This is a genomic window from Shewanella sp. ULN5 (assembly GCF_030731885.1).
GTDB lineage: Bacteria > Pseudomonadota > Gammaproteobacteria > Enterobacterales > Shewanellaceae > Shewanella > Shewanella holmiensis.
In genome coordinates, this window is sequence record NZ_JAPJEE010000019.1 from 1 (window position 1) to 57671 (window position 57671).

Genomic DNA, 57671 nt, shown 5'->3' on the forward strand with positions numbered 1-57671 from the left:
GCAGGTAGCAATCAAAACACTACAAGGCTTAGTTCGGGAGCCACAAGCATGCTATTAAATTCGTGGGGATCCGTCAGACTCTGACCCAACTAATTATGTTATTTAAACGGTGATCTTCCTACAGAGGACTTTCACCTCATTAGTTCATGCCCATGTTGGGCGTACACAAGTCATTCAAAAGGATTTAAGATGATTCCAAAAATCAAGAAATTAATAATCAAAAACTTTGGTTGTATAGGAGCTAATGAAGTAACTGTAGATATTGATAAGATAGTTGTTTTAGTCGGTGCTAATAATGCTGGTAAAAGTACTATTTTGAGAGCTTTTGAAGTCGTTACAGATTGCTTAAAATTAGAACAAGATGATTTTCACAATAAACAAGTTACACCTGAATCATTTCCGGAAGTTCAGGTTTATTCTTTAGCAACAGATGAAACGAAACCTGGTGATGAGTGGTGCTTGGAACAAGATGATGGGATGTTACTTGTAAGAGAAAAATGGACTTGGAATGGGATCAATGTTGAGCCAGTACGTGTAGGCTTTAATGTGAACTTAGGCCGCTATGCCCAAAAAGGTGATGATGAAACTATGCCTTGGGGCATGAATAACAAGGCTAAATCTAAAAGGCCGAAACCTCACAGGGTAAGCACATTTGATGACCCAGAAATTCAAGCGAGAGCAATTAAATCACTTTTGAAAAGTTTACTAGATGAAGGAATTAAACAGTACAAAGAAAATGACGCTGATGAAAAGACTGTTTATGAAAAGGTATTAGATTCTTTGGACAAGCTACGAAAAGATACAAAGGCAACTCAAAACCAAAGTGTTCAAAATTTAGAGACAACTGCAAACGAAATAATCGGAAAAATATTTCCAAACCATGAATTATCAATTCTAGCTCCTGAGAGCAATTCTACTATCACAGTGGATTTGCTAGGAGATGAGTTCGACGTTCAAATGGGGGCGGTAGGTGGCGAAAAATTCCCCCTGAATAAACAAGGAAGCGGAAGTCGAAGAACTGCTTTGTGGACTATTCTCAAACTTTTAGCTGATAAGGGCATTAAAGCTAAAAATACAACATCTAAGTCGGCAAAATCTCAGCATGAAAAATTGGGAAATAATACGTCTCACGTATTATTATTGGATGAACCAGAAGTTAGCTTACACCCAACTGCAATAGATAGTGCCAGAGATGTTCTGTATTCATTACCTGAAAGTGATAATTGGCAAGTAATGATAGCTACACACTCACCAAACTTTATTGATCTTAGTAAAGACCATACAACGGTCATTAGGGTTGAGAAAAATGAGCACCGAAACATAAAAACAACCACTCTATATAGACCAGAAGATGCGAATTTAGATGATGACGACAAAGAAAATTTGAAGTTAACAAATTTATTTGACTCTCATATTTCGCAAGCTTTCTTTGGGGGGAGAGTCCTAGTTGTTGAAGGTGATACTGAATACTCAGCATTTGGTTACATTAAAGATAAAGAAGCCTCTAATGATAATTTTGAATATCATGATCTTAATATTGTAAGAGCTAGAGGTAAAGTAACTGTAGCGTCAATGATGAAAGTGTTAAATCACTTTAAAGGCCAGTACTTCGTTTTACATGATACAGATACACAAAAATGTATGTCAAAACGAAGGAATAAAGAGAAAAGCAAAGATGGTTGCATTGCATACGATGTATTTGAAATGAATAATCCAGCGTGGACAAATAATGGGAAAATACAAGCTCAGATGCAACCTGAATCAAAAGTGGTAGCATCAATAGTTAACTTTGAAGAGGCTTATTTTTCAGAAACAGTTGCAAATGATAAACCTGAAAACTGTATTAATAATATCAAAACAGATCCAGATATGTATTCCAAAATTAAGCAGTTGCTAGATGCGATTTTGGAAAAGGACGGCGTTAAGCTACCAAGTGGTGCCATTGCTTGGGCTGATATTAACGAACTTGATGTTGCGGTAACAAACTATCAAAAATCTGTTGAGCATATTCACACTGAAGACTAGCGATATAATCGGGTAGCCGGAGGTATCTAGCCTCCAGCCCCCACACCATCCTGCATGCGGCTCCGCACAGGGCGGTTCATTTAGAACACCTAACTAGCTTTCTGGTTAGGATATTGAACTGCGATCCATCCATCTCTTAGTGAGCATAAGCTCACTTTGTTAAGATAGTCATTACTAATTATAATGTGATTTGCAGGCTCTAGAGTCTAAGCACTAACTCATTTTTGTCCAAAAACGATTTAGCTTTTTATTGTCCGATTGATACCCGAAAGGTTAAATCGAAGAGATCAAATAACCAAGTGTAGATGCGGCTGAGGGTATCGAAAACAGGGATGTTTTCGTTAAGCGGTCAGGGATGACGCATAGCGTCCCGAAGCAGTATCTGCACATAAGCGAGCCGCAGGCTTTTAACAACAATGAAGATTCGACTTTAAACACAAATCCCAATTCCAACTCAGCTAAATGTTATAAGCTCAAAATGCCAACGCCTTCATTCGAAGGCCTACACACTTTTGTCCAGTTCCGAGTTATCTCTTGTGTTACCACCGCCATCAATAAAGCTAAATCGAAGAGATAATAATGCGGTTGTAGATGAGCCAGCGAGTATTCAAAACGGAGATGTTTGGGCTAAGCCCACATGGATGCTGATTTTAAAACCAAGAGCCAGCGTCTCGCTGGCTTATTTGCACTTGAAGTCAAGCTGATGCCAATCTGATGTCAATTGTAGTCACTGTGACGTCTATGAAGATTTAATTGGATCTAATGGCTTTGGGTTCATCTATTAACCCGAGCTGAGGTTAGTTAATTTCAAATAACTCGACATCAAAAATCAACACAGACCCGCCCACAATTTTGCCGGTTGAGCGGTTGCCATAGGCAAGTTGACTTGGAATGTAAAAACGGAATTTGTCACCAACAGTCATTAATTGCACACCTTCGGTCCAGCCTTTAATCACTTGATTAAGTGGAAATGCAATCGTTTGGCCGCGTTCAACAGAGCTATCGAAAACCGTACCATCTATTAGCGTACCGTGGTAATGCACAGTCACATTATTTTTGGCTGTAGGATGTTCGGTATTTTCACTTTTAGTGAGCACTTCATACTGCAAGCCAGACAAGGTTTGAATTACCCCATCACGCTTGGCGTTTTCAGCTAAAAAAGCGCTGCCTTTGGCAATGTTTTCTTTGGCGGCTTTTTGATTGTTCATCTGACTAAAAAAATAAAAAATGACTAAAGCGATTACCGCTACGGCAATGATCATGCGCATGAAAAATTCTCTTGGTTATTATCCGTTAAAATGATGCGTCAGTTTACCCTAGTTTATGCAATGGATACAGCCGCTCAGTGTTAAGGCATTTACGTTTTAAAGGGTATACAGCAGATACAAATAACTGATCCCCAGAGTAAGCATAATATTGATAACGATGGATAACCAAAACCGATATTTAAAGGCATTTTTTTGCGTTTTATGGCGAAAGTATTGTTGGGCAATAATGGCGGCTGGCCAGCCGCCGATTAAGGCGTAAAGGTATAAGGTTTTTTCACTAATACGATTGCGTTGAGTTTGGGCCGATGTTTGGTTTTGAGTCGCAATGCGCTTGTCATACCAAGTTATTATGAAACTCAACAGGTTAATGCCAATAAATAGGCTAATAACCCAGGGCGAAAGTGCATAGAATCCATAGCCGATCATTAAAAACACCAGCCAGATAACTAGCATGATTAAGGCAAATATCATCATTGTTTTAAAAACTCCGCGTAAATCTCTAGGGTTATTTCATCGCCCACGATGGGGATGTAACTGCTCATATCAAAATCAGACCGTTTAATGGTGCCTACCGCGCTGAAACCTAACGTATATTTACCTGTCATCCAGTTATCAGCCCCGCCATGAAATGTCGCGCTGAAGGTAACGGGCTTAGTCACGCCATGTAACGTTAGCAAACCTTCAAAGGCAAATTGATTATCTGAGCTGGCAGAGTTAATCGGCGTCACTTTTTGGCTTTTAAACAGTGCTTGAGGAAACTTTTTACTATCAAACCAAGTGCTATTTTGCAGGGTGGTTTCAAGTTTTTCATTGTTGACGTCAATTGAGCTGATTTGCACGCTGGCTTCTAGTGATGCTGCTTGCATGTTATTGGGATCAAAACGCAATTGAGCATCAAATTGATTGAACCGACCCACATAGGTAGATAACCCTAAATGCGCTATTTTAAAAATCAATGCCGCATGATTAGGGTCTAAAGTAAATTCACCGGGTTGAAGCTGAGTGAGTTCTGGTATCACAGACGGCGTGACCCAACTGATACAACCTGACAGGCTAATGAGAATAAACAATATTCCGAATAAATGACGGTTTTGGCGGTTAATTTTATGAGTAGTTTGCAAAAATATTCCTTTAATCAGCTGATTGAGTAATTGCTAGCGCTAAACATTTTGTTTTAGGTATTTATGCGTTTAGACAGCACTCGCATTAGGTACTCTAAGGGGCCTTGATTAAAAATACGTACATATAGTGCTGCCAGACTCAGTTGTAACACACTTAATGCTATGGCAAGTAACATATAATCGATACGATCAAACGACATTTGCCATTGTGGCATCCAATGGCGTAATAACAGCACACCTAAAATAGATTGTAGAATATAAAAGCTTAATGATACTCGCCCTAGGTTTTGTAATAAGGTTAATTTTAGCGGGTTGTTTTGACATAGTTTAACAATAATATGCCAATAAATCAGTGCGGTGGGTATAGCGCCAAGCATCATAAAAATACCTGATATTTCTTTTAACATTGCAGAACTAGACAGGCTTAATACACTGTCAAAACCAGAAAATATTATGCCTGTAACGGCAAATATCCCTAACTGTTTAGCGCTAAAGCCGCGGTGAAAATAGCCTTGTTTCATCAGGTATATGCCAATTAGCATTAACCCTGCGCCGTACCATAAAAGACTAATCGGGATGATTAACAGCATGTAGCCTACCATCATGCCTTGCATCATCACCTGGGTGGCGTAACTGCCGGTCCAAATATCTAACTGCTGCAAATAATAAGCTGAGCCGCGATAAAAGGGCTCGTCTTCAATGGTAATTGATAGTAATGCAATCACCACCATTGCAAGCAAGATAAATTTTATCGACTTGGCTAATAATGTTTTAGGGGCTAACGCGCAATATTTATAGGCCAGTAATCCGCATAAACCGTAGGTGAGTAAGATGTCTCCAGAGAAAATAAACACGCCATGAACCAGCCCAAATATCATAAGCCAATGTAGTCGTTTTTTGGCTGTGTGATGCGCCGTATCATCATTGCCGGCTTTACAAAATTGGAGCCATAAACCAGCACCAAACAACATCGAAAATAAACTGATAAAGCGGCCTTCAAATACAAAGTTACTGATAACTTCAATGACTATATCGGCCGTTTTTTCGGGGTGATGCGGTGCATAACCGTAGAAATTATTTGCCATGAAATAAATATTTAAAAACAAAATTCCCAGTAATGCAAAGCCTCGAATGGCATCTAGGTTAGCTAATCTTTCTGGGGGTGTTTTGATCGCGGGTGTGGCAATGCTTACCAGATTGTCAGGCGTTTGGGGCTCGTTGGGAAGGGGATTGCTATTAATGATTGAATTCCTTTTTATCATTGATGTTAATCACGTCATAAATAAATTAATTTGCCTAACAAATTGCTTTGAAAGGCAAAGTAAATCTTTTGACGCTTATTTACCTAATAAGCGATTTGCTACTTATTTTTTTGCACTTCTAAAAATGGAATTGTCCCTGTTGGCAACATAGTGGTTGGCAACTTCCCATCCCAGCGCTCGGCTTTAGTCAGTTCAACTAAATTTTGATTTTGAGCCAAGGCTTCTGCGCGGATTTTAATTGCTGATGCTTCAGCATCACCTTTAATACGAATACTCTCCGCTTCAGCAATGGCGCGGGCCAATTGTGAATCGGCTTCAGCTTGTGCTTGAGTGACAGCAATTTGCGCACTGACTCGTTCTTTTTCAAGATTTTGTAATTGGGTTTGCACTTCAACTTCGGCGCGCATTCTGTCTTCTACTGATTTTTCATAGGCGTTACTAAAATCAATATTTTCAATTTGCACCGAGCTAATCGTCACCGGCCCCTTTATTGACTTTGTAATAGCGTCAGTGACATCAATGCCAAACTTAACCCTTTCTTGCACCGCAGAAATCGCGGTGTATTTACCAAAGATATTTTCAACTTGGGTAGGCACCTGGCGGTCTAACAATCTTGACACCATAGAATCGATACCCTTGAAGTTCGCATAAACTTCTTCAACCCTGTCTGGCGGCACACTAAAAGTGACGGATGCTCGCAGTGTTGCAGGCTGTTGATCGCGGCTATAAGCCTGCAGCGCTTGATAACTGGCAGTATGAGTTTGAGTAGAGATTTTGACGACTGTATCGATTAACGGAATTTTAAACCCTAAGCCTGGTTCGGCTGTATCGATAATTTTACCATTGCGCAGTAATACTCCTCGTTCACCCTGATCGACCGTATACCAACTGCCATAAAGACCTGTTAATAAACTGACAAAGATAACCCCTGGAATGATTTTACTTAAATGATTGTCGCCTGTTGTTAGACCATTTTTTAACATTGTGCTTCCCTAGCAAAATTGAAGATGATTTATTTTTGTGGTTTTTCTGAAATCCATAGTTTGATATGGCCTTGAACCACCACAACACCATTGGTGTCATAAGCTTTTACGTCGACTAACATATCACCGATTTGCCATTGTTCTGGTTTTACCTCTGCGACACACAAAATATCGCTACCGGCTTTAGCGGTATAATCTACTGACATACCTTTAGGGATCCAACGAAGGTGCTTAGGAATAGAAGCCTCAGCCATAGTCCCCATTGCCATTTCAAGGCCGTTACAAATCGCAATAACATGTACAGTACCAATGTGGTTTTGCACAATTTTGCGCTTTTTGATTAAACATTCGCAGCGATTTTCTTGCAGCGAAGTGATATGAGGGTGAATTGTGCCGAAATACGGCGCCATACGGGATACCATTTTAGAAAAAATTTTATCGCCGAAAGGGTAGCGAGTAACCTTGTGGTATAACGCCATGACTTTGTTAGGTTTGTTGTTATTCATAATCCATTACTGGTGATTATTTGTCTGGTCGGATGAGGTTAGCATTATTGTTAACACTCTGCTAGTGGTTTGCCCATCAGCAAGTGGGTATAATCGCCAGCTAGATTATCGTGTTCAAACTACTGATTAGGGTTAATTTTGAAGTTATTTACAACGTATTTGAAAGGCATGGCCATGGGCGCCGCTGATGTAGTGCCTGGCGTTTCAGGTGGGACCATTGCGTTTATTACCGGTATTTTAGACCCACTACTGGATGGTATTCGTAAAATCAATCCATCGCTATTTGGGGTGATTAAATCACAAGGTTTTAAAGCGGCATTTATGCACATAAATGGGCCGTTTTTAGTCTGTGTTTTTGGTGGTATTTTAACCAGTATTTTTACCTTAGCTAAATTAATCTCGTGGTTGTTAGCAACACATCCGATCCCCGTGTGGTCATTTTTCTTTGGGCTGATTTTATTCTCTGTGGTGCATATGCTTAAACAGGTCAGTCATTTTTCGTTGCTGAAAATCGCGTTATTTGCCTGTGGTGTGGCTTTTGCCTGGGGGATTACGATACTTAACCCTATTGCTATGGATGCCACTTATATCAACTTTTTCTTTGCGGGCATTATCGCTATTTGTGCGATGATTTTACCGGGTATTTCAGGTAGCTTTATTTTACTGCTATTGGGAATGTACCCTGCGGTATTGGCTGCGGCAAAGGGGTTTGATATTGCCTATTTACTTTGTTTTGCCGGCGGTTGTGCTGTGGGCTTATTAAGCTTTAGCCATGTATTATCGGCCTTATTACGTAAGTTTCATGATGCAACTTTGATGTTCTTAATTGGTTTAATGTTGGGCACCCTTGGCAAAATTTGGCCATGGAAACAGGTGCTAACCTGGCGTGAAAACTCTAAAGGCGAGCAAGTGCCTTTATTGGAGCAAAATCTTTCCCCGTTTGATTTTCAAACCATCACTGGCGAGTCGCATCAAATCGGTCTAGCCATTGCTTGCGCCATATTAGGTATCGCCTTAGTTTGGGGGCTTGAGTTAGTCGGAAATCAGCATACGGACAAATCCAGTTAGTTGATTGATGTCATCATGTAATCCAATCACAATGAAACAGAGCCTAGGCTCTGTTTTTTATTTAGCTAAATTTAAGTTTTTCTCTTTAAATTGAACTATTTTCATTACTAACACGTATTTTTTATTAGATGTTATTTACCGCCACAGGAGTGCGTAAAGATGAGTGAACCTCAAGAATTTGTTCCGCAAAAAATCCAAATCGGTATCAGTAGTTGCTTGTTAGGCAGTGAGGTTCGTTTTGATGGTGGCCATAAAAACTCTTACTACTGCGCGAAAGAAATTGCGCCGTTTTTTGAATACACCAGTATTTGCCCTGAAATGGCCATCGGTATGGGTGCGCCACGTAGAAGTATTCGTCAAATTAAAGATGGCGATGTTTTGCTAATTCAAAGTGCTGACGGCACGTTAGATGTTACCGCAAAGCTGCACGAATTTAGCCAAAATAAAGTGCAGGAACTCGGCAATCTAGGTGGTTATATTTTTTGTGCTAAATCACCAACCTGCGGTATGGAGCGTGTTTTAGAGTATAAGAAGGGCACTAATAACAGCACGAAAACCGGTGTTGGGGTGTTTGCTAAAGCCTTGATGGATAAGTATCCCTACCTGCCTGTTGAAGAAGAAGGGCGCTTGAATGATATGGTCATTAAAGAGAACTTTTTTACTCGCGTTTATGCCTACCATGATTGGCGCAATATGATGGCATCAGGACTCACCAAGCACAAATTAATCCAGTTTCATTCACGTTATAAATATCTATTAATGGCACATAGTCCTAAGTGGTATCGCGAGCTTGGACCTGTTCTCGCTAACCTTGAAGATTTAGAGGCGTCGGCGCAAACCTATTTTGAAGGCTTAATGACGGCGTTAAAAGTCAAAGCAACCCGTAAAAATCACACCAGTACGTTACAACATATTCAGGGCTACTTTAAGAAACATTTAAATGCTCGCCAAAAAGAAGAGTTAACCGATGCCATTATGAAATACCGTCAAGGTCTGTTGCCGTTATTGGTGCCTATGACATTGATTAATCATTATTTAAAAGAGTTTCCAACTGAATATATTGAAAACCAAGTGTATCTAAACCCACACCCAGAAGAGCTTAAATTGCGTTATGCCTACTAAGTTGGAGTCGTATTGATGCAGCAAAATGTTAACTGTGTAGTATGGTTTAGGCAGGATGTTCGCATCAGCGATCATCCTGCGCTGGCGATGGCATGTACTTTTGCCAAGCAATACGGTAGCCAAGTGAAAGCGCTGTATTTTGTTACCCCACAGCAATGGGCTGAGCATGATGTTGCAGCAATCCAAATCGATTTTATTGAGCGGCACGTCAATTTATTAGCCCAGTCTTTGGCAAAAATTGGTATTGAACTAACCGTGGTGCAGTTAAATACTTTTGCTGACATAGCGCCATGGTTAAGCGAGTTTTGCGCCGAGCATGACATCGGGGTGATTTATGCCGCGAATGAACCTGAGTTTAACGAGCGCCAACGTGATGCAGCCTTAATAGATGCCAGCTTGCCGCTGCATTTGCTTGATCAAGACTGCTTGCTAGCACCTGGCAGTGTGCAAAATCAAGCCGGGCAAATGTATAAGGTGTTTACCCCGTTTGCAAAAGCATGGAAAAAACTCGCTGCAAGTCAATCTATCGTGCCGTTAGGTATTCCCAAATTCAGGCAACCGATAAATGTACCATTGCTATGCCAATTTAATTGTGATGAGTTTTATCCCCTCCGAGTTAAAAGTGATCTGTGGGCTGCTGGGGAGGATAGTGCTAGAAAACTGCTGAAACAGTTTATTGAAAACCATATAGCCGACTATCAACAATACCGTGATTTACCTGCCATTGATGGAACAAGCAAACTTTCGCCTTATCTTGCTATTGGAGTATTAAGCGCGCGTCAGTGCGTTGCCGCCATTTTATTTTATTATCCCGATGCGTTAGTTAATGATGCTAGTCCTGCAAAGACATGGCTAAACGAACTGATCTGGCGCGAGTTTTACCGCCATTTGTTGGTGGCATTTCCCAAATTATCCAGAGCTCAAAGCTTTAATGAACTTGGTCAGTTGATTCAATGGCGCAACGACAATGATGAGTTTCAAGCATGGTGTCAGGGACAAACGGGTTATCCTATAGTGGACGCTGCAATGCGACAGCTTAATCAAACGGGTTGGATGCACAATCGTTTACGCATGGTCGTGGCAAGTTTTTTAACTAAACATTTGCTGGTAGATTGGCGCTGGGGTGAACAATACTTTAGACAACAGCTGATTGATGGCGACTTAGCCGCTAACAATGGTGGCTGGCAATGGTCAGCAGGCACTGGGTGCGATGCCCAACCTTACTTTAGGGTATTTAATCCTATGACTCAAAGCAGTAAGTTTGATCCTGATGCGAGCTTTATAAAACATTTTGTACCTGAAGTTGCCGATTGGAGCTTAAAGCATATCCACGAGCCACATCTAAAAGCACAGCATATTAATTCAATGGCCGATTTATTCTCTGAACGCGCCAAGCAAGAAAAGGCCTACCCTGCGCCAATCGTTGAGCATGGTTTTGCTAGAAAGCGTGCACTTGAGGTATTAGGGGCACTAAAACGGGGTTAGCGCCATCATGGTGGCTAACTTTTTTCACTAGAACAAAAACAATCACAACAGCGTCGTTGGTCCTCGTTTCAGTCAAAATCCTTATTGCGCAAGTAACGCGTAGATCACAGTTTTAGGTAATTATTCATCATTGAGCGCTATTGTTATTGAACGAAAGCATTGATGAGCTTAAACTTCATTAAAGATTTATATTTAATGCATGTTTAAGGCGATAATAAATGTTAAACATTGATGACCCCCGTGACATTGAGCAAACACCTGCAATTTGGCGATTAGGCTTTAGACCGTTCTTCTTGGGAGGGGCCGTGGTTGCTGCTTTGTATATTCCGCTATGGTTAATGGGCTGGTTTACGCCACAATACAGTTTATTTAATGGCCAGTTTTGGGCCAATGTGCTGCCGTTATGGTGGCATCCTCATGAAATGTTGTTTGGTTTTGCACTGGCTATCGTGAGCGGATTTTTGCTTACGGCAGCACAAACCTGGACAAATCAACCGACAATGAAAGGGCCTTTGTTAGCGGTAACGTTCAGCTGTTGGTTAGTCGCTCGTTTGCTGTTATTAATGCCTTTTGATATTCCTATTTGGCTGCCAGCATCATTTGATACCTTATTTTTAGGTATTACAGCAGCCACTCTATGGCGTTGTATTTATAAAGTAAAACAGTGGCGAAACATTGGTTTTCCAATAATGATTATGCTGGCGCTGGTTGTTAACTTAGTCAGTTATTATGCCCTGTATGAACGTAATTTTTCGCTATCGACACAGTTATGGCAGGCAATGATTTGGTGGTTGGCAATGGTGATCACCGTCGTTGGTGGGCGAGTGATCCCCTTTTTCACTGCGATGAAGTTACAACATTCAAAGCCTGATCCCATACAAGCACTTGAATTAACGTTAATATTGGTTATGGGTGTTTTGTTTGTGCAGTCAGTATTTCATATATTTCCGCGTGAAATTGAACAAGGTATTTTGTTTAGCGCCGGACTATTACAATTGATTAGAGTATTGGGTTGGAAAGGGCACAAAACCTTTAAAGAACCTATGTTGTGGTCTTTACATGTTTCATATTGGGCGTTACCTGCAACCCTGCTTGCGATGGCTTGGAATATCAACAACGAGTTTGCATACCGTACGTTACTGCATTTATTTGCTGTTGGGGGGATTGCATCTTTGTGTTTGTCGATGATATCGCGCGTCTCTTTAGGTCATACTAGTCGTAATATTTATCAAGGCCCTAATATGATACTGGCCTTTTCTTGCTTGCCGCTAGCGGCAATATTACGCGCCGTAATGCCTTTACTTGCGCCGCAATATTCCTCCACTTGGTTATGGTTAGCTGGGGCGTGTTGGTTTATTAGTTTTGGTATGTTTGTGTGGTATTACGCCCCTATTTTAACTAAACCTCGATTAGATGGTCGTCCTGGGTAAAATATAAGAAGAGTGAGCTATGTTATTAAGTAAATACCATTTGTTAGTGTCAATCCTTGCTGGCGCAGGTGTGATATACGCTTTGCCTGCGATGGCAAATGTTGATGAGACTAACCAGACTAAGTTCCCTAATCAATATCAAACTTGGTTGGCGACATCAGAGCAAGCCGATAAAGAAGACATGCTAGCAGCATATCCAGCTAACATCATTTTATGGGCCGGTTCGTCTTTTGCAAAAGAGTACAACAGCCCTCGTGGGCATCAATTTGCGGTGGCTGATGTCACTCATATTTTACGTACTGGCGTGTCAGTCGAAGAAGGTAAAAAAGGGCTTTCAGCCAGTTGTTGGACCTGCAAAACACCTGATGCTCCAAGATTGATGAACGAAATGGGTATAGAAGGATTTTCTGGCGCCAATTTTACCGATTTAGGCACTGAAATTAAATCAGTGGTGTATTGCAGCGATTGTCATGAAGACGGCAGTGCTAAATTGGCGCTACCTCGTCCACATGCACAGGATGCTATGGCCAAAATAAAGCTGCCTTTCGACAAACAAAATACCAGCATGCAAGGTGCTCAAGTTTGCGGTCAGTGTCATGTGACCTATTATTTTCAGCCTGAGCGCAGTGATAAAGTCAATATTCCATGGATATTTGGCAGCACCGCCGATGATATTGAAAAGTATTATGACACCCGCCGTTTTTATGAATGGATCCATCCTATTTCAAAAACACCGATGTTAAAGGCGCGTCACCCAGAGTTTGAGCATTGGAGCCGCAGCAAACATGCTGAAGCTGGCGTTACCTGTATCACCTGCCATATGCCACCTGCAACCGATGATAAAGGTAATGAGTTTACCGATCATAAAGTCGGCAACGCACTAGAACATTTCGATAATACCTGTAAGGCTTGTCACTCTAGTCAGCAGGCGATTAGCAAAACATTAGCTAAAAACAAACAACAAATTAATACTAAAGCTCGCCAAGTTGAAGACTTACTGGTTAAAGCACATTTTGAGGCAAAAGCAGCTTGGGATGCTGGAGCAACATGGCCATTAATGAATGACGCCATCATGGGCATTCGTCATGGGCAATGGCGCTGGGATTTTGCCATGGCCTCCCATGGTTTGTACGCTCATAACCCCGAAGAGGGGAACGCTTTATTGGATAAAGCGATTGAACAAGTGACCTTGTCGCGCACTTTGCTGGCAATGATATTGAAACAGCTTGATGTCGAAAAGGTGGATTACCCTGACATCAGTACCAAAGAGAAAGCACATGCTGTAATTGGTTTTGATAAAGATGCCGCAGAAGCCGCAAAAGTGATGTTTATTAAAAATGAAGTCGATAAACACTGGCACCCAGTTGCTCGCCAGGGTTATGAAAATTAACCGATATCACAATTGACATTCGATTTTATTGATAAAAAAGCGCTTAAAATATTAAGCGCTTTTTTTGATCTATTTGCTGCTGATTACCGTATTTTTTGTAAGTGAAATAAATCACATATATTGTCCCCAAGACAATATATGTTGTTGTCATATAAGGCATTGTAATTTACTACATTGCGTTTTATGGTAAATATGCGAACGATACAAGAGAGCAGAATATGCAAAATACGTTAAATGTAACCGAATTCGCGTTACCTAACGACAACACACCTGAGATTGTTGGGTTGTTTATTGAGCTTTATCAAAAGCTTAATAAAGATAATTTACAAAAATTAACAGAAGTCTACAGTTCAGATGTGCATTTTCAAGACCCTTTGCATCAAGTAGATGGAATGGCAGCATTAACGGAATATTTTGCTAATTTATACCAAAACATTACTCATATTGAATTTGATATTCATCAAATAGTCTTGAGTGAATGTCAACATCAGGCTGCGCTATATTGGGTAATGAGCTATTCGCATCCTAAGTTAAATAAAGGCCAAACTATTCATGTAGATGGTTCAAGCTTGCTTAAATTTAACGACAAAATTTATTTTCATCGAGATTATTTCGATGCAGGTCAAATGCTGTATCAACATGTCCCGCTGTTAGGTGGGTTAATCAATTTGCTTAAAAAACGCATAGGTTGAACTTATGATTTCGCAGAGCGCAACATCATCTCAGGCAGTGCTGATTACCGGAGCAACATCTGGTATTGGCCTTGCCTGCGTCAATTATTATATCGCTCAGGGTTTTCATGTCATCGCATGTGGAAGAAATGAGTCGATCCTTAATCAATTAAATACTCACCACTTTTTGACATTTGATATTACAGCGCCCGAGCAAGTCAACGCCGCAAGTGCAGCGTTAAGCCAATACCTGTTGCAAAAAAATGTGTCACTTACGCAAGTGATACTAAATGCTGGTACCTGTGAATACATAGAAAATGTTTTCGAATTTGATTCATCACTGTTTAGTCGGGTGATTACCACCAACTTAATTGCTATTGGTTATTGTATTGAAGCCTTTTTGCCGTTAATGGCAAAAGGGGGGCAACTGGGGTTGATGAGCTCAAGTGCAACCTATTTACCCTTTCCACGAGCTGAGGCTTATGGCGCATCTAAAGCTGCTATTAGTTATTTAGGCCGCAGTTTACGTTTGGATTTAGCAGCAAAACCGAATAAAGCTATCGGTGTGAGTGTGATTTGCCCAGGTTTTGTTAAAACGCCATTAACAGACAAAAATGATTTTGCTATGCCGATGAGAGTGAGCAGTGAGCAAGCTGCCAAGCGGATTTTTGAAGGAATGGGAAAACGTCAGTTTGAAATCCACTTTCCTAAAAGGTTTACCTTTATATTGAAGTGCTTATCTTGGTTACCTGAGATGTTATTAATTAAAATACTTGCTGAAAAGCCAACAAAATAACAACGATCTAATTGGCTGAAAAATACGTATCAACAGTATTAGCGTGAATGTGGTTGTGGAGAAAAATAATAATGAAAAAAATTGCCGTAATAGGAACCGGAGTATCAGGGTTAACCTGCGCGCACTTACTGAGCAGTAAGCATCATGTTACTGTATTTGAAGCGAATGATTATATTGGTGGCCACACTGCGACAGTCGATGTTGAAGTCGATGGTGAAAGTTATGCGATAGACACAGGCTTTATTGTATTTAATGACAGAACTTACCCTCGTTTTGAAAAGTTAATGGCAAAGTTAGCCGTGGAGTCGTTACCAACAGAAATGAGCTTCAGTGTTCACAACGCTCATACTGGCCTTGAATATAATGGCCATACTCTTTGGAGTTTATTTGCCCAAAAACGCAATATATTACGTCCGAGTTTTTATCGATTTCTGGTAGAAATCGTGCGTTTTAATAATAGCTGTAAAGCTATTTATGAATCAGACAACTACCCAGAAATTAGTTTAGGCGAGTACCTCGACAGACATCAGTTCAGTGACTTTTTCTGCGAGCATTACATTTTGCCAATGGGTGCGGCAATTTGGTCTTCAAGCATCAATGACATGCGTGCTTTTGGGTTGCGCTTTTTTATCCGCTTCTTTCAACACCATGGTTTGCTGAATATTAGTGACCGTCCACAGTGGTCTGTATTAAAAGGCGGTTCGCGAAGTTACATACCAGCATTAATTGAGCCATTCAAAAATAATATTTTATTGAATAGCCCTGTTACGGCAATTATGCGTGCCGATGAGGGGGTTAAGGTGCAAATCGCTAATGGCGAATGGCAGCATTTTGATGATGTTATTTTAGCCTGTCATAGCGATCAAGCGCTGGCGATGTTGAGCGACCCTAGCACTGATGAGCAACACATTTTATCGGCTATGGCATATCAAAATAATGAAGTGGTGTTGCACACCGACATTGGTTTATTGCCTAAACGACGTTCCGCCTGGGCAAGTTGGAATTACCGTTTAGACGGTGATGACGAAGTTGCCATTGCAGATAGACCTGCAAGCGTCACTTATAATATGAATATTTTACAGCGCTTACCCAAAAGTGCGCCGACATTTTGCGTGACCTTAAATCAAACGGACTTAATTGATGAAAGCAAAATATTACGTAAATTCAATTATGCTCATCCTGTTTTTAATGAAGCGAGTATGCAAGCTCAAGTAAAACGCAGCTTAATATCTGGTAAACGTCATACTTACTTTGCTGGTGCATATTGGTATAACGGTTTTCATGAAGATGGCGTTAGAAGTGCTGTCGATGTGTGCAATCAATTTGGGATCAGTTTATGACCGATTCTTCGGCGCAAACGCGTGATTTTAAAAGTGGTATTTATTATGGCAAAGTCAGCCATAGAAGACATGCACCCAAACGCCACAGTTTTGGTTACGATATTGCCATGATGGCGTTAGATTTAGACGAATTACCCCAACTAGTCAGTTCATCTAAATTATTTGACCAGAGTAGGGCATTATTAACCTTTAAAGCCGAAGATTACCTCAACAGCATTGATAAGCAATTTGGTGAGGATTTTGCTTTGCAATTCAAAGCAACACATTTGCCTTCGGTCGCTGCGTTAAAATTGCGTGCCCTAACCACCATAAAGCACTTAGGCGCCCAAACGGCGTGTAACCGTGTAGTGTTTTGTGGCCAAATTCGTCATTTCGGGTTTTATTTTAGTCCCGTTAACTTCTTTTTTTGTTATCAAGACGATGCTCCTTTATATATGTTGGCAGAAGTCAGTAATACTCCCTGGAACGAACGGCATTGCTATTTGGTTGATTTAGCAAATACCACGCATACAGATAAGGTATTCCATGTTTCTCCGTTTATGACCTTAGATATGCACTATTTATGGCGAATTGTGCCGCCGCAGGAGCATCTTAAAGTGACTATCGAGAATCGTAATGATCAAAACGCTAAGTTATTTGACGCCACTATTGCATTAAAACGCCAACCTTTTACACCCAAGAATATTCAACGCTTTGTATTGGGCTATCCTTTAATGACCGCAAAAATTGTTATGGGTATTTATTGGCAGGCCATGAAGTTGTTTATTAAGCGTATTCCTTTTGTTGGCAAACCCAAAGTTAAGCTGCCAACTTAAATGCTGATTTAGTTTCAAAAATGAATCCAAAATTCTTTCAGGTGCGTATTGCTAGTTGATATTAAAAATTAAAGAGTACCTTGTATTTAAATGGAGTCAGACATGGACAACATCGCAACCGAAAGCAGTATCGCTCAAGCCTCGTTATCAGACAGTTTGGCTAAAAAGATTTTACTGCGTGCTTTAGCAAATCTGGCTCAGGGACAATTGACGATAGTTGATGGTACTCAATCCCATGTATTTGGAGATCAACACAGTCCGTTACATGCCACCATGCAAGTTCAGCATCCTAGTTTTTATCGTCAGGTCGTATTTGGTGGTTCAATTGGTGCAGGTGAAGCTTATATTCAAAGACACTGGTGTAGCCCTGATTTGACAAAAGTTGTGCAAGTATTTGCCCGAAACTTAGCACTATTAGATAACATTGAACGTTATTTTTCCTGGTTGAGTAATGGTATCAATCGAGTTAAGCACGTGTTTAACCGAAATTCTCAATCGGGCTCAAAAAGAAATATTCTGGCTCATTATGATTTGGGCAATGATATGTACCAAACATTTTTAGACCCAGAAATGATGTACTCAAGTGCAATTTATCCCACTAATGATGCTTGTCTTGCAGAGGCGCAATTACACAAGTTAGACACCATTTGTCAGCGTTTAGATTTACAACCAGGACAAACTCTTTTAGAGGTGGGCACAGGGTGGGGCGCGTTAGCTATTTATGCTGCAAAGCATTACGGCGTCTCGGTTACCACTACCACTATTTCAGATGCACAGTATGACTATGCGGCTGCGCGTGTTAATAGCGAAGGTTTAGCGGATAAAATTACCCTGTTAAAGCAAGATTACCGCGAACTGACAGGTGAATATGATCGTGTGGTATCGATTGAAATGATTGAAGCGGTTGGGCATGAATATTTACCGGGATTTTTTGAAAAGCTACAACATCTGTTAAAGCCTGAAGGTAAATTGCTAATTCAAGCAATTACCATAGCCGATCAACGTTATAATAGTTATCGCAAAAGTGTCGACTTTATTCAGCGTTATATTTTTCCAGGTGGTTGCTTGCCTTCAATTAGTGAGATGTCGCGTCATATCGCTAACAAAACCGATATGGTGATCTGGTCTATTGATGATATTGGCCTAGACTATGCTCGCACCTTGAAGCATTGGCATGATAATTTTGATCATGCTAAAGAAACGATCACAGAGTTAGGTTATGGCGATGATTTTATCCGCATGTGGAAGTTTTACTTAAGTTATTGTGAAGGTGGTTTCTTAGAGCGCACAACCAGCACAGTACACTTAACCGCCGTTAGACCAAGCTATCGATGCTAATAAACGAATGGGGTAATACCACTGATATTAAGGGGGGTAGATGAAGCCTACATTATCCCCCTCGACCTTGTCTGTCGTGTTTAACGCCCTCAGTTTCCAATGTATTTGGTGGCTTGGGGTGTTGTACCAAAACCAATTTATTATCATTTCGATATTATTAGTCTTACTTCATTTTGTGGTATCAAAAAACAGAAAAAGGGATTTTTGGGTTGTGCTAGCCGTGAGTTCATTGGGTATTTTTGTTGATATCTGTCTGATTTACTTTGGCGTGTTTGAGTTTTCTATCTCACCTTGGTGGCTGGCATTATTATGGATTTTTTTTGCACTGACCTTGAACTCTAGTCTGGCTTTTGCACATAAATTACATCTACCTTTACAGGTGATACTCGGCGGTGTATCGGGAAGCTTAAGCTATCTGGCTGGTGCTAATTTTGGCGCTGTGGTACTTCCGTTTGGCACCGTTTATTCAGCCTGTATTCTTGTTGTGATCTGGTGTGTGTTATTTCCCGTATCAATGACTATAGCAGCACGATTGAAGTCATCATTAACGATAGCCAATCATGTATAAGTTAGCGGAGCAATGAGATGCACATTGAAACTAAATGGCGACTAGGGCAAATAATTTTACTCACATTATTAGCTGTTCCTCAGGTTGTATTGGCACAATATCAAAGTTCGATTGATGATAAGCAGCCCAACCAAGATCAATTTGAGCCGCAGACTGCTGTAAATCAACAGTCGTTAGGTTCTTCAGTACCCCATGATATGCCTTTGAAACTTATCCAAGTCGGCGAGGCCGATATGGATGTGCTTTGGTTTGATGTGTATCTGGCAAAGTTATACTCCTTGGATGGTGTTTATCAACCACAGCGCTTTCCATTAATGCTAGATATTGAATATCACCGTGATATTTCAGCGCAAGAGCTTATCGATGCCACCATTGAGCAATGGCAAAAAAATGGTATTGCTGCTGCCGAAATTAACCAAATTAAATCGCACTTAATCTCAGCCTGGCCGGATGTGAAACAAAATGATCGCTTAAGTTTTATCATTCACAATGATCAACAAGCTGAGTTTTTATTTAACGATAAACCATTTTATCAACTAGCAGACCAACGTTTTAGTGAAGCATTTATCGGGATTTGGTTGTCAGAAAAAACAACGCATCCTAAGCTACGTCAACAGTTAATTGGAGCAAATAAATAATGAGGATTTTGTTAAAATCAGCTTCATCAGCTACTCGATATTCTGCTTCTCGTTTATGGCATGTTAAGTGGCTAAAAAAACTTGCAGTGATTGCGGCTTGCATTAGCTTATTCTCTTGCTCATCGGCATCCATCGAAGATTATGCTAATAGCAACCCCACATTGAATTTAGCCGCATTTTTTGATGGTGAATTAACCGCTTCTGGCATAGTGCAAGATTACTCTGGTAAGGTAACTCGCAAGTTTACCGTGACCATGACAGGTAGCTGGCAAGGTAATAAAGGTGAGTTAAAAGAATGGTTTATTTATGATGATGGCGAAAAGCAAACGCGCATATGGTATCTCACTGATTTAGGTAATGGTCAGTTTGAGGGGCGTGCTGATGACATATTAGGCGTCGCTAAAGGAGAGGCTAACGGTAGTGCTCTTCGTTGGCGCTATGATATGAAATTACTGGTTGATGGCAGCGAGTATGAGGTTGAGTTTGATGATTGGATGTTTTTAGTTGATAACAAAACCATTATTAATAAAAGCGATATCAACAAATTTGGCATCAAAGTGGCTGAAGTCACACTCGTGATTCAAAGAAAATAACCTGAAATTGAAAATGATATCAAGCTCAGGTTATCTTTTGATAACTAGCCAGTAAAAGCTCAAGGCTTACTTTGAAAGCGTAAATAGCATTATCCTTTTAGCTTTGAATTGTCGATGTGCTTTTGATCATAATATTCAAAGGGGAATATATTTCTGATTTGTTGAGTTAAGTTATCACCGACATTAGCAGAGACATGCAACCTAACCTGATTATTTTTTTCTGCGCGAACAGTACATGTCAGTTTATGTTCTTTGGCAAAGGCGCGACATTCTCTCTCAAATTTTTCCGGAATTTTACCTTTGTGCTTATTTAAACGCCCCTGTTTGAAATGCATTTCAAATAGGGTTAATCCACGTTTACCAGAAAAAATTAGTTTGTAAGCAAGAAAAAATAACACCGCGATAAATAAAATTTTGAATACAGTTTCTGTCATGTTAAGCGTCCTTTAAGCTTTGTTATTCTTATATTTAAGATACGCTTGATTATCCTTGGTGCAATCTTTTTTTACTAAAAAAGTGGCTTGTAGCAAAAATATTAATATCACTCATTGGCGCAAACATAAAAGCTGTGTTACATTTTTATTACATCAGGTTTTATGTTTTTATTGTTGTGACTCAATCAAACACGGTTGACCTTGATCAGGCGCTGTAAATGGATTTTAATCTCATTAAGGATAATGTTATGTCGATATCAAATGCTAAGCGTTGGAATGAATTGTGCGAATTACAAATTATGACAATGAACAATCTTGCTAACCAATTTCCTGAACGTCGTGAACACCTTTCTACTATTTCGAGCGGTTGGCGCAGCATGCAGCAGCAATTACTGCAAAATAAAGTGCCTTCATTGAAGTAATCACAACTAACGTTATCTCACTGCAGTTCAGTTTGTACACGACTGTCAAAATGCCTTACTTTTCAAGTAGGGCATTAATTTTTGTGGGTTTTGTTATCTGAAGTACAGGAGTTTTAGACGATTCCTGCAACCAATGCTGCCTGAGATGTACTCTCTAAGGTGATGTAAATCCAAATGATTAAAAAGCAAAGCATCATCAGTAATGCGACAAGTCTGAATACTTGGGCGTATTCCATGACAGAAGTAAAGTAGCGCTTTTGGACGGCATTCGATAAGAATGTGCCGACTAAAGAAAATACACACAAATACATGGCTGCGTATTGGGTAGAGCTTGACCCATAGATTTTTTCATAAATCAAAATCAGCCCGACAATTGTCAGCACTGTGATTCGAAAAATACGTTCGGCTTTATTTGATAAGTTCCATCTAGGCAATCCCATTGCCGTCACCTCTCCATTACTGCTTACTTGTTTATATGTCGAGACAATTGATTGATGCTAAAGGTAGATAAAGGTATGTGTATTGATAGTTATAGTGACAACTGATTATTTTTTCAACTTTTTTGTGGTGATTATGTTAATTGTGATCCGGGTCTACACACAAAACGAGGAAGCAGTTTTTGCAGAGCAAGGGCCGACAAGATAAATCCAAGACCAAGATAGGTTGCTACTGCAATATTTTCTTTTAATATCCAGGTGATAAAACCAACAGATAACACCGGTGTCAAAAAAACCATGGTGCTCATGTTCGCTGCTTTATCAGTCTTTTTTAATGCGATTAACCACAATACAAATGTCACGCCCATTTCAAACAGTCCAACATACATACCCGCAAATAGGGCTTCTGCAGTTAATGTCGGTAGTTTATCTGTTAATAAAAGCGTAATAACAATAAACGGCAATCCTAGCGTAAAACTAAGCAGTAAGCTGACAATGGCATTACCATTATCTTTCGTGTTGAAAATCCAATATAGACACCACAAAACAGTACTCAACAAGGCAAGTAAAATGCCTATTGGACTCTCAAAACTCATGGTGGTGAAATTGCCGCCTGTCGCAATAATGAACACTCCAACATAAGCAATCATCGCAGCAATCATGTCGGTTTTACTCAGCGAGTGCCCTAAAAAGGGAACTGACAATATAGGTAATAAAATCGCCCAAGTGTAATTCAAAGACAGAGCTTGTTGTGCGGGTAATAAATCATAAGCAGCAAAAAGAACATAATAGTAAAGAAATGGGTTTAACATCCCGCTGATGAGATAAAATGTCGGGCGCTGTAAAAACTGGCGACTCACTAAATTGAGCTTACCTTGCATCAACAAGATAATACTCAGTGTTGCGATAGACGTTAGCACGGCCACTAAAACAAGTTGTAAGGGAGTAAAGTAATCCAGCGCAACTTTAAATGCTGCGGCTACCGTAGACCATAATAACACGGCACCTAAACCATATAGGTAGGCTATTTGGGTTGAGTTCACGATGACATCCTCAAAGATTAATAGTAACAATACTGCACTGCTGAAAGCGGCAAATATCATCTCGGAAAATTGCATGCAATATCCAATTTGTATTTTTCCATAACTCATATTAGGAAAACAGCATAAATTTTTAAGTTTGCCCCTTGTAAATGAAATTCGCGCCCCTATATACATTGGTAAGAAGGATTTGGGCGGTAAAAAAGCCAAGATTTTAAAGTAAAAAAATGCTTGAAATCATCTCAGTGCCCCCCATATCAATATCAGACAACAAATTTATGACGAATATCGTCAATTTTCGGAGGACCTCATGGGCAAAATTATTGGTATCGACTTAGGCACAACAAATTCATGTGTGGCTGTCCTTGATGGCGGTAAAGCACGCGTGATTGAAAACGCAGAGGGTGATCGTACAACCCCTTCTATTGTTGCTTATACCGATGATGAAACAATTGTAGGCCAGCCTGCAAAACGCCAAGCAGTGACAAACCCTGCTAATACTTTCTTCGCAATCAAGCGTTTGATTGGTCGTCGTTTTAAAGATGACGAAGTTCAGCGCGACGTTGACATCATGCCTTTCAAAATTATCGCTGCAGATAATGGCGATGCATGGGTAGAGCAACGTGGTCACAAAATGGCTCCACCACAGGTTTCTGCTGAAATCTTGAAAAAGATGAAAAAAACCGCAGAAGACTTTTTAGGTGAAGAAGTTACCGAAGCGGTAATTACTGTTCCTGCATACTTTAACGACTCACAACGTCAAGCAACAAAAGATGCTGGCCGTATCGCGGGTCTTGAAGTTAAACGTATTATCAACGAACCAACAGCAGCGGCATTAGCTTATGGTATTGATAAAAAACAAGGCGACAACATTGTTGCGGTATACGATTTAGGTGGTGGTACATTCGATATTTCAATCATCGAAATCGACAGCAATGACGGTGACCAAACATTCGAAGTATTAGCAACCAATGGTGACACTCACTTAGGTGGTGAAGACTTTGATAACCGTTTAATTAACTATTTAGCAGACGAGTTCAAAAAAGACCAAGGCTTAGATCTACGTAAAGATCCTTTAGCAATGCAACGTCTAAAAGAAGCGGCTGAAAAAGCGAAAATTGAATTATCAAGCACCAACTCAACTGAAGTTAACTTACCTTACATCACAGCTGATGCAACAGGTCCTAAGCATTTAGTGGTTAAAATCACTCGTGCTAAGTTAGAGTCATTAGTTGAAGACTTAATCCAACGTTCTTTAGAGCCGTTAAAAGTTGCTTTAGCTGATGCCGATTTATCAGTATCAGACATCAACGAAGTTATCTTAGTTGGTGGTCAAACACGTATGCCTAAAGTACAAGAAGCGGTAACTAACTTCTTTGGCAAAGAGCCACGTAAAGATGTTAACCCAGATGAAGCTGTTGCCGTAGGTGCTGCGATTCAAGCTGGTGTTCTTTCTGGTGAGGTGAAAGACGTACTTCTACTTGACGTAACACCGTTATCATTTGGTATTGAAACCATGGGTAGCGTAATGACTAAGCTTATCGAGAAGAACACCACTATCCCGACTAAAGCGAGCCAAACATTCTCTACTGCTGATGACAACCAAAGTGCGGTGACCATTCACGTGCTACAAGGTGAGCGTAAGCAAGCTAGCTACAACAAATCTTTAGGTCAATTTAACCTAGAAGGCATTGAGCCAGCACCACGTGGTCAACCACAAATTGAAGTTGCTTTTGACATCGATGCTGACGGTATCTTAAAAGTGTCTGCAACTGACAAGAAAACAGGTAAAGCGCAAAACATCACCATCAAGGCTAACTCTGGTTTGTCTGATGAAGAAGTTGAGCAAATGGTACGTGATGCAGAAGCTAACGCAGATGAAGATGCCAAGTTTGAAGAGTTAGTTCAAGCGCGCAACCAAGCTGATGGTTTAGTACACTCTACTAAGAAACAAGTGACTGAAGCTGGTGATGATTTACCCGCTGAAGACAAAGAGAAAATCGAAGCTGCAATGGCTGAAGTTGATGCTGCTGTTAAAAGCAATGACAAAGAAGCCATTGATAAAGCGACACAAGCATTAATCGAAGCTTCTGCTAAGTTGATGGAAATTGCTCAAGCTAAAGCACAAGGCGGCGCAGAGCAAGCAACTGATGCTGGCAAGCAAGCTAACCCTGCTGACGATGTTGTTGACGCTGAGTTCGAAGAAGTGAAAGACGACAAAAAATAATTAGTTACTTTTGATAGCGAAAGCAACTAGTTAGTATAAAGCGGGCGTTGAGGCTTACCTCTAACGCCCGTTTGCACAATCATACTTAATCAATTTTAAGCAAACCTTCGAGAAGCAAAACACTATGTCAAAGCGTGATTTTTACGAAGTTCTTGGTGTCGGTCGTGATGCCAGTGAACGTGAAATTAAAAAAGCCTACAAGCGTTTAGCGATGAAATTTCACCCTGACCGCAATCCTGGTGATAAAGCGGCAGAAGCGAGCTTTAAAGAAGTTAAAGAAGCCTACGAAATTTTAACCGATAGCGATAAAAAAGCGGCTTATGATCAATTTGGTCATGCGGGTGTCGATCCTAATCGTGGCGGCGGTCATGGTGGACAAGGCGACTTCGGTGATATTTTTGGTGATGTTTTCGGTGATATCTTCGGCGGTGGACGTCGTGGTGGTCAGCGTCAAGCAGCACGTGGCAGTGATTTACGTTACAACTTAGAGTTATCTCTTGAAGAAGCCGTTCGCGGTTTAACCAAAGAATTACGCATCCCAACACTCGCTGCTTGTGATCTTTGTGATGGCAGCGGCGCGAAAAAAGGCACGCAAGCAACCACTTGTGGCACCTGTCATGGCCAGGGCCAGGTACAGATGCGTCAAGGTTTTTTTGCTGTTCAACAGGCTTGTCCAACGTGTCATGGCCGCGGCAAAATCATCAAAGATCCTTGTAACAAGTGTCATGGTGAAGGCCGAGTTGAAAAGAGCAAAACCTTGTCGGTTAAAATTCCAGCAGGTGTTGATACCGGCGACAGAATTCGTTTAACCGGAGAAGGTGAAGCAGGTGAATTTGGTGCGCCTCCAGGTGATTTATATGTTCAGGTTAGTGTACGTGAGCACAGTATTTTCACCCGTGATGCCAATAATCTTTATTGTGAAGTGCCAATTTCTTTCAGTAAAGCAGCCTTAGGCGGCGAGATTGAAGTGCCAACACTTGATGGTAAAGTCAGCCTTAAAATCCCAACAGAGACTCAAACGGGTCGTATGTTCCGCTTACGTGGTAAAGGGGTTAAGTCAGTACGTAGCCATGCAGTCGGCGATCTTCTGTGTAAAGTGGTTATGGAAACTCCGGTTAACCTAAATGAAAAGCAAAAAGAATTATTACGTGAATTTGAAGCCACGTTAACTGGCGAATCAAAAAAACATAGCCCAAAAGCAGAAGGTTTTTTTGATGGCGTGAAAAAATTCTTTCAAGATTTAAATAGCTAATGGCAATCAGCTAGGTTAAACGAAATATCAAAAGCAAGGCTGTTTACTTAAGTAAGCAGCCTTTTTTGTTTGAGTGAATGATATAATCGGGCCATTGTTGGAAAATTCTTTTCCTTGTAACTAGGCGCAATTCAATGACATTGACCTCATTTTCTCTTCATTCTGGTTTAATCGATGCATTACCAGCTAGTGTGTCAGTGGCAAGTCCCATTCAACAGCAAGCTATTCCCGCTGTTTTAACGGGTAAGGATGTATTGGCGTTAGCACAAACTGGTAGTGGTAAAACCTACGCATATGGTTTGCCTTTATTGCACCGCATAAATATACCGACGAATACTCACTGTTTGTCTGCGGTCATTATTGTGCCGACACGCGAGCTGGCCGCACAAGTGGGTCAAAGCTTAATGCCACTCAGTCAGGCCATCAATCTTACACTTGAGGTTATTTGTGGCGGTGAAGAAATCACTGCACAAGTTGAGCGCCTAACAAAAACAGTCAATATTATTGTTGCCACACCGGGGAGATTATTAGCGTTAGTGCAACAAGGTGTGCTTAATTTTGCAGATTTACAGGCCTTGGTGTTAGATGAAGCGGATCGTTTACTGGATATGGGGTTTATTAATGATTTAAATGCCTTACTGGCGTTAATGCCACCAAGGCAAACCCTGTTATTTTCTGCCACCATGCCAGAAACCTTAGCGGAATTAGCCAGCAATATTTTATCTAAGCCATTTACTCGGATAGAAGCAAGTACCGTTAATCGTCCAGTCGAAGATATTGCGCAAACCATTTATCATGTAAACAAAGGTAGTAAGGCTAAAGTCCTTATTGAGCTGATTAAGTCGCATCAATGGTCTCAAGTGTTGGTGTTTGTGAATGCCAAAGATGATGCTGATGCACTATGCAAAAAACTGTTAAAAGCAGGGATCAATGCTGCCGCTATGCACGGCGACAAAGAGCAACAACTTCGAGCGCAAACATTGGCTCAATTTCAGCAGCAACAACTGACAGTGTTGATAGCAACCGATGTGTTAGCCAGAGGTATTCATATCGAAGCCTTGCCAGTGGTGGTCAATTTCGAGTTGCCACCGCAAGCCACTGTTTATGTACATCGTATTGGTCGCACAGCACGAGCGGGTTTAAGCGGCATCGCGCTATCATTAGTCAGCCATGCTGAATTAGCTGGTTTAGAGGCTATTAGGCACTTAACAGATCACGCCTTACCCCTGCAAACTTTGGCTGATTTTCCGGTTACCGATAAGCCTATTAATCGTGATAGTAAGCGGCCACCGCGTGACAAACAAGCCAATCGCCGTACAGCAAATAAAAAGATCATGAGTGATTTTGCTAAACGCAATCGGTCTCGATAAAGTAAACCTCAGATCAACGAGTATTTTTAAAAGGATAGAAAAATGAATAAATTGGCATTATCGCTTTGTATTACCGCGTTATTATTCGGTTGTGTTAGCACTAAATCACCAACGGGTAGAAGCCAAACTTTATTATTCTCTGACGCGCAGATGCAACAAATGGGCGCGCAATCTTTTGCCGCGATGAAAAAAGATCAAAAGATTAGCCAAGATAAAATCAAAACCGCTTATGTGAACTGCATTGCTAAACGGATCACTGCGGTTTTACCAGATCAAAGTCAGCAATGGGAAGTGGTGTTATTTGAATCGGAACAGGTTAACGCCTTTGCATTACCCGGTGGGCATATTGGGGTGTATACCGGTTTATTAAACGTGGCCGTAAACCAAGACCAACTGGCGACGGTAATGGGCCATGAAGTTGCCCACGTATTAGCGCAACATGGCAATGAGCAAGTATCGCGTTCGCAGCTTACTGGTATCGGCATGCAGGTGGCTGATGCAGCACTGGGTGCTAGCGGTGTTGCCAATAAAGATTTATATATGGCAGGTTTAGGCTTAGGCACTCAAGTCGGTATTATTTTACCCTTTGGCAGACATCAAGAAAGTGAAGCTGATATTGTCGGATTAGAGTTAATGGCAAAAGCTGGCTTTAATCCACAAGAGAGTGTCACACTTTGGCAGAATATGGCGAAAGCCGGTGGTAGCCAGGGGCCTGAATTACTGTCTACCCATCCATCACACAGCACTCGCATTGAGGAATTACAAGCGGCTCAAAACCAAGTTATGCCGCTTTATATTCAAGCTAGAAAACAGTCTTTGACAGAATGTAAAATCAACGGCCGAAAATAGCCATATTATTCGGCATTTTCGCAGCAAGCGCGGTTTAAATGTGATAAACTCCGTAAAATTTTTAATTGTTCAAATGAGAGAAAGAAATTATGTCAGATGTGTTCAGCACAATGGAGCAGCATGCAAGTTATGGTGTAGGTCGTCAAATGGGTGAGCAATTAGCCGCCAACCCTTTTGAAGGAATTGATATTCCTGCTGTTCAAGCTGGTTTAGCAGATGCATTTTCAGGTAAAGAAAGCCAAGTGTCTATGGAAGACCTACAAACGGCTTTCACTGAAATTAGCCGTCGTTTACAAGCTGCACAAGAAGCAGCTGCAGAAAATGCAACTGCAGAAGCTGATGCATTTTTAGCTGACAACGCTAAACGTGATGGTGTTATCGTAACTGAATCAGGTCTTCAATATGAAGTGCTTGTTCAAGGTGATGGCGAGAAGCCAACAATTGATTCTACAGTACGTACTCACTACCACGGTACTTTCTTAAACGGTGACGTATTCGACAGCTCTGTGACTCGCGGTCAACCTGCTGAGTTCCCTGTCTCTGGTGTTATTGCTGGTTGGACTGAAGCATTACAATTAATGCCAGTTGGTACCAAGCTTAAATTATTCGTTCCACATCACTTAGCCTATGGCGAACGTGGTGCAGGTGCATCTATTCCTCCTTACACTGCATTAGTGTTTGAAGTTGAATTGTTAGACATTATCTAATCGTTAATTAACGCCTAAGACATCTTAGGCGTTTTTGTATATAGCCGATTTATCAAGTGTAAGATGCTTAGCAGACTTTCACTGGGAGGACATATGACAGCAAAAGTGAGAGTCGCCGTTGTGGGTGCCAGTGGCCGTATGGGTCGCACGTTAATTGAATCAGCTAAACATCAGGCACTCATCCATCTTGGCGCAGCCTTAGAGCGTTCTGGCTCCACCCTAATTGGTGTTGATGCTGGTGAGTTAGCAGGTGTTGGCTCGATGGATGTTGCCATCACTGATTCATTAGACAGTGTGATCAATGATTTTGATGTGCTAATTGATTTTACTTCGCCCGAAGCGTCAATTATTCATCTTGACTGGTGTGCGCGCAATCGTAAAGCCATGGTCATAGGAACAACAGGCTTTAATCACGCTCAAAAAGAACTGATTGGTGCATATGCAGAGCAAACGCCAGTGGTATTTGCTCCTAACATGTCTGTTGGCGTTAACTTGATGTGGAAGTTGCTAGAACTTGCCGCTGAAGTGATGGGTGATTACACCGATATCGAAATCATTGAAGGCCACCACCGTTTTAAGAAAGATGCGCCTTCAGGTACAGCACTTAAAATGGGTGAAGTGATTGCTAAAAAGCTAGGTAGAGATCTTGAAAAGTGTGCTGTTTACGGCCGCGAAGGGATCACTGGCGAGCGTGATCGTGAAACCATTGGCTTTGCGACGATACGTGCTGGCGATTTAGTGGGTGAACATACTGCAATGTTTGCCGATATTGGTGAACGATTAGAGATCACCCATAAAGCATCTAGTCGTATGACATTTGCAAATGGTGCAATGCGTGCAGCGTATTGGCTATATGATCAAAATCCGGGTCTGTATGATATGCAGCAGGTCCTTGGACTAAATGATTAAATTAAAAACCACCATTGATATGGTGGTTTTTTTTGAAAAACAGTTTTACCGCTATAGACGACTTTGGGGAATTCCTGTAAAATCGCCGAAATTTGTCAAAATTTCGTAAAACAGCGGAAATTGGTATCTTAGTGCAAAATAAAATAAAATAATTTCAATGGCTTGGCTCTTTTCTGGAGGTCGCGTTGACACAGTCTGCCTTACTCGTACTCGAAGATGGAACCGTATTTTCTGGCACTGCAATTGGTGCATCAGGTATTTCAGTTGGAGAGGTGGTTTTTAACACTTCAATGACCGGATACCAAGAAATATTAACGGATCCATCATATTCACGCCAAATAGTAACTTTAACCTATCCGCATATCGGTAATACCGGTACTAATGATGAAGACACAGAATCGGACTCGGTTCATGCTTGTGGTTTAATCATTCGCGATTTGCCGTTAATTGCTAGTAACTTCCGTAACCAACAATCTTTAAGTGATTACTTAAAAGCGCATAACGTGGTTGGTATAGCGGATATCGATACCCGAAAGTTAACCCGTATCCTGCGTGAAAAAGGTGCCCAAGCCGGTTGTATTATGGTGGGTGATCTAGACGAAGCAAAAGCCTTAGCGGAAGCAAAAGCATTCCCTGGCTTGAAAGGCATGGATTTAGCCAAAGAAGTGACTACCGATAAAGCTTATCAATGGCGTAACGGTAGCTGGAAGTTAGTCGGTGGTTTACCCTCTGACACGCCAGAATCGGCATTAAAATACAAAGTTGTTGCTTATGACTACGGCGTAAAACGTAATATTTTACGTATGTTAGTTGACCGTGGTTGTGATGTTACCGTTGTACCCGCTAAAACGCCTGCTGCAGATGTTTTAGCAATGAACCCAGATGGTGTGTTTTTATCAAATGGTCCTGGCGATCCAGAGCCATGTGATTATGCCATCACCGCGATTCAAGAAATCCTAAAAACAGACATCCCAGTATTTGGTATCTGTTTAGGTCACCAATTACTCGCACTCGCCTCAGGTGCAAAAACCTTAAAGATGAAATTTGGTCACCATGGTGCAAACCACCCTGTGAGCAATATCGAAAAAGGTACTGTGATGATCACCAGTCAAAACCATGGTTTTGCTGCCGATGAAACCACATTACCCGCCAATATCAAAGTGACACACAAGTCGCTGTTTGATGGCTCTTTACAAGGTATCCATTTAACCGACAAGCCTGCATTTAGTTTCCAGGGACACCCTGAAGCTAGCCCAGGGCCAACCGATGCCGCGCCACTGTTCGAACATTTTATCGAGCTTATTGAACAATATCGTCAGCACGCTAAGTAGTTATCTGGGAGAAGAGAGAAGCAATGCCAAAACGTACCGATATAAAAAGTATTCTTATCCTAGGTGCCGGTCCAATTGTAATTGGTCAGGCGTGTGAATTCGATTATTCAGGTGCTCAAGCCTGTAAAGCCCTTCGTGAAGAAGGCTACCGTGTGATCCTGGTTAACTCTAATCCAGCCACTATTATGACCGACCCTGAAATGGCCGATGCGACATATATCGAGCCAATTCACTGGGAAGTTGTACGCAACATTATTGCTAAAGAGCGTCCAGATGCCATTCTACCTACAATGGGTGGACAAACGGCACTGAACTGCGCACTTCAGCTTGAAGCGAAAGGCGTACTAAAAGAATTTAACGTTGAAATGATTGGCGCAACAGCTGACGCGATTGATAAAGCAGAAGACCGTAGCCGTTTTGATAAAGCCATGAAATCTATCGGATTAGATTGTCCACGTGCGGGTATTGCCCACAATATGGATGAAGCCTATGGCGTTCTCGATATGGTAGGTTTCCCGTGTATTATTCGTCCATCATTCACCATGGGTGGCAGCGGTGGCGGTATTGCATACAACAAAGAAGAGTTTGAAGAGATTTGTTCTCAAGGCTTAGATTTGTCGCCAACTAACGAGTTATTGATTGATGAATCATTAATTGGTTGGAAAGAATACGAGATGGAAGTGGTTCGTGACCGCAACGATAACTGTATTATCGTGTGTGCGATTGAAAACTTCGACCCAATGGGTGTTCACACTGGTGACTCAATCACAGTCGCACCAGCGCAAACCTTAACCGATAAAGAATATCAATTAATGCGTAATGCTTCTTTAGCAGTACTGCGCGAGATTGGTGTTGAAACCGGTGGTTCAAACGTACAGTTTGGTATTTGTCCTAAAACCGGTCGTATGGTGATTATTGAAATGAACCCGCGTGTGTCGCGCTCATCTGCACTAGCCTCAAAAGCGACAGGTTTCCCGATTGCTAAAATCGCCGCTAAGTTAGCGGTTGGTTTTACCCTTGATGAGCTAAGTAACGATATTACTGGTGGTAAAACACCAGCATCGTTTGAGCCTGCAATCGATTACGTTGTGACTAAAATTCCACGCTTTAACTTTGAAAAGTTTGCCGGTGCCAATGACCGTCTAACAACGCAAATGAAATCTGTGGGTGAAGTGATGGCTATTGGTCGTACTTTCCAAGAGTCATTGCAAAAAGCATTACGTGGTCTTGAAGTAGGCCGTAGTGGTTTCGACCCGATTGTCGATTTACAATCACCTGAAGCCATGCAAACAATCCGTCATGAATTAAAAGAGCCTGGTTGTGACCGTATTTGGTACATAGCTGATGCGTTCCGTGCAGGTTTAAGCCGTGATGACATTTTCACGTTAACTAACATTGATCACTGGTTCTTGATTCAAATCGAAGATTTGATTGCCCAAGAAGCAAAAGTGGCTGAGTTAGGCATGTCAGGTTTAGAGCAAAACTTTTTACGCCAATTAAAGCGTAAAGGTTTCTCTGATGTACGTTTAGCTGACGTACTTGGCGTGAATGAAAGCGAAATTCGTAAGTTACGTCAACGTCACGAAATTCACCCTGTTTATAAGCGTGTAGATACCTGTGCGGCGGAATTCTCAACCGATACCGCTTACATGTACTCCACGTATGAAGAAGAGTGTGAAGCGAACCCATCAAATCGTGAAAAAATCATGGTATTAGGTGGTGGTCCTAACCGTATCGGTCAAGGTATTGAGTTCGATTACTGTTGTGTTCATGCGGCGTTAGCTTTGCGTGAAGACGGCTATGAAACCATCATGGTTAACTGTAACCCAGAAACGGTTTCAACCGACTACGATACTTCAGATCGCCTCTATTTCGAACCAGTAACTCTTGAAGACGTATTAGAAATTGTTCGTATCGAAAAGCCAAAGGGCGTTATCGTTCAATATGGTGGCCAAACGCCACTTAAACTTGCGCGTGAACTAGAAGCCGCCGGTGTGCCAATTATTGGTACTAGTCCTGATGCGATTGACCGTGCAGAAGACCGTGAGCGCTTCCAGCAAGCGATTCAACGTCTTGGTATGAAGCAGCCTGAAAACGCAACGGTAACAACGGTTGAAAGTGCGGTTATCGAAGCTGAAAAAATTGGTTACCCGCTAGTGGTTCGTCCATCGTATGTATTAGGTGGCCGTGCGATGGAAATCGTATACGACAAGCAAGATTTACTGCGCTACTTTAATGAAGCCGTTAAAGTCTCTAACGCATCACCCGTATTACTTGATCACTTCTTAGATGATGCGATTGAAGTGGATATTGATGCAGTATGTGATGGCGAGACCGTGGTTGTTGGCGCGATTATGGAGCACATTGAACAAGCAGGCGTTCACTCTGGTGACTCTGCTTGCTCATTACCTCCATACAGCTTAAGCGCAGATATTCAGGCACAAATGCGTGAGCAAGTCTCTAAGTTAGCATTCGAGTTAGGTGTTATTGGCTTAATGAACGTCCAGTTTGCGGTGAAAGATAACGAAATCTATATGATTGAAGTTAATCCACGAGCAGCGCGTACCGTTCCATTTGTGTCTAAAGCGACTGGCGTTCCGTTAGCTAAAATTGCTGCACGAGTGATGGCTGGCCAAAGCTTAAAATCGCAAAACTTCACTAAAGAAGTTATCCCGCCATTCTTCTCGGTAAAAGAAGTGGTGTTACCTTTCAATAAATTCCCTGGCGTTGACCCTTTATTAGGGCCTGAAATGCGTTCAACAGGTGAAGTGATGGGTGTGGGTGAAACCTTCGCTGAAGCGTATGCTAAAGCGCAGTTAGGTGCGACGTCTGAAGTGCCTAAATCAGGGCGTGCTTTATTATCTGTTCGTAACAGTGATAAAAAGCGTGTTGCTGCACTTGCCGCTAAGTTAATTGAGCTTGGTTACGAGATTGATGCAACCCATGGTACCGCAGTTGTGTTAGGTGAAGCGGGTATTAACCCTCGTTTGGTGAACAAAGTTCATGAAGGCCGTCCACATATTCTTGACCGTATCAAGAACGATGAGTACACCTACATTGTTAACACTACTGAAGGTCGTCAGGCGATTGAAGATTCACGTCAAATCCGTCGCGGTGCATTACGTTATAAAGTGAATTACACCACAACATTGAATGCTGCTTTTGCTACATGTCTTGCGCATGCGGCAGATGACCGTACCAATGTAAACTCGGTGCAAGAGTTGCATAAACGTATCACTGGCTAGTTTTTAGCGAGCATACATTGTAAAGAGCCTTCATTTTGAAGGCTTTTTTTATGAGCGCCATTTAACTTAAGTTACAAACCTTAGTTATAATGATAATGGTTATCAATATTATGTGTATGAATTTAAAGGAAAATTTGCAATTTATGGTCTGTTGCACTATCCTGTTCGACATTGATCCAGATCAAGTTTTGCTATCAAGGACATCATTATGAAAGGTCACCCAAAAGTCATCAGTCAGTTAAATCGCGTATTAACCTTTGAACTGACAGCGATTAACCAATACTTCCTACATGCGCGTATGTTTAAGCATTGGGGTTTAGAGAAGCTAAACGAAAAAGAATACAAAAAATCGATTCAGGATATGAAGCACGCTGACAAACTCATTGAGCGTGTACTGTTTCTTGAAGGTCTACCCAATTTACAGCAACTTGATAAGCTGCGTATTGGTGAAGAAGCTGAAGAAATGTTGAGCTGCGATAAAGAAGCGGTAACAGAGCAAATTGCGGTACTCCGCGACGTGATCAAATTGTGTGAAACAGAACAAGACTACGTAACCCGTGATTTACTTGAAGACTTGCTTGAAGATGAAGAAGAGCATTTAGATTGGATTGAGTCTCAGCAAGAGCTTATCGGCCAGACTGGCATCCAAAACTATCTTCAATCACAAATTAAAGATTAATAGCACAATATTATGTCACCTCGATTAGCGTTAAAAGCTACTTAAAGGTGGAGATGAAGCAGGGCATATAGTTTGGATTGAGATACAGGCATTGATTGCTCAACCTCATATTAAATACCTGATTCAATCACAAATTTAAGACGAATAGGACAAGATTATGAAAGGCAATCCAGAAGTCATTGACGCACTAAACAGCTTATTAACAGGCGAACTATCAGCAATGGATCAATATTTTGTCCATGCTCATATGTACGAAGATTGGGGATTTGATGAGTTATATACTCGTATTCTTCATGAGTCTGACGACGAGAAAGTCCATGCAGCTAAATTAGTGCAGCGCATTCTGTTTTTAGAAGGCACGCCAGATGTTGCTAGCCGTGAAGCGCTAAACATCGGTAAAGATGTGCAAGAAATGCTAAAAAATGACTTACAGTATGAATACAAAGTTGCTGACGATTTACGTAAAGTTATTAAGCTATGTGAAGAAAAAGGCGATTACCAAACCCGTGAAATCTTAGAGGTTTTACTTGATGATACTGAGTCTGATCACATGTACTGGTTAGAAAAGCAATTACGTTTAATTGAGCGTGTTGGTTTACAAAACTATCTACAAACTAAAATGTAATTTATTGGTTTAACCCTACATTTTAATTTAAAGCCCAATGTCGCAAGACATTGGGCTTTTTATTTATGTCAGTCACTTTATAAAATATCAGCCGATACCGATATTATTGGCTTGCATATAGCTCAGTAAGTGTTGAGCATCTAAATCTGCTGATTTTGCTAACCCAGTCGCCACGCCTTGTTGATCCGCTAAGGAGCGATGTTGGCCTAGTTTCTGTTTTGCCTGTAATTCGCTAATCACAATTTTAAACCCGACAATACCTTTGGTGAGTTTGTCTTGAAATGCTTGGGGAATAAAGCCCTCATTCGTGTCTGAGGATGACTCGAGTAAACTGGGTTCATATTTATCAATAGTGGCATTGAGCATCGCTAAGGTTGTCTTATCATCGGTTAACTCTAGCACCCCTTTGGCATGAACAGTAATATAGTTCCAAGTTGGTACTGCCGGATAAGCGTCATACCAGGTTGGTGAAATATACGCGTGCGGACCATTGAAAACACACAGAACCGAGCGGCCGACGATGTTTTTCCAGTGTGGGTTTGTTCTGGCAAAGTGGCCATACAACACGCCATATTCTGTCGTTGATGGCTCAAGCAATAGCGGTAGGTGTGATGCTTCTAAATCGCTTGAAACAATCAAGGCAAAACCATGTTGTTGAATAAATTTTTGAATATCGCTGGTTGCTGTCATTTTCCATTTTTCAGGCACATGCATAGGTTTACGTCCATTGTAATAAGTTGATTGAGCATCATAGAGACTTAGGCGTAACATGCAATGGGTTCACTCTTCTAAATATTACATCCGTTACCTTGAGTTATTTGATAACTTGTTAGCCACCCTCATATTGAATACTGTTTTTATATACAGTATTATCAATCATCCTGATCATTTTTGATAACACTATGCGTAAAATTATTCATATCGACATGGATTGTTACTTTGCCGCAGTTGAAATGCGTGATTTTCCTGAATTGCGTGATAAACCCATTGCAGTAGGTGGACGCAGTGATCGTCGTGGAGTGATCAGTACCTGCAATTATGCGGCTCGTCAATTTGGTGTTCGCTCAGCAATGTCTAGCTATCATGCATTAAAGCTGTGTCCTAACTTGGTATTAGTGCCCGGCCGTATGCAGGTTTATAAAGAGGTATCGCAGCAGATAAGAGAGATATTTAATCGATATAGTGATGTGATTGAACCTTTATCTTTAGATGAGGCATTTCTTGATGTGTCTGATTGCCAGTTACATCACGGTAGTGCCACTTTAATTGCTAAAGCTATTCGAGCAGACATTGAATCCGAAACAGGATTAACGGCATCGGCGGGCGTCGCGCCAATTAAGTTTTTAGCCAAAATAGCATCCGACTTAAACAAACCTAATGGTCAGTATGTGATAACCCCTGATGAAATTCCTGAATTTGTCCGAACCTTGCCATTAAAGAAAATTCCTGGAGTGGGTAAGGTGACGGCGCAAAAGCTGTCGTTGTTAGGGCTAGAAACCTGTGCCGATGTGCAGCAGTATCCTAAAAACAAATTGCTTGAAGCTTTTGGCAAGTTTGGTGCAGTACTTATTGAACGATCCAATGGTATCGATTGTAGGCCGATTACCAGTAATCGAGTAAGAAAGTCGGTAGGGGTCGAAACCACCCTCGCAAAAGACATTTTTACCCTCGCGCAATGTCATCAGGTCATGCCGCAATTAATCCAAGAGTTAGATGCCAGAGTCAGTCGCAGCGCCAAAGACCGGCTGATTAACAAGCAAGTGGTAAAGATTAAATTTAATGATTTTAAGCAAACCACCATAGAACATCGCAGTGCTGAAATGTCAGTTAATCTGTTTTATGACTTATTAGCACAAGCATTAGCGCGCAGTAATGGTAGAGGCATAAGATTGTTAGGGGTAAGTGTTGGCTTGGCTGATATGAATGCGTCGAATGAAAAAAAACTGCAAACTAAGTCAGTTACCCAACTCGATTTGCAGTTTTAAATTCCGCTCACTCAACTGCTGATATTAAAGCTGAGCTAGCGGTACCAGCGGTTTAAGCTTTTTCAGGAATGCGCTCTAATACTGCTAACAATAATTGCCAGTATTGGCCTACGGTTTCAATGTTCACCATTTCATCAGGACTATGTGGGTAGCGAATGGTTGGGCCAATCGATACCATGTCCATTGTAGGGTAGGGTTCTTTAAATAAGCCACATTCAAGACCAGCATGGATCACCATAATGGTTGGGTCTTTCTTGTAAATGTCGTTATAGGTGTCGCGCACAATCGCCATAACCGGCGAGCTGTTATCCGGCTTCCAGCCAGGGTAAGCCCCACTGAACTCAATGCTGGCACCCGCTAAATTAGCCAACGCATTTAACATGCCTTGCACTTCATCACGACCCGAATCAATTAATGAACGAATTAAGCATAATATTTCAACGCTTTCTTGTTCAGTATTTATCACGCCCACGTTTAACGATGTTTCTGTAACGCCTGCAACTTCATCACTCATGCGCATCACGCCATTGGGGCAAGCATGTAAGAAATCGATTAAACAGTTTTGCGCATCTTCACCCATCACTTTCGCTGGGGCGTCAATTGATGCAAGGGTCAGTAGCATGCTTGGATCAGCAATCGCTAACTCTGCACGCACTACGGCTTGAAAGTCACTGATAGCTTGTTTTAAGGCATCAACATTTTCAGCAGGTAACATAAAGCTAATGCTGGCTTCACGAGGGATGGCATTACGCAGTGAACCACCGGTGAAATCGACTAATTCTAGGGCTAATTCATCGCTATATTTAAATAAGAATCGCGCCAGTAATTTATTCGCATTACCACGACCAAGGTGAATGTTTACCCCAGAGTGGCCGCCTTTAATACCCGACAATGTGAGTTTAAATGATTGGTTGCTTAATTCAGGTGCTTGCCATGACAAGGGCACAGATATCTGCGCATCCACACCGCCAGCACAACCCATGTAGATCTCACCTTCCTGTTCAGAGTCGGTGTTGATCAAAATCTCTGCGTCTAAGTAACCCGCTTCTAATCCAAAAGCGCCCGTCATGCCGGCTTCTTCATCAATGGTTAATAACACTTCTAGTGGACCGTGTTTAATGTCATCGCTGGCGAGCACAGCTAAAGCAGATGCCATACCAATACCATTATCTGAACCTAAGGTAGTGCCTTTAGCTTTTACCCATTCGCCATCAACATAGGCTTCAATGGGATCTTTTTCAAAGTCATGCACTTTGTCGGCATTCTTTTGTGGCACCATATCAATGTGTGCCTGAAGCACAACAATTTTGCGGTTTTCCATGCCTGGTGTGGCAGGCTTGCGGATAATAAGATTACCGACTTTGTCTTCAACAACGCTAAGACCTTTACCTTTTGCCCATTGCTGAATGTGATTTGATAATGCTTGTTCATGCTTAGATGGGTGGGGAATAGCACAAATTTGTTCGAACCATTGCCATAGAGGTTGTGGGTATAATTGGTTTAATGCGGTCACGGAACGTCCTCAATCTGAATAAATATGGCATTATTCTACCATAGGCTGTTTAAATGCCATTGTGACACAGCGGGTTTTTCTTCGACGTATAAACGCTATTATGTAAATATTAATTAACTTTAAAAGCTGATGTAATCTTAAAAAAGTTTACTCGCTTCCATCGCCATAGTGACAACAAGAATAAGGAAAAATCATGTTTCAGGTACCTGTTATTGATGTAAATAACGATCAAGCGATTTTTGATGGAGAGGGTTTTGATGCCGTTGTGGTCGTTACCCCTAATCTTAATGACGTTGCCCAACAAGAAATTACTTTGTTGGCCGACCATGCCAAGCAAATTGATCATCGGGTTGGTAAACAAGCCACCTTATTATTTGCTCCAGGATTGGCTGGTGGACGCTTGATTATCGCGCCAGTCAACGGAGATGATGACTACGCCGACGTGCGTATTTATGCTAAAGCCGCCAAAGAAGGTATTACGATTGCTAAAGATGCTGGGGCCAAAAAACCTTTGTTAATTGTGGCTGTATCAAAAGATCATCGGTTCAGTTTTGCAACTGAAGTCGCCGCGCTGGCATGTGGACAAGCGTTATGGCAACCCCTTGAAACCCGCGAAGCCCAATCATTATTACCGGCTTTTAATGCGATAGGTGTTATGAGCAGTCTACCCAAAAGTGATGTGTTAAATGCCCTAGAAGCGGGCAGAGTGTTAGCGCGTGATTTATGTGGCACTGAGCCAGAGCGCATGAGTGCGATTCATTTTGCCGATTACTGTGTTGAGTCTTTTAAAGACAGTGGTCTTGATGTTGCCGTTGTTGAGGACAAAAACACTTTACTCAAAGATTACCCTTTGCTGAGTGCGGTTGGCCGCAGTTCTTTTGATGTAGCAAGGCATCATCCACGGGTGGTGAAACTGGCATATACCGGTGAAGGGCAGATAACCAAAACCTTGTTATTTGCAGGTAAAGGCGTGGTATACGATACCGGCGGCGCGGATATTAAAATAGCCGGTGGTATGGCAGGCATGAGCCGCGATAAAGGTGGCGCAGCTGCGGTTGCGGGGTTAATGAAAACATTATCACTGCTTAAACCTAAGGGGATTAAGGTTATTGCAGAGTTAGGTTTAGTGCGCAATAGCATTGGCAGCGAAGCGTTTGTTACCGATGAAATTATAACAAGTCATGCTGGCGTGCGGGTGCGTATCGGTAATACCGATGCAGAAGGGCGCTTAGTACTGGCCGACTTATTATCACATCTACGTATTCAAGCAAGCCAAGCTACAGCCCCAAGCTTGTTCTCGGTGGCCACATTAACGGGGCACGTTGTTCGCGCTTACGGCGGTTATAGTGCCTTAGTTGAAAATGCCGTGGCCAAACAGCAAGGCGTTGCTGCAAAGCTGCAACAGATTGGTCAACAATGGGCTGAACCTTTTGAGGTGTCTTATTTACGCCCTGAGGATTTCGATAAAGTCGCAGATAAAAATGGCGCAGCCGATGTGATCTCATCTAATAATGGACCTTCATCTGTTACCGCACGTGGTCATCAATATCCTGCTGCCTTTTTATTAAAAGCATCAGGGTTAGATTTACATGGTTTGCAAAGTGATTTACCGCTGAGTTATACCCATATCGACATCGCAGGCAGTGCGACAGAAGGTGACCCTTTATACGGTAAACCGACAGCACAACCTTTGGTTGCTTTATTACATTTTGCCAATGATTGATTCGTTGATATTTTTTGATTAAATAACAGTAACTTGCTGCAATGTTAATGTTTTGATCTGTAATTGTTAAAACCTTTATTTTGTAATGATATTACCTAATAAAGGTTTTTTATGATTAAGATCAAAAAATACTTGTAATTTAATTACAGTTTCGTATAATGTTTCTCGTTGGCTGGCGTGACGCCGTCAATACTAGTAAATCCAGGATGGATGTTATCTCCAAGGAAAAGAGTGAAAGAAAGTTGTCTCAATGGATTGAGAAAAAGTAAGTTCCACGGACCAGAGCCACTACTAGGTTTAACAACTTTAATTTGGAGAATGTATTATGTCTTATTTAGGCAATGGCAAAATTTATTGGCAGAACACTTGGATTAACCCAGAGGTTTTGCGTGGCGGTCTATTCGCCATGAAGTTTTAAATCGCTTTACTTATTTCCGTTTGACTATTCACCACCTTTTTTTCGTCGTTTTGACGTTTTGACTCGGGTAATTGATCAACTTGATTGATTCCCTTATCACTCCCCCAAGTGATACTAGCTTTCCTTTTCCCCAATTGGATGCTTGATACATGTCAGCCTACTCTTATGAGTAGGCTTTTTTTTGTCTGTTGTTTATGTCCCCAAAGTTTGTTGTCCTTCGAATGAAGGTTTGGCATTTTTTATTTAGCTGGGTGGCGTTGGGCAGCATTGGTAATGTTTGGTTTAGTGTCTATCTGAGTTGGTGTTGGTTGTGTCTGTTTGTGCTTTTACCTTTATGGTAATCAATTGCCTGCAGCATGCTTATGTGCAGATACTGCTTCGGGACGCTGTACGCCATCCATGGCCGCTTAAAGAAAACGTCCCTGTTTTCGATACCCTCAGCCGTATCTACACTGGGTCATTTTATCTCTTCGATTTAGCATCATTTGTTATAAGTTTTGATTTGAAAGATAGCTTGGTTTTGCCCCAAGGTTTGTTTGGAATATGGCCTCAATTCAAATTATGCAACCCATCTTTAAATGCAGACGACCAATGATGCAAAATCGAAAATACAAAATATCAGCTAGTGGTCAGCCTAGGGCAGGCAATTGTTTGGATTACCGTTATGGCCTACTGTGACTTAATCAACAAAAATCAAAGTAAAATATTGAATTTAAAATATAAACTAGGTTAAATTATAAAAACTTAAGGACAGAGTTGGGTAATCTCGAACATAATCATCGAGCACGCCATTTAGGGAAGAAGAAGCCATTCAATAACTTGAAACGCTCGACTCCCTTTTTAATGTTTACTCAACCCCACTAATTTCACTAATTTCACTAATTTCTATGTTTGATAAATTCGTCCGCTTTCATTTATACAGTTGTAATGGTTTTCGGCAGATTGACGAAATATAAGGTCAAAAATCATTCATAAGTAGTAGGTGTTATTGAAGCGAGGGTTTTGTAAGGTGTTAATTTTTATAATGTTTTTCAGCAAGTAAGTAGAAAAATAATATTGAAAAACATTTTGCACGCTTTGTTTTGCGATTTTTGAAATAAAAAGTGCTTTACATCAATAAGATAGCAAATTTAGGATGTTATTAATCAATAACTTGAATGGCCGACATTGAATGATGCGCCGTTCAATAAGCTGTTACACGTTAAGCCATATCGCCATATTGCAATATATAGGATGTAGATTTGAAACCCGAACTATCAATAAAGCTAGATTACTTAGAAAAGCGGCAGAATCCAGCCGAAGTATTTGAAGCCATGGCTTTGTATATCAATGCCTACCGTGATTTTGGGCAACTTCTAAGTTGTTCAGTTGGAATAACTACAGATTTTGATTTTGAGCTTAATGGCATAGAGAAAGGCTCAATTCTTAGTAAGTTAACCGCAATTCCAGGTAAAATAGATCAGATTTTTGAGGCTGCATTTTATAATTCTGGAAATGAATTGTTTAAAGAATTAACAGATGTCGACGTGACAGAAAGTGAAGAGCAGGTAGAGGGATTAGCCGCCGATATAGAAACATCTTTAGCTGAAAATTTACCTAATCAAATAGCAGATCCGCATATTGACAGGCAAGGACTTGCTAGTGTCTTACAAAAATTCTCCGTCGCTAACCAAAAAATTAAAGATGGCGAATCTGTCATTATAAAAAATGGAGATAAAGAAGAACATGAATGCAAGTTAAACACCTCGTGGCGTTTTAATGGCAATCCAAAAGAAATGTTTCTAGGCGAGACCAATAGTCAAGAATTCGATGATCGCCTTTATGTCAAAGTATCAGTAAATGAAGGAAACTCTGTATGGTCTTTTCGGAGTTTATCGTCGAATAAAGGGTTTAGCGCAAGAATAACCCATAAAGATTGGTTGGAAAGGTATCAAGATGGTTTAGTTCCCCCAATAGGTCCTAAAGATATAATAGAGGCAAAGGTTGCATTAGACATTTACACTCCTCCTAAAGGTAAAGGGCAGCAACAAATTAGAAATGCTAAAATAATCAGCATTACGAATATCACGCGATTTAACGGTCATCAATATGAGTTGTACTCTTAGTTCTCAAGAAAGAAAAGCTACCTTTGCCGAGCTAAAGGCGGAATATCTATACATTGCCATTCCTTTTCTTCTATTAATTGCAGTTAAACTTTATATTGCAACGTGGCAAGAAATTATACTTGCGCCTGAATGGTCGTTAGCAGCGTGTTTGATCTTTGGTCAAATTACATCGAAAGTTTCTAAAGCGGTAGCTTCAGTGAGTACTAAAACTAGTGAGCAACACTTTGGCTGGTATACGGCGAAGAGGTTCTTACTAGTTGTAATATCAATAGCTTTATATTTTGGAATGTTAGCTATGCCAACAATTGAATTAGGAACTTTACAAATTATTGTGTTTGTTCTAGCTAGCTTTTTTCATTTTAAAGATGGATTTACAACTAAGTTACTTCAGAAAAACGTGTAACAAGGCATTTAAATGGAACAAAAACAGTGGGTTACGTTTCGCTTCGCTACACATTTTAACCCACTATTTTTGTCCGCTTAATGCGGCGTTAGGCATCAAGTTGGAGTTACAAATGTTCACCTATTTCAAGAAAAACTTTGCTATTACCTCTAGTTTCATTGTTTTGATCGGAGCCGTAATAACTTTTTTAGCAATGTTTTTTTCTAATTTCAATGGCGAAGTGTCAAATAGTCAACAAGACTGGGGAGCTTTTGGTAGCTATATAAGTGGTACAATTGGAGTATTAGCCGCTTGTCTTGCAGTTGTCTGGTTAATGATTTCTGTGCACTTACAGAAAGTAGAACTACAACATTTAAAAAGTGAATTGGCGTCATCAGCAGATGAACAAAAAAAACAAACATATATAAGTGCACTTACTGCGCTTATAAGTTCAAGTCGCCAAGCTATAACTGAATACCAAAATGATTTGATGGCTTTGAATAATGGCAGTAAACATCTCCATCCAATGGTTGATAAAGTTGGGTTATTTATGAGCATTGATGAAGAATCGATGAAATTAAAATTCTATCAAGAACAGATTGCTATATACCTTAAAGAGCAATATGTAGATCCGTACCCCAATAAAGGATCAAGTACGGTAAATGACGACATACCATTTTAAATGCCTAACGAATAAGGATAGGCCGCGCGCAGCCGCGTCCTTATCCCAAGTGTTGAACAAGCCCGTATAAAACATGGCCACCCAAAATTAATGGCTAAATAACGAACAGTCAACTACGCTTTATTTACCCTTTCAAAATGGTAATTGAAGATGGCCAGACCAAGACAAACTATCGTTAGCCTAGAAGATACGCCTTACTATCACTGTTGTTCTCGAGTGGTGCGTAAGGCTTTTTTGTGCGGCATTGATAAATCTACTGGTGATAACTTTGAGCATCGGCGTGAGTGGGTTGATTCACGTATCCTTGAATTAGCGACCATCTTTTCCATTGATATTTGTGCCTATGCCGTGATGAGTAATCATTTGCATGTGGTGTTAAAAGTTGATGCTGACAAAGCAAAAGGTTGGTCAGATAAAGACGTACTGCTGCAATGGCACAAAGGCTTTAAAGGCACGCTGTTAACCCATAAGTTTTTAAAAGGGGAAGACCTCAATCAATTTGAGCGTCAAACCGTCAATGAATGCATTACCGAATACCGTAAACGCTTAATTGATATCAGTTGGTTTATGCGCTCACTCAGTGAGCCGATAGCCAGAATGGCCAACAAAGAAGATAAATGCACAGGACGATTCTGGGAAGGGCGCTTTAAATCTCAAGCACTACTTGATGAAGCTGCAGTATTAGCCTGTATGGCCTATGTCGATTTAAACCCTATCCGCGCTAAAATGGCTGCAACCCCCGAAACCTCAGACTACACCAGTATTCAGCGCCGTATTCACTCAGCCGTAAAAGGAGAGCAACCATTAGAGTTATTACCTTTTGTAGGTAATGAGCGCTTAAACATGCCTAACGGGCTAATGTTCAGCGTTAAAGAGTACATCGTACTGGTTGAAGATACAGGTCGTATCATTCGAGAAGATAAGCGCGGCGCCATTAGCTCAAGCAGCCAGGACATACTGAATAGACTCAACATACCAGAAGAAAACTGGCTTAAAATCACCTCAGAATTTGGCGCATTATTCAAAGGCGCAGTAGGGGCATTACCTGCCTTAACCGAATACTGTGAGCATTTAGATAGAAAACGGCGACAAGGTGCTTCAAATTGCCAGCGCTGGCTGTGCGCTTAGCCGTTAACCGTTCATAAACGTTAGCTTTCCTCCAAATAGCTTTTCAAGTCATACTTGATTGATATCAAGATTTTCTGCTGGGTGGAATTCACTAGATGACTAATCAACGACTAATTTCGTGCTAATTTTTCAATCATATCGATTTCAATAATTGGATTGAGCACCTAGAAAAGAACTGTCGTAAAAGAAATCAAAACGAGTTATGTTATTTTCTTAAGAATGGGTGGCTATGTTTTTACTTTACCAATAAGAGAAGTAAGGTTGTACCTGGTGAAGAAAGGTATTACGAGAAATTGTTATGTGAAAAACCGCGCGACTGGGCTTACGAGGAAGAAGAGCGATTGTTCAGGGCGTTTTTAAGCAAGGAAAGTTGTCTGAGTAAAGATGCTTACGGTGCGGATGTCATATTAACTGATTTACCTGAAAACGCGATCAAATCGATATATATTGGCTACTATACTACTGAAAATACAAAGAAAAGAATCATATCAGCTATAAAAGCCAACGAAATATCATGCAATATATTTCAGGCTAGTGTGTCATTGGATGAATACAAAATTGAATTCAGAGATTACGTTTCAACATAATTTGCCCAAAACGAGTTTAAGATTGGTATATCTTGAGGTAAAGCATTTAGCATTCCCCCTCAAAAATGTCATATCACCTTCAATAGAATGGCCAAATTCTTTATTCCACTACAACCACAACAAACATTATGTTTACATTTTAAAGGGAGTTAACAATGGCAAATTTAGCCCAATTACTAGATTTAGTAAGCGATTATGAGAAAAAATATCGAGGAGAAGGGTTAGAGCCTTTCAAATATGTTAAGCCATACAAGCTTGGCTGCAAAGAATTTTGGCCTGAGGTTACAACTACGCATAAAGGGGTTTACGGGATTTTCAGTAACGATGATTTACTTTATATAGGTAAAGTGACTGGCAAAACGAGAGTTTTGTGTCACAGAATGAATGATTATTTTGTTATTCGAAGTGATTTTACTTATGGTGGCGCTAAGGATAATTGGTCACAAGAGCCTACCCATTTTGTTGCGTGGGGAGTGCCTGATAAGAGCTTTTTTGAGGCAAGTGCATTAGAGGAGTTCTTAATTGACTCGCTACAAAATGATCTTCCTGATAACACACGCAAATAAAAAATATAACGAATAGGGATAGGCCGCGCAGCCGCGTCCTTATCCCGATTGTTGAACAAGTCAGATCGTATCTTTATATAGTAAATAGCGGTGTGAGCATTCGCGCTGATTGAGGTGGATGATGAACATCTCACTTTTGAGTGAGCCGTAGCAAATTCAATACGCTTTTATATTCAGTATCCTACTCACCTCCTAATATTTACATCTTGCGAAACATCAATCCGTTTACCGTTTAAAAGTGGTATTAGGCGGTCAATGGTGCCATTAAACCCTAACGCTTTTAGCCTCTTATATTTTTTAAGAAATTTGGTAATTCGTTCCCATCATTGAATGGATTAGCGATAGCTACTTCTTTTAAAACACCACAGAGTAAAACTTCGCACCTTGCGTCTGATTGTAAGTTCGTGTGTATTATGTAGTCTAAATCATGCGCTAAACCGCGTAATACGAAACCACATGCCTCTGTTACTTCCATAATATTGGGATCGGCGATATCACCTATTACCACTGCAACAACACCTGTGAGGGTTAAAGATTTTTGTTTTCCTTCGCTGACTAATTTTTCATATCCGGTATAGAGTGAATATGGGGATTCTTTTGCGTTGTCACAAATAATCTTCTGCATTGTTACGGTCGTACCTGTATCCAAAATGCTGTAAACATCATCAAAGCCAACACAAGAAATTGAAAAACCAGTCATCACATGACCGTATGCGCTGATTACTGCACCAAAACAATCAATAGGAAATAACTGCACTCTGTGTTGAGGGGGTATCTCAAGTTGATTATGGATATCGTTAGAATCTGTTGATGATTCATCGCAGGTGAAACAGATCACTTCAGCCTGGTTTCTCGCCCACGTTTTGGAGGTTACACTTTGAGCCTGAGACAATGATTCGGTATTTACATCGACGAGTATAAAGTAGGCTTTATCTTCGGATGTATGTAATGTTACTTCTTCTAAAGCTGATTCAATTGAGGTAGCTTCTAAGTGTGTTATACAACCTTTTTCCCACTCAGAAGCAAACAATGCCATGGCAGAAGATACATCTTTACCACATGTGATAAACACTTTTTCTAAATTCCCGTTGTTCATCGTTATTTCCTTATATTGATATAAGCTTCTAAGTGGACAATCCAGCTTTTTGTAAACAATTTTAATCTATCGATTTCAACTGACTCGCCCTGGATACTTAGTAACGCCATATTAAAGATAAAAACTCCGGTGTTCTTAAGGTTATCGGGCAGTTTGTATGTTCGTAATACAGTTTCAGTGTGTTTAAGGTACCAAGGAGGAGAAAATAATTATCAGCGCCTTGAAAACAAAGGTATTCTATAGCTTTCGTGCTTATCTGTATCCTATGATTGAGAATAAAAGTATGTATTAATAGCTTTTTATCATCAGCGGTAGGACTCGCTATTTTTACTACAACAAAAGAACGAAGCCAATTAAGCCGTTTCCCATTTATACCTAAAAGCTTTGAAAAGTGGGACTGGCTAGTAACTATTACTTTTAAGTATTCATGAGACAAGACATATTCTGTAGCTTCCAAAAACTCAGTCTGAGAACGCTGCTTAAAAGAAAACAAATCAATATCTTCAATGATTACAAACAGATAATGCTTTAATGAACTTCTATATGACTCAAGGCTGTTGTTCTTAATTGCGTTGAGTATGCTTAACACGAAGCAATGAGCGTTTAATACTTTTATCCCTTTTTTGTTATCAACAAAGTTAGAAAGCATTTGATTTATAAGGTGTGTTTTGCCTACGCCACTTTCCCCATAGATATATATAGTTTGTGAAAGTGACAAACCGTTAACAAAATCTGCTACTTTTTTTCTCGCGAATTCATTATTTTGAGCAAGATTACTATGAAGTCTATTGGGTTGGCACGGGGTGAAACTAATTCGTATGGGGTTCATATTGGGTCCAGGCAACTAAGTTATACCCTATAGGGGTTGGAGAACCGAATTGGGGCGGAAAAATTCTAACTGATAATTTGCACCTCAAATTAACTGCTTCACTCTAGACTTGTTCGGAGAAATGAGACAAGCAAGCTAATGAGTGAATGGTGCACTTCGGAACTGTATTCGCGCTCCTTTGCAAAGTTAGAGCATTTCAACTAACAAGCTTTTGTCCAAAAACGATTTAGCTTTTTATTGTCCGATTGATACCCGAAAGGTTAAATCGAAGAGATCAAATAACCAAGTGTAGATGCGGCTGAGGGTATCGAAAACAGGGATGTTTTCGTTAAGCGGTCAGGGATGACGCATAGCGTCCCGAAGCAGTATCTGCACATAAGCGAGCCGCAGGCTTTTAACAACAATGAAGATTCGACTTTAAACACAAATCCCAATTCCAACTCAGCCAAATGTTATAAGCCCAAAATGCCAACACCTTCATTCGAAGGCCTACACACTTTTGTCAAGAAACCAGTTAACTCATGCTCTGCTGTCAGCACCACTATGATTAACCTTTTAGCAAAAGTCTGTTTTCAGGCTTTATAAGGTGTTTTTGCGACCAAAGTATGATTTTATGACATGTTACAGGATATAATTTCGCGGCTTTGAGCATTCGGGGTCAAATTATCGAAATCGCTCAAAATAATAACAATATTAATTAACCTCACCCAAGGAACATGGTTCCATGTTAGAAAAACTATTTAAACTGAAACAAAACAATACCTCGTTAAAACAAGAAGTGGTTGCCGGACTGACTACCTTTTTAACTATGGCTTATATTATCTTTGTTAACCCAATGATGCTTGCTGATGCTGGGATGGATCATGGCGCAGTATTCGTAGCAACGTGTTTAGCTGCTGCGATTGGCTGTTTAATCATGGGATTGTTAGCAAATTACCCTATTGCGTTAGCTCCAGGAATGGGACTTAATGCGTTTTTCACTTACACCGTCGTCGGTGAAATGGGTTACAGCTGGGAAACCGCATTAGGCGCTGTGTTTATGTCTGGTGTCTGCTTTTTAGTGCTGTCTCTGGTTAAAATTCGGGAGTGGATTGTTAACAGTATTCCTATGTCATTGCGATTAGGTATCGCTGCCGGTATCGGTCTGTTTTTAGCCTTAATCGGTCTTAAAAGTGCGGGTATTGTGGTGGCAAGTCCTGCCACGTTAGTCACTATGGGCGATATCACCTCGTTTCCGGCTGTGATGGCATCTCTTGGGTTCTTCCTGATTATTGCTATGGTGCAGCGTGGCTGGAAAGCTGCGGTAATCTTAAGCATCATGATAGTGACGGTTTTAGGCTTGCTATTTGGTGATGTGCAATACAACGGTTTAATGTCATTACCACCTTCTATTGCGCCAACATTCATGAAAATGGATTTATCTAGCGTATTAGAAATCAGTATGATTTCAGTGATTTTTGCCTTCTTGTTTGTCGATCTATTCGATACATCAGGAACCTTAGTTGCTGTGGCTCAACGTGGTGGTTTTTTAGATGATAAAGGGCGTTTACCAAGAGTAAAACGCGCATTAACCGCAGACAGTGTTGCTACCATTACCGGTGCAGCATTAGGCACCTCAACTACAACGAGTTATATCGAAAGTACTGCAGGTGTTAGTGCTGGTGGTCGTACAGGGTTAACCGCCGTTGTGGTTGGTTTACTCTTTTTAGCCGCATTGTTTCTCTCACCTTTGGCTGGAATGGTCCCAGCTTATGCGACTTCAGGGGCATTATTTTATGTCGCCATATTAATGATGTCTGGTCTTATCAATGTTGATTGGGATGACTTAACTGAAGCCGCGCCAGTGGTGGTCACCTGTTTATTGATGCCGTTAACATTCTCGATTGCGAATGCTATCGGTTTCGGCTTTATTTCTTATTTAGTGATAAAGCTGTTAACGGGCCGCATTAAAGATTTAAATGCAGGTGTGGTATTTATTGCCTTGTTGTTTTTGGTGAAGTTTATTTACGGCTAACTTCACTAGATTAGCGCTATTTAATTAAGGGTTATGCAATGCATAACCCTTTTTTATGGCAGATCACAAATAATACTCACTAAAACCCATTTGATTGCAGCTTTATCTAGGAATTCAATGTTGAATTGGGTATAAAAATAGTTCGGAACTTTATCAATCAAATTAGAGAGAAGGCTAAATGGGTTATCGCCGTGTGGTAGTGAAGTTAGGTACCAGTGTACTGACTTCTGGCAGCAAGAAATTAGACAAGGCACATATGGTTGAATTAGCCAGACAAATGGCTAATTTAATGAAGTCTGGTGTCGAAGTAGTGTTATGCACTTCTGGTGCAATTGCCGCAGGACGTGAACATCTGCAATACCCCATTTTGCCCGATACCATGGCGCACAAACAATTGCTTGCTGCTGTGGGGCAAAGTCAATTAATTCTGGCTTGGTCGCAACTGTTCAGTTTATATGGTTTGCATGTAGGACAGCTATTGCTAACCCGTGCAGACTTGCAAGACCGAGAGCGCTACCTCAATGCGCGCGATACGTTAAACGCTTTATTAGATAACAATATTATCCCCATTATTAATGAAAATGATGCGGTAGCAACCAATGAAATCAAAGTTGGCGATAACGATAATTTATCGGCTCGTGCGGCTTTGTTGTGTGATGCAGACCTATTGATTTTACTTACCGATCAAAAAGGCTTGTTTGATGCTGACCCTCGCACAAATCCCAATGCTCAGTTGATCAAACAAGTGGTGAATATTGATGACAGCTTGCGATTATTAGCGGGTGGTTCGGTTTCAGGTTTAGGCACTGGCGGTATGGCGACTAAACTTGAGGCGGCGGATATTGCTAGACGTGCAGGAATAGAAGTGGTGATAGCTTCAGGGCATCATCCCGATGTGATCAATAAAGTGGCTCTGCGAGAGTCTGTAGGTACTCATTTTAGTGCGATAGATTCGCCGTTAGAAAGCCGCAAACAGTGGATTTTAGCCGGTCCTGCTAGCCAAGGTAAGCTGGTTGTGGATGACGGTGCTGCCCGTGCGGTTGTAGAAAGTGGCCGCAGTTTATTGTCAAAAGGGATCACCCGCATTGAAGGGGAATTTGAACGAGGCGCCACCATATTAATCGTGAATACTGATACGCGTGTGTTGGCTAAGGGCATCAGTCGTTATTGCGCGGCAGATTTACGTAAAATCAGCGGTAAACATTCCAACGAAATCGAAGATATTTTAGGTTATGACTATGGTGATGCTGCAGTGCACCGCAATGACATGGTTGTATTAGAAAACAAGGAGAAAGCTCATGTCAGCTAGCCAGGATGACGCCAGCCAAGCACAAATCAATGCATATTTGATTGGTTTAGGTCAACGCGCCAAGGCGGCAAGTTTTACGCTTGCCAGCTTATCGTCTGCCCAGAAAAATAATTTACTCAGTACCATCAGTGAGCGTTTAGCTGACAATGCCAGTGCTATATTGGCCGCCAATGCTAAAGATGTTGCTGCGGCTAAAGCTAATGGCTTAACAGATGCCATGATTGACCGTTTATTGCTTGATGAAGCAAGATTAGCGGGCATTATCGGTGATATTGATAATGTGATAGCGCTGGCAGACCCTATAGGTAAAGAAGCCGCTAGCCAGTTACTTGATAATGGCTTAAGACTCACCCAACGTAGTGTGCCTCTTGGGGTGGTAGGGGTGATTTATGAAGCTCGCCCGAATGTGACCGTTGATATTGCGGTTTTAGCACTGAAAACCGGTAATGCGGTTATCTTACGTGGTGGCAAAGAAACCATAGAGTCTAATAAGGTACTCAGTGACGTTATCCGTGGCGCGCTCAATAGTTTGAATTTACCAGAAGATGCGGTGCAATTAATTGCATCACCAGAACGGGCAATTGTGAGCGGGTTGCTGCGCTTAGATAAATATGTCGATATGATTATTCCGCGTGGAGGCCATAATTTACAACGCTTATGCGCCGAACAATCAAGCATTCCTGTGATTCTGGGCGGAATTGGTATTTGCCATTTATTAGTTGATAAAAAAGCTGATTTGAACCGTGCCGTTGAGGTCATTGCCAATGCTAAAGTGCAACGACCTACCGTGTGTAATGCCCTAGATACTTTGCTAATTGATCAGCAGGTTGCAGAAGTATTTGTACCTCAGGTGGCTGCGCATTTACATAGCCTTGGGGTGAAGTTTTATGTGTGTGAGCAATCTCATGCGTATTTAAGTGGATTAGGCTTTGATATCACACCCGCCGACGATGAGTCGTTTTCGACAGAGTGGTTATCATTAACCTTAGGCATAAAAGTGGTTGCAGATATTGATGCGGCAATTGCTCATATTCGTCAGCATTCAAGTGGCCACTCTGAAGCGATATTAACCGATGACATTCACGCGGCAAGTTACTTTATGAATCAAGTGGATTCAGCTGCGGTATATGTCAACGCTAGCACCCGATTTACTGATGGCGCTCAATTTGGTTTAGGCGCAGAGGTGGCGGTAAGTACCCAAAAACTGCATGCTAGAGGACCAATGGCTCTGGATGCCTTAACCACTTATAAATGGCTTGCGTGGGGGGATTACACCAGCCGAAAATAACCATGGTGTAACGTAGAGATGAAAAAAAGCTTACTCAATAGAGTAAGCTTTTTTGTAAAGGATTAACGCTGTTTTAGAATGCGTAGCTTACAGAGGCAAGTACAGTGTCTTTGGTTTTGTAAACACCGTCATCTACTGCATAATCGCCATCTAAATCGGTCATGAGATAAGCGAGTGATAGACCAAAGCCTGAAAAATCAGCTGAGACACCTACTGAGTAATCAGAGTAGCTATCAAATCCTTCACCGTCGTCGAGTGCATCACCGAAGTTATAGCCGTAATGGAAATCTAAACTCCAGTTTTCAGCAAATTCCCAACCATAATTTAAGTCTATATAGTGTAAGTCTAAATCACTTCCACCGTAATCATTGGTATACCAGTAAGCGGCTCTAGCACCAAAAAAGTCAAATCCCACAGTGGCTTCTAGGTAATCTAAATCACTTTCTCCTAGATAGTTATAACGATATAAGGTGACATCCCAGCTGGCATCGTCGTTAATTTCACCCCAGTAACCGGCATAGATATCTAACTCGATATCTGGGCCATTGTAATCTTCTTCATCAAAATCGATGTTACTTGCCCAAGCGCCTACGAAGAAGCCGTTTTCAGCACTCCAATCTACGCCTGCTTGTAATGCTGGATCACCAGCCGTTTGAGATACACCGCGAAAGCGATAGTCGTTTGTTACTGAAACTTCACCCGAAAATTCAGCCATTGCAGAGCTTGAAAGCACTGAAGCTGAAAGGGTTAGGCCGGCCAATAGCGCTAGTCTTGTTTTTGTGAATGTTTTAGACACGATATCTTCTCCAATTATAGTTATATTCTCAGTTTTGTAGGGTAAAACTGATGGTGCCAACTTTTCCAAAAATACGCGTTTTGGTTTTATACTCCGTGGCGGGTATCACAGGTACATCATTATCTATAACTTGTACTATTTTTGAACCGTTTTGGTGCAATTTGCAAGTTATTATTTACTTTATAAAAACTAAACTTGTACGGTAAGTGCTTATTGAGCTTCAAAAATGACATAAACCTTTTTGCATGGTGCAACGACTTCCCATGTGCCTTTAAAGCCAGCAGGAATGACAAACTTGTCACCCACATTGACAGTCAGCTTGGTGCCATTAACATCGGTTATGATGCTAGTGCCTTCCAAAATGTCGCAATATTCATGCTCAGTATAGGTGATATTCCAGCAGCCAATGTCACTTTGCCAAATACCTACATTAAATTGTGCGCATGGGCTAGCATAATGATTTTGCACGCTTTGCAATGGGTTGCCTTTAAGTCTTTTTTCATCAGGTAAATGGTATTGATCTATTTCAGCTGATGATGTTGCAAAGCTCTCTATATCACTGATCAGTTTGGTCATGTTTAGGTACTCGAATTTAGTTCATTGTCGGCATAATAAACGCCGATCCTTCAGTGGTTACCGATGCTTTTGGCCATCTTGCAGTAATGGCTTTGCGTTTGGTATAAAAGCGCACGCCATCAGGTCCATGCATATGCAGTGGGCCAAACAGTGAACGTTTCCAACCGCCAAAGCTATGGAATGCCATTGGCACAGGAATGGGCACGTTAACTCCAACCATACCAACCTCAACATGGTGGCAAAAATGTCTTGCAGCTTCACCGTTTTGAGTGAAGATCGCGGTGCCATTACCAAACTCGTGTTTGTTGATTAGGTTAAGCGCCTCGGCGTAATCTTTTACGCGAACAATCGCTAATACAGGACCAAAAATTTCTTCTTGGTAAATGGTCATCTCAGGGGTGACGTTATCGAACAGGCATGCACCTAAAAAATAACCCTGTTGCTGATCTTTTACCGATAAACTTCTGCCATCGGCAATCAGTTTAGCTCCTTCTGCCACGCCTTTTTCCACATAGTCGCGGACTTTTTGTAGGTGTTGAGCTGAAATTAAAGGACCCATATCCATTTCTGGCGTTAAGCCGTTACCGACTTTAAGGTTTTCAATTTGAGGTAACAGCGCTTCTACTAATTTATCGCCGCTATTTCCAACCGCTAAAACCACTGAAATGGCCATACAGCGTTCGCCAGCACTGCCATAGGCTGCGCCCATAAGCGCTTTTACCGCTTGGTCTAGATCAGCATCAGGCATTAATAGCATATGGTTTTTAGCGCCACCTAATGCCTGTACCCGTTTACCGTGCGCGGATGCTGTACTGTAAATATATTCGGCGATAGGAGTCGAGCCGACAAAGCTTACGGCTTGAACATCTGGATGAGTTAGTAGGGTATCAACGGCTTCTTTGTCACCATTAACGACATTAAACACCCCATCAGGTAAACCTGCTTCAGTGAGTAATTCAGCCATGCGCATCACCGAACTAGGATCTTTTTCTGAAGGTTTCATAATGAAAGTATTACCGCAGGCAATGGCAATAGGGAACATCCACATAGGTACCATCACTGGGAAGTTAAACGGCGCGATACCCGCGACAACCCCCAAAGATTGATTCACTGACCATGAATCTACACCGCCGCCAACCTGTTGGGTATGCTCGCCTTTGAGTAAGTGTGGAATCCCACAAGCAAACTCTACCACTTCTAAACCACGGACTAATTCACCTTTGGCATCTTCTAATACTTTACCGTGCTCACGAGTGATTAGCTCCGCTAGCTCATCAATATTTTGTTCCATCAACGCTTTAAACTTGAATAACACACGAGCGCGATTAAGCGGGGTAACCTGTGACCATGTTTGATAAGCTTGTTTTGCTATTTCAACGGCATGACTGACTTCTTGTTTACATGCTAACGACACATGCCCGCGAAGCTCACCACTAGCGGGTTCATAAATAGGTTGTTGGCGTTGACTTGATTCAGTGTGCTTGCCATTGACGTAATGAGATAAAGTGAGCATAAAAAACCTTTCTATTAATAGTGTAAATGTATTTGTGTTTGTGCTGTTCAGTAATCAGGTTCGTCGGCGTTAACCTACGGCAAGGATCGCATCAGACAGGCTATTTACCATGTCATCAATTTGCGACTTTTCGACAATTAGCGGTGGTGACAGGGCTAAAATGTCGCCGGTAGCTCTGACCAAGGTGCCATTTCTAAAGCAGTGGTCGAATATCTCATAACCTCTTTTACCAGCGCCTTTATCACTAGGGGCAAACTGGATGCCGGCAACTAAACCAATATTGCGAATGTCGATAATGTTCGGTAAGCCTTTCAAGCTGTGAACGGCATCTTCAAAGTATTGGCTTAGATTTTTAGCGCGTTCAAAAAGTTGCTCTTCTTGATAGATAGCTAAAGTGGCTAATGCTGAAGCGGCTGCTACCGGATGACCTGAGTAAGTGTAACCATGGAAAAACTCGATCATGCTTTCAGGGCCTTGCATACAGGTTGCATGAATCGTGTTACTGACAAATACAGCACCCATTGGAATTGCACCATTGTTAATAGCTTTGGCTGTGGTGATGATATCTGGCGTAACCTGCCAAAACTCACTGGCAAACGCCGCGCCTAATCGGCCAAATCCGGTAATGACTTCATCAAATATCAATAAAATTCCGTGCTTTTGGGTGATTTCACGTAATCGTTTTAAATAACCATCAGGGGGTAAAATGACACCCGCTGAACCAGACATGGGTTCAACAATCACCGCGGCAATGTTTTCTGCGCCATGCAGGGTAATGAGTTGCTCTAATACTTCTGCTTTTTCAATACCATTTTTAGGTAAGCCTTTCGAGAAAGCATTGTTAGCAATATCTAAGGTGTGTGGTAAATGATCGACACCTTGCAATAACTGACCGCTAAAGGTTTTGCGGTTATTGCCAATGCCTCCAACAGAAATTCCGCCAAAACCCACGCCGTGATAACCCAGCTCTCTACCAATAAAGCGAGTACGAGAAGGTTGACCATTTGCGCGGTGATAGCACAGTGCCATTTTTAATGCGGTATCAACAGATTCAGAACCTGAATTAGTGAAAAATACTTTATCTAAACCATCAGGACTCAGTTGGGTGAGTTTGTTGGCTAATTCAAATGCCAATGGATGCCCCAACTGAAATGAAGGGGCGTAATCCATTTGATTAATTTGTTTGCTAACTGCCTCAGAAATCTTTTTGCGGCC

Annotated in this window: 52 protein-coding genes (1 of these 52 running past the window's edge); 35 read left to right on the top strand and 17 right to left on the bottom strand. The window is 41.2% G+C overall.

Going from position 1 to position 57671, the window contains the following annotated elements; all coding sequences use genetic code 11:
- Positions 1–189 precede the first annotated feature (189 nt).
- Positions 190–2025 (top strand): ATP-dependent endonuclease, encoded by a 1836-nt coding sequence (locus ORI98_RS15425; protein WP_306135823.1) that lies wholly within the window; start codon positions 190–192, stop codon positions 2023–2025.
- A 797-nt stretch (positions 2026–2822) separates the two neighbouring features.
- On the opposite strand, the gene ORI98_RS15430 is transcribed toward ORI98_RS15425, so the two are convergent.
- From ORI98_RS15430 to ORI98_RS15455, 6 genes are all read right to left on the bottom strand, one after another.
- The gene (locus tag ORI98_RS15430; RefSeq protein ID WP_306135824.1) at positions 2823–3293 is read right to left on the bottom strand and encodes an FKBP-type peptidyl-prolyl cis-trans isomerase; all 471 of its coding nucleotides are present in this window, start codon (positions 3291–3293) and stop codon (positions 2823–2825) included.
- Between the two features lie 96 nt (positions 3294–3389).
- Positions 3390–3767: a DUF1294 domain-containing protein gene (locus ORI98_RS15435; protein ID WP_306135825.1), complete on the bottom strand. Its 378-nt coding sequence runs from the start codon at positions 3765–3767 to the stop codon at positions 3390–3392.
- Positions 3764–4414 (bottom strand): YceI family protein, encoded by a 651-nt coding sequence (locus ORI98_RS15440; RefSeq protein ID WP_306135826.1) that lies wholly within the window; start codon positions 4412–4414, stop codon positions 3764–3766. The genes ORI98_RS15435 and ORI98_RS15440 overlap by 4 nt, the downstream gene beginning before the upstream one ends.
- Before the next feature lie 53 nt (positions 4415–4467).
- Positions 4468–5676 (bottom strand): DUF418 domain-containing protein, encoded by a 1209-nt coding sequence (locus tag ORI98_RS15445; RefSeq protein ID WP_306135827.1) that lies wholly within the window; start codon positions 5674–5676, stop codon positions 4468–4470.
- Between the two features lie 98 nt (positions 5677–5774).
- Complete coding sequence (locus ORI98_RS15450) at positions 5775–6659, bottom strand: prohibitin family protein (RefSeq protein ID WP_261297447.1); 885 nt, start codon at positions 6657–6659, stop codon at positions 5775–5777.
- 29 nt (positions 6660–6688) lie between these two features.
- Positions 6689–7165, bottom strand: a complete 477-nt coding sequence (locus ORI98_RS15455; protein WP_306135828.1) for a hotdog fold domain-containing protein — start codon at positions 7163–7165, stop codon at positions 6689–6691.
- A 138-nt stretch (positions 7166–7303) separates the two neighbouring features.
- On the opposite strand from ORI98_RS15455, the gene ORI98_RS15460 reads away from it, so the two are divergent.
- The 13 genes from ORI98_RS15460 (at position 7304) to ORI98_RS15520 (ending at position 20419) form a co-directional block, all read left to right on the top strand.
- Positions 7304–8233 (top strand): DUF368 domain-containing protein, encoded by a 930-nt coding sequence (locus ORI98_RS15460; protein ID WP_306135829.1) that lies wholly within the window; start codon positions 7304–7306, stop codon positions 8231–8233.
- 159 nt (positions 8234–8392) lie between these two features.
- Positions 8393–9355 carry a DUF523 and DUF1722 domain-containing protein gene (locus tag ORI98_RS15465; protein WP_306135830.1) on the top strand — a complete coding sequence of 321 codons (963 nt, stop codon included), beginning with the start codon at positions 8393–8395 and terminating at the stop codon, positions 9353–9355.
- A 15-nt stretch (positions 9356–9370) separates the two neighbouring features.
- Positions 9371–10840, top strand: coding sequence for a deoxyribodipyrimidine photo-lyase (gene phrB, locus ORI98_RS15470; protein WP_306135831.1), 1470 nt, complete (start codon positions 9371–9373; stop codon positions 10838–10840).
- Between the two features lie 218 nt (positions 10841–11058).
- The gene (locus ORI98_RS15475; RefSeq protein ID WP_306135832.1) at positions 11059–12270 is read left to right on the top strand and encodes an NnrS family protein; all 1212 of its coding nucleotides are present in this window, start codon (positions 11059–11061) and stop codon (positions 12268–12270) included.
- A 91-nt stretch (positions 12271–12361) separates the two neighbouring features.
- Complete coding sequence (locus ORI98_RS15480; protein ID WP_306135866.1) at positions 12362–13660, top strand: ammonia-forming cytochrome c nitrite reductase subunit c552; 1299 nt, start codon at positions 12362–12364, stop codon at positions 13658–13660.
- A 218-nt stretch (positions 13661–13878) separates the two neighbouring features.
- Positions 13879–14352: a nuclear transport factor 2 family protein gene (locus ORI98_RS15485; protein WP_261297457.1), complete on the top strand. Its 474-nt coding sequence runs from the start codon at positions 13879–13881 to the stop codon at positions 14350–14352.
- A 4-nt stretch (positions 14353–14356) separates the two neighbouring features.
- Entirely contained in the window at positions 14357–15127 is a 771-nt protein-coding gene (locus ORI98_RS15490) for an SDR family NAD(P)-dependent oxidoreductase (protein WP_306135833.1), read from the top strand.
- Positions 15128–15198: 71 nt separating this feature from the next.
- Positions 15199–16467 carry an NAD(P)/FAD-dependent oxidoreductase gene (locus ORI98_RS15495; RefSeq protein WP_306135834.1) on the top strand — a complete coding sequence of 423 codons (1269 nt, stop codon included), beginning with the start codon at positions 15199–15201 and terminating at the stop codon, positions 16465–16467.
- Positions 16464–17282 (top strand): DUF1365 domain-containing protein, encoded by an 819-nt coding sequence (locus ORI98_RS15500; RefSeq protein WP_306135835.1) that lies wholly within the window; start codon positions 16464–16466, stop codon positions 17280–17282. Before ORI98_RS15495 ends, ORI98_RS15500 begins: the two co-directional genes overlap by 4 nt.
- 102 nt (positions 17283–17384) lie before the next feature.
- A complete protein-coding gene (locus tag ORI98_RS15505; RefSeq protein WP_306135836.1) occupies positions 17385–18620 on the top strand; it encodes a cyclopropane-fatty-acyl-phospholipid synthase family protein in 1236 nt (411 codons plus the stop codon).
- 40 nt (positions 18621–18660) lie between these two features.
- Positions 18661–19188, top strand: coding sequence for a DUF2878 domain-containing protein (locus ORI98_RS15510; RefSeq protein ID WP_306135837.1), 528 nt, complete (start codon positions 18661–18663; stop codon positions 19186–19188).
- Positions 19189–19205: 17 nt separating this feature from the next.
- Complete coding sequence (locus tag ORI98_RS15515) at positions 19206–19826, top strand: chalcone isomerase family protein (protein ID WP_306135838.1); 621 nt, start codon at positions 19206–19208, stop codon at positions 19824–19826.
- Positions 19826–20419, top strand: a complete 594-nt coding sequence (locus tag ORI98_RS15520; protein ID WP_306135839.1) for a DUF3833 domain-containing protein — start codon at positions 19826–19828, stop codon at positions 20417–20419. Before ORI98_RS15515 ends, ORI98_RS15520 begins: the two co-directional genes overlap by 1 nt.
- Before the next feature lie 89 nt (positions 20420–20508).
- On the opposite strand, the gene ORI98_RS15525 is transcribed toward ORI98_RS15520, so the two are convergent.
- The gene (locus tag ORI98_RS15525) at positions 20509–20853 is read right to left on the bottom strand and encodes a DUF3634 family protein (RefSeq protein ID WP_261297465.1); all 345 of its coding nucleotides are present in this window, start codon (positions 20851–20853) and stop codon (positions 20509–20511) included.
- A gap of 248 nt (positions 20854–21101) precedes the next feature.
- On the opposite strand from ORI98_RS15525, the gene ORI98_RS15530 reads away from it, so the two are divergent.
- Positions 21102–21275, top strand: a complete 174-nt coding sequence (locus tag ORI98_RS15530; RefSeq protein ID WP_261297466.1) for a hypothetical protein — start codon at positions 21102–21104, stop codon at positions 21273–21275.
- Between the two features lie 113 nt (positions 21276–21388).
- Here ORI98_RS15530 and ORI98_RS15535 read toward each other — a convergent pair whose 3' ends face one another.
- Complete coding sequence (locus tag ORI98_RS15535) at positions 21389–21715, bottom strand: hypothetical protein (protein WP_261297467.1); 327 nt, start codon at positions 21713–21715, stop codon at positions 21389–21391.
- A 131-nt stretch (positions 21716–21846) separates the two neighbouring features.
- Positions 21847–22755, bottom strand: a complete 909-nt coding sequence (locus tag ORI98_RS15540) for a DMT family transporter (protein WP_306135867.1) — start codon at positions 22753–22755, stop codon at positions 21847–21849.
- A gap of 307 nt (positions 22756–23062) precedes the next feature.
- Here ORI98_RS15540 and dnaK point away from each other — a divergent pair, with 307 nt between their 5' ends.
- From dnaK to bfr (ORI98_RS15590), 10 genes are all read left to right on the top strand, one after another.
- The gene (gene dnaK, locus ORI98_RS15545; protein ID WP_306135840.1) at positions 23063–24979 is read left to right on the top strand and encodes a molecular chaperone DnaK; all 1917 of its coding nucleotides are present in this window, start codon (positions 23063–23065) and stop codon (positions 24977–24979) included.
- 124 nt (positions 24980–25103) lie between these two features.
- Complete coding sequence (gene dnaJ / locus ORI98_RS15550; RefSeq protein WP_261297469.1) at positions 25104–26231, top strand: molecular chaperone DnaJ; 1128 nt, start codon at positions 25104–25106, stop codon at positions 26229–26231.
- A 134-nt stretch (positions 26232–26365) separates the two neighbouring features.
- Entirely contained in the window at positions 26366–27601 is a 1236-nt protein-coding gene (locus ORI98_RS15555; RefSeq protein WP_306135841.1) for a DEAD/DEAH box helicase, read from the top strand.
- Between the two features lie 42 nt (positions 27602–27643).
- The gene (locus tag ORI98_RS15560; RefSeq protein ID WP_306135842.1) at positions 27644–28450 is read left to right on the top strand and encodes a M48 family metallopeptidase; all 807 of its coding nucleotides are present in this window, start codon (positions 27644–27646) and stop codon (positions 28448–28450) included.
- An 89-nt stretch (positions 28451–28539) separates the two neighbouring features.
- The gene (locus ORI98_RS15565; RefSeq protein ID WP_261297472.1) at positions 28540–29157 is read left to right on the top strand and encodes an FKBP-type peptidyl-prolyl cis-trans isomerase; all 618 of its coding nucleotides are present in this window, start codon (positions 28540–28542) and stop codon (positions 29155–29157) included.
- A gap of 93 nt (positions 29158–29250) precedes the next feature.
- Complete coding sequence (gene dapB, locus ORI98_RS15570; protein WP_306135843.1) at positions 29251–30066, top strand: 4-hydroxy-tetrahydrodipicolinate reductase; 816 nt, start codon at positions 29251–29253, stop codon at positions 30064–30066.
- A gap of 173 nt (positions 30067–30239) precedes the next feature.
- Positions 30240–31397 carry a glutamine-hydrolyzing carbamoyl-phosphate synthase small subunit gene (gene carA / locus ORI98_RS15575; RefSeq protein ID WP_261297616.1) on the top strand — a complete coding sequence of 386 codons (1158 nt, stop codon included), beginning with the start codon at positions 30240–30242 and terminating at the stop codon, positions 31395–31397.
- Positions 31398–31420: 23 nt separating this feature from the next.
- Positions 31421–34642: a carbamoyl-phosphate synthase large subunit gene (carB, locus tag ORI98_RS15580; protein WP_306135844.1), complete on the top strand. Its 3222-nt coding sequence runs from the start codon at positions 31421–31423 to the stop codon at positions 34640–34642.
- Positions 34643–34850: 208 nt separating this feature from the next.
- A complete protein-coding gene (gene bfr / locus ORI98_RS15585; protein ID WP_261297475.1) occupies positions 34851–35321 on the top strand; it encodes a bacterioferritin in 471 nt (156 codons plus the stop codon).
- A 157-nt stretch (positions 35322–35478) separates the two neighbouring features.
- A complete protein-coding gene (bfr, locus tag ORI98_RS15590) occupies positions 35479–35946 on the top strand; it encodes a bacterioferritin (RefSeq protein ID WP_261297476.1) in 468 nt (155 codons plus the stop codon).
- 87 nt (positions 35947–36033) lie between these two features.
- Here bfr (ORI98_RS15590) and ORI98_RS15595 read toward each other — a convergent pair whose 3' ends face one another.
- The gene (locus ORI98_RS15595; protein WP_306135845.1) at positions 36034–36717 is read right to left on the bottom strand and encodes an FMN-binding negative transcriptional regulator; all 684 of its coding nucleotides are present in this window, start codon (positions 36715–36717) and stop codon (positions 36034–36036) included.
- 131 nt (positions 36718–36848) lie between these two features.
- On the opposite strand from ORI98_RS15595, the gene dinB reads away from it, so the two are divergent.
- A complete protein-coding gene (gene dinB, locus ORI98_RS15600; RefSeq protein ID WP_306135846.1) occupies positions 36849–37931 on the top strand; it encodes a DNA polymerase IV in 1083 nt (360 codons plus the stop codon).
- A gap of 52 nt (positions 37932–37983) precedes the next feature.
- On the opposite strand, the gene ORI98_RS15605 is transcribed toward dinB, so the two are convergent.
- Entirely contained in the window at positions 37984–39444 is a 1461-nt protein-coding gene (locus ORI98_RS15605; RefSeq protein ID WP_261297479.1) for an aminoacyl-histidine dipeptidase, read from the bottom strand.
- Positions 39445–39637: 193 nt separating this feature from the next.
- Here ORI98_RS15605 and ORI98_RS15610 point away from each other — a divergent pair, with 193 nt between their 5' ends.
- From ORI98_RS15610 to ORI98_RS15635, 6 genes are all read left to right on the top strand, one after another.
- On the top strand, positions 39638–41167 hold the full coding sequence (locus tag ORI98_RS15610; RefSeq protein ID WP_306135847.1) for a leucyl aminopeptidase family protein: 1530 nt from the start codon (positions 39638–39640) through the stop codon (positions 41165–41167).
- Positions 41168–42826: 1659 nt separating this feature from the next.
- Positions 42827–43690, top strand: coding sequence for a hypothetical protein (locus ORI98_RS15615; RefSeq protein ID WP_306135848.1), 864 nt, complete (start codon positions 42827–42829; stop codon positions 43688–43690).
- A complete protein-coding gene (locus ORI98_RS15620; RefSeq protein ID WP_306135849.1) occupies positions 43674–44093 on the top strand; it encodes a hypothetical protein in 420 nt (139 codons plus the stop codon). Before ORI98_RS15615 ends, ORI98_RS15620 begins: the two co-directional genes overlap by 17 nt.
- 112 nt (positions 44094–44205) lie before the next feature.
- Positions 44206–44754 carry a hypothetical protein gene (locus tag ORI98_RS15625; protein WP_306135850.1) on the top strand — a complete coding sequence of 183 codons (549 nt, stop codon included), beginning with the start codon at positions 44206–44208 and terminating at the stop codon, positions 44752–44754.
- Positions 44755–44904: 150 nt separating this feature from the next.
- A complete protein-coding gene (locus tag ORI98_RS15630) occupies positions 44905–45882 on the top strand; it encodes a transposase (RefSeq protein WP_306135851.1) in 978 nt (325 codons plus the stop codon).
- Positions 45883–46624: 742 nt separating this feature from the next.
- On the top strand, positions 46625–47035 hold the full coding sequence (locus ORI98_RS15635; RefSeq protein WP_306135852.1) for a hypothetical protein: 411 nt from the start codon (positions 46625–46627) through the stop codon (positions 47033–47035).
- A 280-nt stretch (positions 47036–47315) separates the two neighbouring features.
- Here ORI98_RS15635 and ORI98_RS15640 read toward each other — a convergent pair whose 3' ends face one another.
- A complete protein-coding gene (locus ORI98_RS15640; RefSeq protein ID WP_306135853.1) occupies positions 47316–48131 on the bottom strand; it encodes a hypothetical protein in 816 nt (271 codons plus the stop codon).
- Positions 48132–48228: 97 nt separating this feature from the next.
- On the bottom strand, positions 48229–48960 hold the full coding sequence (locus ORI98_RS15645) for a DnaA ATPase domain-containing protein (protein ID WP_306135854.1): 732 nt from the start codon (positions 48958–48960) through the stop codon (positions 48229–48231).
- A gap of 724 nt (positions 48961–49684) precedes the next feature.
- Between ORI98_RS15645 and ORI98_RS15650 the strand changes: the two genes are divergently transcribed.
- From ORI98_RS15650 to ORI98_RS15660, 3 genes are all read left to right on the top strand, one after another.
- Complete coding sequence (locus ORI98_RS15650; protein WP_261297482.1) at positions 49685–50974, top strand: NCS2 family permease; 1290 nt, start codon at positions 49685–49687, stop codon at positions 50972–50974.
- Between the two features lie 178 nt (positions 50975–51152).
- Positions 51153–52283 (top strand): glutamate 5-kinase, encoded by a 1131-nt coding sequence (proB, locus tag ORI98_RS15655; RefSeq protein WP_261297483.1) that lies wholly within the window; start codon positions 51153–51155, stop codon positions 52281–52283.
- A complete protein-coding gene (locus tag ORI98_RS15660; protein WP_306135855.1) occupies positions 52273–53571 on the top strand; it encodes a glutamate-5-semialdehyde dehydrogenase in 1299 nt (432 codons plus the stop codon). The genes proB and ORI98_RS15660 overlap by 11 nt, the downstream gene beginning before the upstream one ends.
- A 73-nt stretch (positions 53572–53644) precedes the next feature.
- Here the strand turns inward: ORI98_RS15660 and ORI98_RS15665 are convergent, their stop codons facing one another.
- From ORI98_RS15665 to ORI98_RS15680, 4 genes are all read right to left on the bottom strand, one after another.
- Positions 53645–54367, bottom strand: coding sequence for a TorF family putative porin (locus ORI98_RS15665; protein WP_261297485.1), 723 nt, complete (start codon positions 54365–54367; stop codon positions 53645–53647).
- Positions 54368–54577: 210 nt separating this feature from the next.
- Positions 54578–54943, bottom strand: coding sequence for a cupin domain-containing protein (locus tag ORI98_RS15670; RefSeq protein ID WP_261297486.1), 366 nt, complete (start codon positions 54941–54943; stop codon positions 54578–54580).
- 16 nt (positions 54944–54959) lie between these two features.
- Positions 54960–56456 (bottom strand): CoA-acylating methylmalonate-semialdehyde dehydrogenase, encoded by a 1497-nt coding sequence (locus tag ORI98_RS15675; protein WP_261297487.1) that lies wholly within the window; start codon positions 56454–56456, stop codon positions 54960–54962.
- A gap of 69 nt (positions 56457–56525) precedes the next feature.
- A protein-coding gene (locus ORI98_RS15680; RefSeq protein ID WP_261297488.1) for an aspartate aminotransferase family protein crosses the window boundary here: on the bottom strand, positions 56526–57671 show its 3' portion. 204 nt of this gene lie beyond the right edge of the window; the window shows 1146 of its 1350 coding nt (coding positions 205–1350); its start codon lies beyond the right edge, outside the window; it ends in the stop codon at positions 56526–56528.

Excerpts from the sequence above, each read along its gene's own strand:
- ORI98_RS15425 (WP_306135823.1), top strand. The coding sequence starts at position 190 with ATGATTCCAAAAATCAAGAAATTAATAATCAAAAACTTTGGTTGTATA.
- ORI98_RS15430 (WP_306135824.1), bottom strand. The coding sequence starts at position 3,293 with ATGCGCATGATCATTGCCGTAGCGGTAATCGCTTTAGTCATTTTTTAT.
- ORI98_RS15435 (WP_306135825.1), bottom strand. The coding sequence starts at position 3,767 with ATGATGATATTTGCCTTAATCATGCTAGTTATCTGGCTGGTGTTTTTA.
- ORI98_RS15445 (WP_306135827.1), bottom strand. The coding sequence starts at position 5,676 with ATGATAAAAAGGAATTCAATCATTAATAGCAATCCCCTTCCCAACGAG.
- ORI98_RS15450 (WP_261297447.1), bottom strand. The coding sequence starts at position 6,659 with ATGTTAAAAAATGGTCTAACAACAGGCGACAATCATTTAAGTAAAATC.
- ORI98_RS15455 (WP_306135828.1), bottom strand. The coding sequence starts at position 7,165 with ATGAATAACAACAAACCTAACAAAGTCATGGCGTTATACCACAAGGTT.
- ORI98_RS15465 (WP_306135830.1), top strand. The coding sequence starts at position 8,393 with ATGAGTGAACCTCAAGAATTTGTTCCGCAAAAAATCCAAATCGGTATC.
- phrB (WP_306135831.1), top strand. The coding sequence starts at position 9,371 with ATGCAGCAAAATGTTAACTGTGTAGTATGGTTTAGGCAGGATGTTCGC.
- ORI98_RS15475 (WP_306135832.1), top strand. The coding sequence starts at position 11,059 with ATGTTAAACATTGATGACCCCCGTGACATTGAGCAAACACCTGCAATT.
- ORI98_RS15480 (WP_306135866.1), top strand. The coding sequence starts at position 12,362 with ATGGCAAATGTTGATGAGACTAACCAGACTAAGTTCCCTAATCAATAT.
- ORI98_RS15485 (WP_261297457.1), top strand. The coding sequence starts at position 13,879 with ATGCAAAATACGTTAAATGTAACCGAATTCGCGTTACCTAACGACAAC.
- ORI98_RS15490 (WP_306135833.1), top strand. The coding sequence starts at position 14,357 with ATGATTTCGCAGAGCGCAACATCATCTCAGGCAGTGCTGATTACCGGA.
- ORI98_RS15495 (WP_306135834.1), top strand. The coding sequence starts at position 15,199 with ATGAAAAAAATTGCCGTAATAGGAACCGGAGTATCAGGGTTAACCTGC.
- ORI98_RS15500 (WP_306135835.1), top strand. The coding sequence starts at position 16,464 with ATGACCGATTCTTCGGCGCAAACGCGTGATTTTAAAAGTGGTATTTAT.
- ORI98_RS15505 (WP_306135836.1), top strand. The coding sequence starts at position 17,385 with ATGGACAACATCGCAACCGAAAGCAGTATCGCTCAAGCCTCGTTATCA.
- ORI98_RS15510 (WP_306135837.1), top strand. The coding sequence starts at position 18,661 with ATGAAGCCTACATTATCCCCCTCGACCTTGTCTGTCGTGTTTAACGCC.
- ORI98_RS15515 (WP_306135838.1), top strand. The coding sequence starts at position 19,206 with ATGCACATTGAAACTAAATGGCGACTAGGGCAAATAATTTTACTCACA.
- ORI98_RS15520 (WP_306135839.1), top strand. The coding sequence starts at position 19,826 with ATGAGGATTTTGTTAAAATCAGCTTCATCAGCTACTCGATATTCTGCT.
- ORI98_RS15525 (WP_261297465.1), bottom strand. The coding sequence starts at position 20,853 with ATGACAGAAACTGTATTCAAAATTTTATTTATCGCGGTGTTATTTTTT.
- ORI98_RS15530 (WP_261297466.1), top strand. The coding sequence starts at position 21,102 with ATGTCGATATCAAATGCTAAGCGTTGGAATGAATTGTGCGAATTACAA.
- ORI98_RS15535 (WP_261297467.1), bottom strand. The coding sequence starts at position 21,715 with ATGGGATTGCCTAGATGGAACTTATCAAATAAAGCCGAACGTATTTTT.
- dnaK (WP_306135840.1), top strand. The coding sequence starts at position 23,063 with ATGGGCAAAATTATTGGTATCGACTTAGGCACAACAAATTCATGTGTG.
- dnaJ (WP_261297469.1), top strand. The coding sequence starts at position 25,104 with ATGTCAAAGCGTGATTTTTACGAAGTTCTTGGTGTCGGTCGTGATGCC.
- ORI98_RS15555 (WP_306135841.1), top strand. The coding sequence starts at position 26,366 with ATGACATTGACCTCATTTTCTCTTCATTCTGGTTTAATCGATGCATTA.
- ORI98_RS15560 (WP_306135842.1), top strand. The coding sequence starts at position 27,644 with ATGAATAAATTGGCATTATCGCTTTGTATTACCGCGTTATTATTCGGT.
- ORI98_RS15565 (WP_261297472.1), top strand. The coding sequence starts at position 28,540 with ATGTCAGATGTGTTCAGCACAATGGAGCAGCATGCAAGTTATGGTGTA.
- dapB (WP_306135843.1), top strand. The coding sequence starts at position 29,251 with ATGACAGCAAAAGTGAGAGTCGCCGTTGTGGGTGCCAGTGGCCGTATG.
- carB (WP_306135844.1), top strand. The coding sequence starts at position 31,421 with ATGCCAAAACGTACCGATATAAAAAGTATTCTTATCCTAGGTGCCGGT.
- bfr (WP_261297475.1), top strand. The coding sequence starts at position 34,851 with ATGAAAGGTCACCCAAAAGTCATCAGTCAGTTAAATCGCGTATTAACC.
- bfr (WP_261297476.1), top strand. The coding sequence starts at position 35,479 with ATGAAAGGCAATCCAGAAGTCATTGACGCACTAAACAGCTTATTAACA.
- ORI98_RS15595 (WP_306135845.1), bottom strand. The coding sequence starts at position 36,717 with ATGTTACGCCTAAGTCTCTATGATGCTCAATCAACTTATTACAATGGA.
- dinB (WP_306135846.1), top strand. The coding sequence starts at position 36,849 with ATGCGTAAAATTATTCATATCGACATGGATTGTTACTTTGCCGCAGTT.
- ORI98_RS15610 (WP_306135847.1), top strand. The coding sequence starts at position 39,638 with ATGTTTCAGGTACCTGTTATTGATGTAAATAACGATCAAGCGATTTTT.
- ORI98_RS15620 (WP_306135849.1), top strand. The coding sequence starts at position 43,674 with ATGAGTTGTACTCTTAGTTCTCAAGAAAGAAAAGCTACCTTTGCCGAG.
- ORI98_RS15625 (WP_306135850.1), top strand. The coding sequence starts at position 44,206 with ATGTTCACCTATTTCAAGAAAAACTTTGCTATTACCTCTAGTTTCATT.
- ORI98_RS15630 (WP_306135851.1), top strand. The coding sequence starts at position 44,905 with ATGGCCAGACCAAGACAAACTATCGTTAGCCTAGAAGATACGCCTTAC.
- ORI98_RS15635 (WP_306135852.1), top strand. The coding sequence starts at position 46,625 with ATGGCAAATTTAGCCCAATTACTAGATTTAGTAAGCGATTATGAGAAA.
- ORI98_RS15640 (WP_306135853.1), bottom strand. The coding sequence starts at position 48,131 with ATGAACAACGGGAATTTAGAAAAAGTGTTTATCACATGTGGTAAAGAT.
- ORI98_RS15645 (WP_306135854.1), bottom strand. The coding sequence starts at position 48,960 with ATGAACCCCATACGAATTAGTTTCACCCCGTGCCAACCCAATAGACTT.
- ORI98_RS15650 (WP_261297482.1), top strand. The coding sequence starts at position 49,685 with ATGTTAGAAAAACTATTTAAACTGAAACAAAACAATACCTCGTTAAAA.
- proB (WP_261297483.1), top strand. The coding sequence starts at position 51,153 with ATGGGTTATCGCCGTGTGGTAGTGAAGTTAGGTACCAGTGTACTGACT.
- ORI98_RS15660 (WP_306135855.1), top strand. The coding sequence starts at position 52,273 with ATGTCAGCTAGCCAGGATGACGCCAGCCAAGCACAAATCAATGCATAT.
- ORI98_RS15670 (WP_261297486.1), bottom strand. The coding sequence starts at position 54,943 with ATGACCAAACTGATCAGTGATATAGAGAGCTTTGCAACATCATCAGCT.
- ORI98_RS15675 (WP_261297487.1), bottom strand. The coding sequence starts at position 56,456 with ATGCTCACTTTATCTCATTACGTCAATGGCAAGCACACTGAATCAAGT.